Origin of the sequence: Fictibacillus sp. Mic-4 (assembly GCF_049843615.1) — a bacterium.
Taxonomy (GTDB): Bacteria; Bacillota; Bacilli; order Bacillales; family Fictibacillaceae; genus Fictibacillus_A; species Fictibacillus_A gelatini.
Map to the genome: position 1 here is coordinate 1 of NZ_JBBHZM010000009.1, position 57073 is coordinate 57073.

Annotated in this window: 64 protein-coding genes (1 of these 64 cut by a window edge); 45 read left to right on the forward strand and 19 right to left on the reverse strand. The window is 41.9% G+C overall.

The window, feature by feature from the left end:
• Window positions 1-73 precede the first annotated feature (73 nt).
• The gene (locus WD019_RS08245; RefSeq protein WP_425711193.1) at window positions 74-481 is read right to left on the reverse strand and encodes a GNAT family N-acetyltransferase; all 408 of its coding nucleotides are present in this window, start codon (window positions 479-481) and stop codon (window positions 74-76) included.
• Window positions 482-599: 118 nt separating this feature from the next.
• Between WD019_RS08245 and WD019_RS08250 the strand changes: the two genes are divergently transcribed.
• Entirely contained in the window at window positions 600-1412 is an 813-nt protein-coding gene (locus WD019_RS08250; RefSeq protein ID WP_425711194.1) for a uroporphyrinogen-III synthase, read from the forward strand.
• Between the two features lie 31 nt (window positions 1413-1443).
• On the opposite strand, the gene hutG is transcribed toward WD019_RS08250, so the two are convergent.
• A complete protein-coding gene (gene hutG / locus WD019_RS08255; protein ID WP_425711195.1) occupies window positions 1444-2403 on the reverse strand; it encodes a formimidoylglutamase in 960 nt (319 codons plus the stop codon).
• 167 nt (window positions 2404-2570) lie between these two features.
• Here hutG and WD019_RS08260 point away from each other — a divergent pair, with 167 nt between their 5' ends.
• Window positions 2571-3467 carry a LysR family transcriptional regulator gene (locus WD019_RS08260; RefSeq protein ID WP_425711196.1) on the forward strand — a complete coding sequence of 299 codons (897 nt, stop codon included), beginning with the start codon at window positions 2571-2573 and terminating at the stop codon, window positions 3465-3467.
• Between the two features lie 214 nt (window positions 3468-3681).
• Here the strand turns inward: WD019_RS08260 and WD019_RS08265 are convergent, their stop codons facing one another.
• Window positions 3682-4218 (reverse strand): chromate transporter, encoded by a 537-nt coding sequence (locus tag WD019_RS08265; RefSeq protein WP_026679041.1) that lies wholly within the window; start codon window positions 4216-4218, stop codon window positions 3682-3684.
• Between the two features lie 12 nt (window positions 4219-4230).
• Window positions 4231-4830: a chromate transporter gene (locus WD019_RS08270; RefSeq protein WP_051291586.1), complete on the reverse strand. Its 600-nt coding sequence runs from the start codon at window positions 4828-4830 to the stop codon at window positions 4231-4233.
• A 255-nt stretch (window positions 4831-5085) separates the two neighbouring features.
• Between WD019_RS08270 and WD019_RS08275 the strand changes: the two genes are divergently transcribed.
• Window positions 5086-6297 (forward strand): ROK family protein, encoded by a 1212-nt coding sequence (locus WD019_RS08275; RefSeq protein WP_425711197.1) that lies wholly within the window; start codon window positions 5086-5088, stop codon window positions 6295-6297.
• Window positions 6298-6458: 161 nt separating this feature from the next.
• Here WD019_RS08275 and WD019_RS08280 read toward each other — a convergent pair whose 3' ends face one another.
• A complete protein-coding gene (locus tag WD019_RS08280; protein WP_425711198.1) occupies window positions 6459-8015 on the reverse strand; it encodes an ABC-F family ATP-binding cassette domain-containing protein in 1557 nt (518 codons plus the stop codon).
• 428 nt (window positions 8016-8443) lie between these two features.
• Here WD019_RS08280 and WD019_RS08285 point away from each other — a divergent pair, with 428 nt between their 5' ends.
• The 21 genes from WD019_RS08285 (at window position 8444) to qoxD (ending at window position 29333) form a co-directional block, all read left to right on the forward strand.
• Window positions 8444-9325, forward strand: a complete 882-nt coding sequence (locus WD019_RS08285; RefSeq protein WP_026679044.1) for a sulfite exporter TauE/SafE family protein — start codon at window positions 8444-8446, stop codon at window positions 9323-9325.
• A 233-nt stretch (window positions 9326-9558) separates the two neighbouring features.
• Window positions 9559-11031 carry a 4-hydroxyphenylacetate 3-hydroxylase family protein gene (locus tag WD019_RS08290; protein ID WP_026679045.1) on the forward strand — a complete coding sequence of 491 codons (1473 nt, stop codon included), beginning with the start codon at window positions 9559-9561 and terminating at the stop codon, window positions 11029-11031.
• A gap of 29 nt (window positions 11032-11060) precedes the next feature.
• On the forward strand, window positions 11061-11807 hold the full coding sequence (locus WD019_RS08295; protein ID WP_425711199.1) for an IclR family transcriptional regulator: 747 nt from the start codon (window positions 11061-11063) through the stop codon (window positions 11805-11807).
• A 32-nt stretch (window positions 11808-11839) separates the two neighbouring features.
• Complete coding sequence (gene nbaC, locus WD019_RS08300; RefSeq protein WP_026679047.1) at window positions 11840-12385, forward strand: 3-hydroxyanthranilate 3,4-dioxygenase; 546 nt, start codon at window positions 11840-11842, stop codon at window positions 12383-12385.
• Window positions 12370-13413: an amidohydrolase family protein gene (locus tag WD019_RS08305; RefSeq protein ID WP_035351734.1), complete on the forward strand. Its 1044-nt coding sequence runs from the start codon at window positions 12370-12372 to the stop codon at window positions 13411-13413. The genes nbaC and WD019_RS08305 overlap by 16 nt, the downstream gene beginning before the upstream one ends.
• Window positions 13385-13843, forward strand: a complete 459-nt coding sequence (locus tag WD019_RS08310) for a RidA family protein (protein ID WP_026679049.1) — start codon at window positions 13385-13387, stop codon at window positions 13841-13843. Before WD019_RS08305 ends, WD019_RS08310 begins: the two co-directional genes overlap by 29 nt.
• 13 nt (window positions 13844-13856) lie before the next feature.
• The gene (locus WD019_RS08315) at window positions 13857-15326 is read left to right on the forward strand and encodes an aldehyde dehydrogenase (protein ID WP_425711238.1); all 1470 of its coding nucleotides are present in this window, start codon (window positions 13857-13859) and stop codon (window positions 15324-15326) included.
• A gap of 69 nt (window positions 15327-15395) precedes the next feature.
• Window positions 15396-16175 carry a 2-keto-4-pentenoate hydratase gene (locus tag WD019_RS08320; protein WP_425711200.1) on the forward strand — a complete coding sequence of 260 codons (780 nt, stop codon included), beginning with the start codon at window positions 15396-15398 and terminating at the stop codon, window positions 16173-16175.
• An 18-nt stretch (window positions 16176-16193) separates the two neighbouring features.
• Window positions 16194-17108: an acetaldehyde dehydrogenase (acetylating) gene (locus WD019_RS08325; RefSeq protein ID WP_425711201.1), complete on the forward strand. Its 915-nt coding sequence runs from the start codon at window positions 16194-16196 to the stop codon at window positions 17106-17108.
• The gene (gene dmpG / locus WD019_RS08330) at window positions 17095-18120 is read left to right on the forward strand and encodes a 4-hydroxy-2-oxovalerate aldolase (RefSeq protein WP_026679053.1); all 1026 of its coding nucleotides are present in this window, start codon (window positions 17095-17097) and stop codon (window positions 18118-18120) included. Before WD019_RS08325 ends, dmpG begins: the two co-directional genes overlap by 14 nt.
• Window positions 18121-18125: 5 nt before the next feature.
• Window positions 18126-18911 carry a 2-keto-4-pentenoate hydratase gene (locus tag WD019_RS08335; RefSeq protein ID WP_425711202.1) on the forward strand — a complete coding sequence of 262 codons (786 nt, stop codon included), beginning with the start codon at window positions 18126-18128 and terminating at the stop codon, window positions 18909-18911.
• A 95-nt stretch (window positions 18912-19006) separates the two neighbouring features.
• Entirely contained in the window at window positions 19007-19450 is a 444-nt protein-coding gene (locus WD019_RS08340; RefSeq protein ID WP_026679055.1) for a hypothetical protein, read from the forward strand.
• Window positions 19438-19734, forward strand: coding sequence for a YxcD family protein (locus WD019_RS08345; RefSeq protein WP_425711203.1), 297 nt, complete (start codon window positions 19438-19440; stop codon window positions 19732-19734). Before WD019_RS08340 ends, WD019_RS08345 begins: the two co-directional genes overlap by 13 nt.
• 250 nt (window positions 19735-19984) lie before the next feature.
• Window positions 19985-21076, forward strand: coding sequence for a serine hydrolase domain-containing protein (locus WD019_RS08350; protein ID WP_425711204.1), 1092 nt, complete (start codon window positions 19985-19987; stop codon window positions 21074-21076).
• 91 nt (window positions 21077-21167) lie between these two features.
• A complete protein-coding gene (gene metA, locus WD019_RS08355; protein ID WP_026679057.1) occupies window positions 21168-22076 on the forward strand; it encodes a homoserine O-acetyltransferase MetA in 909 nt (302 codons plus the stop codon).
• A gap of 73 nt (window positions 22077-22149) precedes the next feature.
• A complete protein-coding gene (gene nagZ, locus WD019_RS08360; protein ID WP_425711205.1) occupies window positions 22150-23379 on the forward strand; it encodes a beta-N-acetylhexosaminidase in 1230 nt (409 codons plus the stop codon).
• 180 nt (window positions 23380-23559) lie between these two features.
• Entirely contained in the window at window positions 23560-25017 is a 1458-nt protein-coding gene (locus tag WD019_RS08365) for a peptidoglycan-binding protein (protein ID WP_425711206.1), read from the forward strand.
• Window positions 25018-25445: 428 nt separating this feature from the next.
• Window positions 25446-26327, forward strand: coding sequence for a cytochrome aa3 quinol oxidase subunit II (gene qoxA, locus WD019_RS08370; protein WP_081412746.1), 882 nt, complete (start codon window positions 25446-25448; stop codon window positions 26325-26327).
• A 16-nt stretch (window positions 26328-26343) separates the two neighbouring features.
• Complete coding sequence (qoxB, locus tag WD019_RS08375; RefSeq protein ID WP_425711207.1) at window positions 26344-28284, forward strand: cytochrome aa3 quinol oxidase subunit I; 1941 nt, start codon at window positions 26344-26346, stop codon at window positions 28282-28284.
• A 15-nt stretch (window positions 28285-28299) separates the two neighbouring features.
• Window positions 28300-28914, forward strand: a complete 615-nt coding sequence (gene qoxC / locus WD019_RS08380; protein WP_026679061.1) for a cytochrome aa3 quinol oxidase subunit III — start codon at window positions 28300-28302, stop codon at window positions 28912-28914.
• Window positions 28914-29333 carry a cytochrome aa3 quinol oxidase subunit IV gene (gene qoxD, locus WD019_RS08385; protein WP_081412738.1) on the forward strand — a complete coding sequence of 140 codons (420 nt, stop codon included), beginning with the start codon at window positions 28914-28916 and terminating at the stop codon, window positions 29331-29333. The genes qoxC and qoxD overlap by 1 nt, the downstream gene beginning before the upstream one ends.
• A gap of 59 nt (window positions 29334-29392) precedes the next feature.
• On the opposite strand, the gene WD019_RS08390 is transcribed toward qoxD, so the two are convergent.
• Window positions 29393-29674, reverse strand: coding sequence for a spore morphogenesis/germination protein YwcE (locus WD019_RS08390; protein ID WP_026679062.1), 282 nt, complete (start codon window positions 29672-29674; stop codon window positions 29393-29395).
• Between the two features lie 172 nt (window positions 29675-29846).
• Complete coding sequence (locus tag WD019_RS08395) at window positions 29847-30260, reverse strand: hypothetical protein (RefSeq protein WP_026679063.1); 414 nt, start codon at window positions 30258-30260, stop codon at window positions 29847-29849.
• 246 nt (window positions 30261-30506) lie between these two features.
• On the opposite strand from WD019_RS08395, the gene WD019_RS08400 reads away from it, so the two are divergent.
• The 8 genes from WD019_RS08400 to nhaC all read left to right on the forward strand — a co-directional run bounded on the left by WD019_RS08400 (window position 30507) and on the right by nhaC (window position 40167).
• Window positions 30507-31421 carry a phosphate ABC transporter substrate-binding protein gene (locus WD019_RS08400; protein ID WP_026679064.1) on the forward strand — a complete coding sequence of 305 codons (915 nt, stop codon included), beginning with the start codon at window positions 30507-30509 and terminating at the stop codon, window positions 31419-31421.
• Window positions 31422-31497: 76 nt separating this feature from the next.
• Entirely contained in the window at window positions 31498-32433 is a 936-nt protein-coding gene (gene pstC / locus WD019_RS08405) for a phosphate ABC transporter permease subunit PstC (RefSeq protein ID WP_026679065.1), read from the forward strand.
• The gene (gene pstA / locus WD019_RS08410; RefSeq protein WP_026679066.1) at window positions 32430-33317 is read left to right on the forward strand and encodes a phosphate ABC transporter permease PstA; all 888 of its coding nucleotides are present in this window, start codon (window positions 32430-32432) and stop codon (window positions 33315-33317) included. Before pstC ends, pstA begins: the two co-directional genes overlap by 4 nt.
• A 34-nt stretch (window positions 33318-33351) precedes the next feature.
• Window positions 33352-34146: a phosphate ABC transporter ATP-binding protein PstB gene (pstB, locus tag WD019_RS08415; protein ID WP_035351789.1), complete on the forward strand. Its 795-nt coding sequence runs from the start codon at window positions 33352-33354 to the stop codon at window positions 34144-34146.
• Between the two features lie 65 nt (window positions 34147-34211).
• Window positions 34212-34919 (forward strand): response regulator transcription factor, encoded by a 708-nt coding sequence (locus WD019_RS08420; RefSeq protein ID WP_026679068.1) that lies wholly within the window; start codon window positions 34212-34214, stop codon window positions 34917-34919.
• A gap of 168 nt (window positions 34920-35087) precedes the next feature.
• On the forward strand, window positions 35088-36830 hold the full coding sequence (locus tag WD019_RS08425; RefSeq protein ID WP_425711208.1) for a putative bifunctional diguanylate cyclase/phosphodiesterase: 1743 nt from the start codon (window positions 35088-35090) through the stop codon (window positions 36828-36830).
• 340 nt (window positions 36831-37170) lie between these two features.
• Window positions 37171-38586 carry an amino acid permease gene (locus WD019_RS08430; protein WP_026679069.1) on the forward strand — a complete coding sequence of 472 codons (1416 nt, stop codon included), beginning with the start codon at window positions 37171-37173 and terminating at the stop codon, window positions 38584-38586.
• A 174-nt stretch (window positions 38587-38760) separates the two neighbouring features.
• Complete coding sequence (gene nhaC, locus WD019_RS08435; RefSeq protein WP_026679070.1) at window positions 38761-40167, forward strand: Na+/H+ antiporter NhaC; 1407 nt, start codon at window positions 38761-38763, stop codon at window positions 40165-40167.
• A gap of 15 nt (window positions 40168-40182) precedes the next feature.
• Here nhaC and nfsA read toward each other — a convergent pair whose 3' ends face one another.
• The 3 genes from nfsA to WD019_RS08450 form a co-directional block, all read right to left on the reverse strand.
• Window positions 40183-40941, reverse strand: coding sequence for an oxygen-insensitive NADPH nitroreductase (gene nfsA, locus WD019_RS08440; RefSeq protein WP_026679071.1), 759 nt, complete (start codon window positions 40939-40941; stop codon window positions 40183-40185).
• Window positions 40942-41017: 76 nt separating this feature from the next.
• A complete protein-coding gene (locus WD019_RS08445) occupies window positions 41018-41689 on the reverse strand; it encodes a CidB/LrgB family autolysis modulator (protein WP_026679072.1) in 672 nt (223 codons plus the stop codon).
• Window positions 41686-42054: a CidA/LrgA family protein gene (locus WD019_RS08450; protein ID WP_026679073.1), complete on the reverse strand. Its 369-nt coding sequence runs from the start codon at window positions 42052-42054 to the stop codon at window positions 41686-41688. Before WD019_RS08450 ends, WD019_RS08445 begins: the two co-directional genes overlap by 4 nt.
• 107 nt (window positions 42055-42161) lie before the next feature.
• On the opposite strand from WD019_RS08450, the gene cidR reads away from it, so the two are divergent.
• Complete coding sequence (gene cidR, locus WD019_RS08455; RefSeq protein ID WP_026679074.1) at window positions 42162-43058, forward strand: cidABC operon transcriptional activator CidR; 897 nt, start codon at window positions 42162-42164, stop codon at window positions 43056-43058.
• A 259-nt stretch (window positions 43059-43317) separates the two neighbouring features.
• On the opposite strand, the gene WD019_RS08460 is transcribed toward cidR, so the two are convergent.
• The 3 genes from WD019_RS08460 to WD019_RS08470 form a co-directional block, all read right to left on the reverse strand.
• On the reverse strand, window positions 43318-43410 hold the full coding sequence (locus tag WD019_RS08460) for a putative holin-like toxin (protein ID WP_407636414.1): 93 nt from the start codon (window positions 43408-43410) through the stop codon (window positions 43318-43320).
• Between the two features lie 157 nt (window positions 43411-43567).
• Window positions 43568-44194 carry a peroxiredoxin gene (locus WD019_RS08465; protein WP_245595285.1) on the reverse strand — a complete coding sequence of 209 codons (627 nt, stop codon included), beginning with the start codon at window positions 44192-44194 and terminating at the stop codon, window positions 43568-43570.
• Between the two features lie 141 nt (window positions 44195-44335).
• Window positions 44336-44590 carry a hypothetical protein gene (locus WD019_RS08470; RefSeq protein WP_051291590.1) on the reverse strand — a complete coding sequence of 85 codons (255 nt, stop codon included), beginning with the start codon at window positions 44588-44590 and terminating at the stop codon, window positions 44336-44338.
• A gap of 293 nt (window positions 44591-44883) precedes the next feature.
• On the opposite strand from WD019_RS08470, the gene WD019_RS08475 reads away from it, so the two are divergent.
• Both WD019_RS08475 and WD019_RS08480 read left to right on the forward strand, forming a co-directional pair.
• Entirely contained in the window at window positions 44884-45336 is a 453-nt protein-coding gene (locus WD019_RS08475; RefSeq protein ID WP_425711209.1) for a hypothetical protein, read from the forward strand.
• Between the two features lie 5 nt (window positions 45337-45341).
• Complete coding sequence (locus tag WD019_RS08480; RefSeq protein ID WP_281172206.1) at window positions 45342-45467, forward strand: hypothetical protein; 126 nt, start codon at window positions 45342-45344, stop codon at window positions 45465-45467.
• 132 nt (window positions 45468-45599) lie between these two features.
• On the opposite strand, the gene WD019_RS08485 is transcribed toward WD019_RS08480, so the two are convergent.
• From WD019_RS08485 to WD019_RS08500, 4 genes are all read right to left on the reverse strand, one after another.
• Window positions 45600-46961, reverse strand: a complete 1362-nt coding sequence (locus WD019_RS08485) for an RsmF rRNA methyltransferase first C-terminal domain-containing protein (RefSeq protein WP_026679076.1) — start codon at window positions 46959-46961, stop codon at window positions 45600-45602.
• Between the two features lie 216 nt (window positions 46962-47177).
• The gene (locus WD019_RS08490; protein WP_026679077.1) at window positions 47178-48488 is read right to left on the reverse strand and encodes an RNA-guided endonuclease InsQ/TnpB family protein; all 1311 of its coding nucleotides are present in this window, start codon (window positions 48486-48488) and stop codon (window positions 47178-47180) included.
• 253 nt (window positions 48489-48741) lie between these two features.
• Complete coding sequence (locus WD019_RS08495) at window positions 48742-49203, reverse strand: Hsp20/alpha crystallin family protein (RefSeq protein ID WP_026679078.1); 462 nt, start codon at window positions 49201-49203, stop codon at window positions 48742-48744.
• Between the two features lie 56 nt (window positions 49204-49259).
• Window positions 49260-49481 (reverse strand): spore germination protein, encoded by a 222-nt coding sequence (locus tag WD019_RS08500; RefSeq protein ID WP_425711210.1) that lies wholly within the window; start codon window positions 49479-49481, stop codon window positions 49260-49262.
• A 174-nt stretch (window positions 49482-49655) separates the two neighbouring features.
• Between WD019_RS08500 and WD019_RS08505 the strand changes: the two genes are divergently transcribed.
• The 6 genes from WD019_RS08505 (at window position 49656) to WD019_RS08530 (ending at window position 51928) form a co-directional block, all read left to right on the forward strand.
• Window positions 49656-49880, forward strand: coding sequence for a spore germination protein (locus tag WD019_RS08505; RefSeq protein WP_425711211.1), 225 nt, complete (start codon window positions 49656-49658; stop codon window positions 49878-49880).
• A 68-nt stretch (window positions 49881-49948) separates the two neighbouring features.
• Window positions 49949-50581, forward strand: a complete 633-nt coding sequence (gene gerPC, locus WD019_RS08510; RefSeq protein ID WP_425711212.1) for a spore germination protein GerPC — start codon at window positions 49949-49951, stop codon at window positions 50579-50581.
• Window positions 50556-50744 (forward strand): hypothetical protein, encoded by a 189-nt coding sequence (locus WD019_RS08515; RefSeq protein ID WP_026679081.1) that lies wholly within the window; start codon window positions 50556-50558, stop codon window positions 50742-50744. Before gerPC ends, WD019_RS08515 begins: the two co-directional genes overlap by 26 nt.
• Window positions 50737-51150 carry a spore germination protein GerPE gene (locus WD019_RS08520; RefSeq protein ID WP_026679082.1) on the forward strand — a complete coding sequence of 138 codons (414 nt, stop codon included), beginning with the start codon at window positions 50737-50739 and terminating at the stop codon, window positions 51148-51150. Before WD019_RS08515 ends, WD019_RS08520 begins: the two co-directional genes overlap by 8 nt.
• 11 nt (window positions 51151-51161) lie before the next feature.
• Complete coding sequence (locus WD019_RS08525) at window positions 51162-51461, forward strand: spore germination protein GerPB (RefSeq protein ID WP_051291592.1); 300 nt, start codon at window positions 51162-51164, stop codon at window positions 51459-51461.
• A 35-nt stretch (window positions 51462-51496) separates the two neighbouring features.
• Window positions 51497-51928: an Hsp20/alpha crystallin family protein gene (locus WD019_RS08530; RefSeq protein ID WP_026679083.1), complete on the forward strand. Its 432-nt coding sequence runs from the start codon at window positions 51497-51499 to the stop codon at window positions 51926-51928.
• A 45-nt stretch (window positions 51929-51973) separates the two neighbouring features.
• Here WD019_RS08530 and WD019_RS08535 read toward each other — a convergent pair whose 3' ends face one another.
• Window positions 51974-52159 (reverse strand): hypothetical protein, encoded by a 186-nt coding sequence (locus WD019_RS08535; RefSeq protein WP_026679084.1) that lies wholly within the window; start codon window positions 52157-52159, stop codon window positions 51974-51976.
• A gap of 133 nt (window positions 52160-52292) precedes the next feature.
• Here WD019_RS08535 and WD019_RS08540 point away from each other — a divergent pair, with 133 nt between their 5' ends.
• Window positions 52293-53069, forward strand: a complete 777-nt coding sequence (locus WD019_RS08540) for a TIGR00266 family protein (RefSeq protein WP_026679085.1) — start codon at window positions 52293-52295, stop codon at window positions 53067-53069.
• 32 nt (window positions 53070-53101) lie between these two features.
• Here WD019_RS08540 and WD019_RS08545 read toward each other — a convergent pair whose 3' ends face one another.
• Complete coding sequence (locus WD019_RS08545) at window positions 53102-53404, reverse strand: hypothetical protein (protein ID WP_425711213.1); 303 nt, start codon at window positions 53402-53404, stop codon at window positions 53102-53104.
• A 142-nt stretch (window positions 53405-53546) separates the two neighbouring features.
• Between WD019_RS08545 and WD019_RS08550 the strand changes: the two genes are divergently transcribed.
• The 3 genes from WD019_RS08550 to WD019_RS08560 form a co-directional block, all read left to right on the forward strand.
• Window positions 53547-55442, forward strand: a complete 1896-nt coding sequence (locus WD019_RS08550) for an ABC-F family ATP-binding cassette domain-containing protein (RefSeq protein WP_425711214.1) — start codon at window positions 53547-53549, stop codon at window positions 55440-55442.
• A 135-nt stretch (window positions 55443-55577) separates the two neighbouring features.
• Window positions 55578-56474: a hypothetical protein gene (locus tag WD019_RS08555; protein ID WP_425711215.1), complete on the forward strand. Its 897-nt coding sequence runs from the start codon at window positions 55578-55580 to the stop codon at window positions 56472-56474.
• 37 nt (window positions 56475-56511) lie between these two features.
• On the forward strand, window positions 56512-57073 hold the 5' portion of the coding sequence (locus WD019_RS08560) for a hypothetical protein (RefSeq protein ID WP_425711216.1). It continues 362 nt past the right edge of the window; the window shows 562 of its 924 coding nt (coding positions 1-562); the start codon lies at window positions 56512-56514; its stop codon lies beyond the right edge, outside the window.

Sequence of the window (57073 nt, forward strand, 5' to 3'; positions counted from 1 at the left end):
TGCCGGGGGCGAAATTCTGTCCGATAGAACCGGTCTAGCGAGACGAAACGTCAATTGATTTCATTTTCGTGACTCAAGGTTTCCGGCGCATCGTTTCCTGGCGCTCAAAGCCATATTGCTCATAAAGCCCATGGGCATCGCGAGTCCCTAATGCCATTTTCGTGCCGGAAACATCAGGATGTTCCACTAAATATTGCATAAGCCATTTTCCTAAGCCTTTTCCTCGATGATGAGGGTCAATGATCACATCGCATATCCATGAAAAGGTTGCTTTATCTGTTACAATCCGCATAAACCCGACCTGGCCTGACTCGCTATAAATCCCGAAACATAGGGAGCCATTGATGCTCTTTTTAACCGTTTCCTTTGTACGATCGGCCGCCCAATAGCTTGTTTGCAGCCAGGAATGGATCTTGTCCAGTTCTAATAATTCCTTGCGATCACTTATCCTATAAGGCAGCGTTTCATGTCTCCACTCCATTGACATCATCCCTTACTGAAGAAATTGTTCATAATGTTTAGTATAATGGAAGCAAATTCAATAGAAAACTAATAGGATTTTATTTGATAACAAAATCAAAATAAAAGGGGATGGGAACGTGAGGGCGTTAGAAGGAAAACGTGTAGTCCTAACAGGATCTCGAAAAATAGAAGAAATTTCTGCTTTAATTGAAAAGCAAGGAGGAATTTCGGTACAGCGGCCGATTCAGGAGACAAAAAAATGTTCGGTTCAGGAATTGGAACCAAATATTCGAAGAGTCATAGAAGATGGAACGGATTGGGCCGTATTTACAACCGGAATTGGATCAGCTGTACTATTTGATGCAGCGGAACAATTAAATCTACAACAAGCGTTTATAGAAGCGCTGATAAAAGCAAGAATTGCCGTTCGTGGCTATAAAACGGCCCAAATCATGAAAAAATACGGAATTGAGCCAGCTGTCATCGATGATGATGGAACAAATGACGGATTACTGCGCGCGCTAGAGCCGTTTTCTTTTGATCAGCAAAACATTTATTTGCAGCTTCATGGAGAGCCTGTTCCCAAATTGGTTCAATGGTTTGAAGAACGAAATGCGGACGTATTTCAGGTGCTGCCTTATCAAACGGTTGTTCCCGATCTAAATGTCGTTTATCAATTGATTGAAGAAATTATCAACGGAACGGTCGATGTTGTTGCTTTTACCGCCTCACCGCAGGTCAGGGTACTTTTTAAAACGGCAGAAAAGCTTGCGGTATTGCCGCAAATGATTGAAGCCTTTCAGGAAAAGGTAGTGGCGGCAGCTGTCGGAAAAGTAACCGGAAGCGAGCTGACTGAAAGAGGAGTGCAGCGTGTCATTGTCCCTGAACATGAGCGCATGGGTGCGATGATTGTAGCGATTGCCGCTCACTATAAAAAAATCAATGTGTAATAAGAAAAGCCTCTTCAGAAGAGGCTTTGCCTTATTCGACAGAAACATTGTTAAAGATAAGTTCATGCAGCATTTGAGCGGCAAGCTTTACCGTCCGGCCATCCACGTCCAAAAGAGGATTGATTTCAGCAATGTCAAAGCTGATCACTTTATTTTGTGAAACAATATGCTTAATCAGCTGTTTCACAACCTTCGGATCCATCCCGAACGGGGAAGGGGCGCTGACACCGGGTGCGAAGCTTGCACCTATGCAATCGCTGCACAGCGTAAGCATAATGTGGTCATTTTTCTCAATAAAACGATGGATCCGATCCATCACTTCACCCATATTGCCGCTATGGATGTTTTCTTCTAAAATGTATTCGCATCCGTAGGCTTTTGCAGTATCAAATAAGTACTTTGTATTTCCGCTTTTTTGAATGCCGGCAACCAAATAGCTGCAATTTTTATGATGATCTAATATTTGCCTGAACATTGTCCCGGACGATGTCATTTCGTCATATGGGCGCATGTCGAAATGGGCGTCTATGTTGATGATGCCAATGCTTTCTTGTCCGGCCACATGTCCCTTCACGCCAAGAAAATGCCCGTAAGCGACTTCATGGCCACCTCCGATAATGATCGGGAAAATATTCAGACCAAGTAGTTTGCTAACGGCTTCGCCCAGTTCTTTTTGCGCGTTTTCCAGCTCACCATCCTCACAAGTAACATTGCCGAAATCGTACAAGTTAATGTCAGGCGAAAGGTATGGCAATGAAGCCATTCCTTTTCTGATTTCGTCTGGAGCACTTGAAGCTCCAACCCGTCCTTTATTTCTTCTAACTCCTTCATCACTCTTAAATCCAATAATCCCAAAGCTTGTCCCGCTTAGCTTTTCATTAAATTTCTCTAAATTTTCTACCTGAACGACTTGATGTAGCCGAAACATCTCTTTTACCGTGTCGCTATCTGTCCGCCCTGTCCAAACTGAAGCATCTGCCATTTTGTACATGAAAAATTAACCTCCAGTGATATTAGACTTATTAAAACGATTAGATCCATTCAGATCATTTTGTCTTATTTGAAATTATAAAGGCATCATTTTATAATTTCTAATACATGGTTTTTATATATTTATAATTTATAGCTATAAATTAACTTTTTAGAGGAGACAAATTAGTGGATATTCGCCATCTAAAATATTTTGAATCCGTTGTGAGGCATAAAAATTTTTCAAAAGCGGCAGAAGAATTGCATGTTTCCCAACCATCATTAAGCAATACGATAAAATCATTAGAAAAAGAATTAGGATGCAAATTGCTTGAACGTACGACGAGAGAAGTTGGCCTTACTGAATCAGGAGCTGTGTTTTATCAACATGTCCTCGGGATTTTAAGCCAATTCGAACATGTTCAGAAAGAGATGAAGGAAGTCAAGTACACCGGTGCAGGGACATTAAAGATCGGAATCATTGAATCTTCGAAATACTGGATTCCAAAGATTATTATTAAAATCAGAACTAAATATCCTAACGTACACATTAAAATTAAAGAAATGATCGGAATGAGGGATATCGAAGAAGCTTTAAATCGACATGATGTCCATTTGAGCATCGCTCCCCAAAAAATAGAACATAGCCATTTGAAGTTTATTCCAATATATAATGAAGAATATGTTTTAGTTACACCCCAAAACCATCCCTTTTGCCATCTAAAATCGATAAACTTATCCGGGCTTGAAAATGAGAACCTCATTCTTAGCCAACCCGGGTATCCATCTTATCAAAAAATTACAGAAGCTTGCCGAACGGCGGGTTTTGATCCGAAAAGCACGTATGAAGTAGAGAGGCTTGAGATGGCATGCAGTTTAGCAGAAGCAGGGCTCGGCGTTTCCATTCTCCCTGAAAATTATTTAAAATACTCTTCTCTTTCAGGAATTAACATACTTAAACTAACTAACCCTACACCGAACAGGATGGTCTACATGGCTTATCATTCTAATCGCTATTTGCCGCCCGTAGTGCAAGATGCAATGTCTTTCATCATTCATTTTTTTAAAAGAGATAATGAAGCATGATCACCAATTGATGCTTCATCTCGAATGAGGAAAAATCTTGATTGGTTTCCCGACGCATAACCCGGCGTAACGCCAATCCCTAAACACATGAAGCAAGCCAGCACAAAAAGGACGACTTTTTTCATGCATTCCCTCATTTCTTAGTAAATCTACTCTTTGAAAATGAAAAACTTATAGTATATTACCAGGGTATTGGTAAATTATGCCTGGGAAATTAAAAATATACGATGATTCCCGCGATGCCTGACAGAAGAATGACAAAAGCAGGATGAAGTCTCGTAAAAAGAAGTAATCCTAATGAAACGAACAGGAAGAGGAGACTTGTTACATGAAAATGATGAATTCCAATGAGGTTATTTTGGATGGCGAATTGAACTGCCGCAAAAATTATCATTCCAGTTATAACCGGTCGTAATCCGTAAAAAGCTGATTGAATCATTGGTTGATGTTGCACCTTTGTAAAAACAAGGGAAACGAGAAGGACAATGATTAAAGAAGGGACTGAGATCGCCAAAATGGCAATGATCGCACCTGAAATTCCTCCAGCTTTGTAGCCGACAAAAACAGCAGCATTAGCTGCAATCGGCCCGGGGGACATCCCGCTAATAGCGATAACATCAGTGAATTGCTGTACAGATAGCCAACCGTGCTTTTCAACTTCATATTGAATGACCGGGATCATCGCATATCCGCCGCCAAATGAAACGAAGCCTATTTTTATAAAAGAAACAAAAAGGTTCCACAATACCATCTATCTCATCTCCTATTTGCCACCTGTTTTTGCATGTTCATAGTTCTCGACAAATTGTTTTGATTTTCCTTTCGCCTGGAGAATGATACCTGCCAAAGCGCCGCACAATAAAACAAATATCGGTTGAACGGGAACAAAAAGAAAGACAAGTAAGCTGGCCGCTGTTAAGAACAGAGTTGTTTTATCAATGACGGCTGTTTTTCCGATCTTGAAAGCTGCTAATAAAATTAAGGCGACAATTGTAGGGCGAATTCCAAGAAAAGCGGCGTGGACCAGCGGCTCGTGTTGAAAGCCAAGAAATAATGCGGCAAGAAGAATAATCATGAAAAATGTTGGGGCAATAATGCCGAGCGTTGCTGAAATAGCACCAGAAATACCAGCTAACCGGTAGCCGATAAATGTTGCTGTATTAACGGCGATCGATCCGGGAACGGTTTGGGCAACAGCCAAAATATCCGCAATTTCTCCCTTTTTCACCCAACGATTCTTTTCTGCAATCGCTTTTTCCAACAACGGGATCATTGCATATCCGCCGCCGAATGTTATAGGGCTTATTTTTAAGAAAGTTAAAAAGACCTTCCAAATTAATGTGAATTTGCTTCCTTCCCCCATTCCTATCACCTCATCTCAAGGAATATGCAAAAAGTATTTATCATTTTGATAAAAACATATTCTTATTTACCAATAAATAATTGCTTATTTACCTTAATTTTAAAATAGAAGTGCCAATCTGTAAACGAACTTTTATTCAAAATGAAAATAAGTTTCGGATGGAAATGTGAAAATGAAAGAAGGTGATAGTAGGAGTTGACGTTATCATGTCAATAAAAGTTATAATATTGAAGAACGTAATTCCATCTGGAGGAAATGATGCTCAAACAATTTATTGGTTTAATGTCTCCAAAAATGAAAAGTTTAAAACGTTTGTATGAATTAATATATAAATTTGGCCCGATTAGCAAAAGCAAGCTCGTTGAATTATCGGGATACAAGCAGGCAACATGCGCACGGTTAATAGATGAACTTGTCGAGGCTGACCTCATTTATGAAAGCGGCCAGGGTGAATCAACAGGCGGGCGAAAACCGGCGATGTATGTCATTAAACCAGACAACTATTATTTAATCGGTGTCGACATTACCCGTGTATCTACTAAAATCGCCCTTCTTGACCTTGAGTTGAATCATTTGCAATCGATTAAATTGGACATGACTTCAAGCACGACGGCCGATTATACGTTACATTTTATATGTGAACAGATTCAACAAATGTTGGAAAGCAGGAATATTCCTCTTGGCCGTTTGCTTGGAATTGGTGTAGGCGCGGTTGGCCCGCTAGATCGCGAGAAAGGTGTGTTCCTTAACCCGAAGCATTTTTTGTCGGAAGGATGGGAAAATGTAAATCTTGTTAACCGGTTAAAAGAGGCTTTTGACACTGTTGTTTTGTTAGAAAATGGGGCGAATCTTGCTGCGCTCGGCGAATATCGGAGAAATCACTGGAAGACAGCAGATAATCTCGTGTATACGATGTCGGGAGTCGGCATTCGATGTGGAGTGATTTCGAAAGGACAGGTTGTTCGAGGGAATGTGGATATGGAAGGTGCATTTGGCCACGTGATTGTAGATGTACACGGCCTTAAATGCTCGTGTGGAGCATACGGTTGCCTTGAAGCGTACAGCAGTCTTTCGGCAATTCGGATCGAAGTCATTAAACAACTCAAGCGGGGAAAGCCATCTTTGCTTAAAAGAATGGTCAATCAGTTAGAAGATATCCGGTTTGACCATATTTTGTATTCGATTGTGCAGGATGATCCGCTATGCTCAGAGATTGTTCGCGATGCCGCATTCTATTACGGGATTGCTCTTTCTAATCTTATTTACCTCGTTCATCCGGAAGTCGTCATTATCGGCGGCGTTTTAGGATCCCATGAGCTTTTTTATGAAGTCGCTTCGGAAACGGCGAAGGACCGGCTAAAGAATTATCCTCACTATCAAATTCAATTTCACAAAGCATCAGAAGGAGACAATGCGGTAACCGTTGGGGCCGGGAGCATGGTATTTGATTATTATTTGGAACAATAGCAGTTAAGTTGAAGGCTGTCGAGAAATTCTCGACAGCCATTTTACGATTTAGTGATTGGTATTCGGTAACTTATCGGCCACTTTCGTTGGGAAATCAGCCACTTTTAGTCGAATATCAGCCAAATTCAATAGTTTATCAGCCAGTCGCACCTTCTTTAGGCTTAAAACACCTTTGTCGTCCAGGATTCGCAATTCCAGACATCTGTTACAACGTCCCGGTAAAATTCTGGTTCGTGGGAAATAAGAAGAATACTTCCTTTATAAGCTTTTAAGGCACGCTTTAATTCATCCTTCGCATCAATGTCCAAATGGTTGGTCGGCTCATCAAGAACGAGTAGGTTCGTTTCGCTGTTGATCAGCTTGCAAAGCCGCACTTTTGCCTTTTCACCACCGCTTAAGACAGATACTTTGCTTTCAATATGCTTTGTCGTTAGCCCGCATTTGGCAAGAGCTGCACGGACTTCATGATGGGAAAAAGAGGGGAATTCATTCCAAATTTCATCAATGCACGTATGGTGATTCGTTTCTTTCATTTCTTGTTCAAAATAGCCGATGTGTAAATACTCACCGCGTTCAACGGTCCCGGAAATCGGCTTGATTTCCCCGAGAATGCTTCTTAAAAGTGTTGTTTTACCGATCCCGTTTGCCCCGACAAGAGCGATTTTTTGCCCGCGTTCCATCCGTAAATCTAGCGGTCTTGATAAAGGTTCATCATAGCCGATAACGAGGTGGTTCGTTTCAAAAATCATTTTGCCGCTTGTCCGCGCTTCCTTGAAATGAAATTCCGGTTTCGGCTTTTCTTTTGCAAGTTCGATCACTTCCATTTTATCCAGCTTTTTTTGACGGGACATCGCCATGTTCCTTGTTGAGACCCTAGCTTTATTCCGGGCTACAAAATCTTTCAATTCCGCTATTTCTTGTTGTTGTTTTTTATAAGCTGCTTCCAATTGCTGTTTTTTCACTTCATACACTTGCTGGAAGTTTGTATAATCGCCGACATAACGGTTCAATTCTTGATTTTCCATATGATAAACTAAATTAATGACACTGTTTAAAAAAGGAATGTCGTGGGAAATTAAAATGAACGCATTTTCATATTCTTGAAGATAACGTTTCAACCATTCAATATGTTGTTCATCCAAATAGTTCGTCGGCTCATCGAGCAGCAGGATGTCTGGTTTTTCGAGAAGCAGCTTGGCGAGCAATACCTTTGTCCGCTGTCCGCCGCTTAATTCATGAACATCGCGCTCAAGCCCGATCTCATCTAACCCTAATCCGCGGGCGATTTCTTCCACTTTCGCGTCAATAATGTAAAAATCATTATTTGTAAGGGTATCTTGAATGGGGCCAACATCTTCAAGCAACTTCTCTAACTCCTCAGGTGACGCTTCGCCCATTTTGGCATAGAGCTCATTCATTTCCGCTTCAAGATCGAATAAATATTGGAACGCGCTTTTTAGCACATCGCGAATAGTCATCCCTTTTTGGAGCACGGTATGTTGATCGAGATACCCAACCCGTACTTTTTTCGCCCATTCCACTTTCCCTTCGTCAGGTTGAAGCTTTCCTGTAATAATGTTCATAAATGTCGATTTTCCTTCTCCATTTGCCCCGATAAGGCCAATATGCTCTCCTTTTAAAAGGCGGAAGGAAACATCATTAAAAATGGCCCGGTCGCCAAAACCGTGGCTTAAGTTTTTGACTGATAATATGCTCATGTTATTTGCACCTTTTCTAAATTTGGATTCTTTTTTGATTATATCCCCGTTCGAGCAATGAAGACAATAGATGCAACAATCTTAAATTTTGGAAGAATGTTCGAAGAAAAAGAAAAATTTTTAAATACCCAGTTTACAAATCGGAATTGGTGTGTTTAAATATTCTTAAATTAAAAATGCTGATCGGAAAAACCGAAGGCCCCTATCCAACATTGGTAGGGACTTTTTTTATACCAGTAGCATACTATGATTGCAATTCGAGGGATAAGTGGGCAACTACGGTGTTGCTTTCGCCTAAGGCTTAGCCCCACCGAGTTTTTAATACCAATGACATAGTATGATTTCAATTCAAGGCGTAGGGCGAACTTACCCCGTGCCGCTCACGAGAATCCGGGATTCCGTGTTTCGATGTGAAAGGAGAGAAAAATATGCGTAAATTAATCATTTTTGCTTTCATTGGGTTTTTGGCACAGCTCATCGATGGCTCATTAGGGATGGCCTACGGGTTAACTTCTTCGTCATTATTATTAGCATTCAGCGTATCACCGGCAATTGCATCTGCTTCTGTTCACATGGCAGAAGTTGTTACAACAGCCGCTTCCGGTGTTTCCCATATTCGCTTTGGAAATGTGGATCGGACAATAGTCCTTCGGCTTATTGTTCCGGGTGCTATCGGCGCATTTGTAGGCGCTTGCTTTCTAAGCAACTTGCCCGGCAGCCTGATTAAGCCATACGTTTCGATTTTCTTATTAATTCTTGGAATTTATATTTTATGGCGTTTTATGAGCAAGACGGCAGCCAAAAATGAAGCCAATTCAAAACCAATGTCGAAAAAGCAGTACGTCTTACTCGGGCTGATCGCAGGATTCTTTGACTCAACAGGAGGAGGAGGCTGGGGCCCGATTTCTACCCCGGTACTGCTTGCGAAAAAAACAACCCCTCGAAAAGCCGTCGGCTCAGTCGATACGAGTGAGTTTGTCGTTTCACTTGCGGCCACAGTAGGCTTTATCGTTTCATTAGGCTGGGAGCAGGTAAACTGGTTTTGGGTCCTTACATTAATGCTAGGCGGTGTCATCGCCGCACCAATTGCCGCATGGCTTGTCCGGATCATGCCATCGTATTTGTTAGGCGTTTTAGTCGGAGGCCTGATTATTTTTACGAATGTGAGGACTTTAGTAACCACATGGAATGTACCCAACCCGTGGTTAATATATGGAATAATTATTACGTTATGGGCAGCAGCAGTGATTTATACAGTGAGCACAAAAAGTACTGTTGTCCGCAGAGAGACATTTCAACAAGACCAATAGAAAATAACTCATGAATATGAGAAGGAATGACGCCAAAAACGTCAAAGTCCTATTATAGGAAACACGAACTTCTCCAGACAAACCTTGATTGTTATTACAGCAATCAAGGTTTTTTGCAGAAAAAAATAAAAAAACTTCTGGATTTCATATTGTGAAAGAACTCCGTTGAGAATAGAAAGCGCTTTCAATTATAGTAAGAAACAAAATATTCAATAAAAATAGGAGTTGGTGTCATGGGGATTCGTACAGGCGAGCAGTATATCAACGGGCTGAAATCGAGAAGACCTGAAATCTGGCTTTCGGGTAGGAAAGTAACAGATATAGTTAATGAGGAGGTGTTCAGGCAACCGATCCTTGAAATCGCAAAGTTGTATGATATGCAGCATGATCCAGAGTATCAGGATAAAATTACAACCATTTGTGAAGAAACCGGAGAAAGGGTGTCCAATGCATTTATCGTTCCAAAAAATTACGAGGATTTAATGAGGCGAAGGGCATTGTTTGAAGCCTGGGCGGAATCAACGTTTGGGTTGATGGGGAGAACGCCGGACTTTTTGAATGTCACCGTTACCTCGATGGCTTCAAGCCCAGATTTCTTCGAACAATACAACCCGGAATGGGCAGAAAATATTCAAAACTATTATAAATATATTCGCGACAATGACCTTTTTTTAACCCATGCTCTCATTAACCCGCAAAATGATCGGAGCAAGCCTTCTCATCAACAAAAAGACATGTTCACGCATTTAGGCGTTGTCGAAGAAACATCTGAAGGCCTGATCGTGCGGGGAACAAAAATGCTTGCGACATTGGCGCCGATTACGGATGAAGTGATCATTTACTCCTTCCCTGGTTTTAAGCCGGGTGATGAACGGTATGCCTTGTCATTCGCGATCCCGATCGATTCTCCGGGACTTCGCATTTTATGCCGTGAACCGATGCAAAATGGAAAGCGGCCATTGTTCGACCATCCTCTTGCATCGCGTTTTGAGGAAATGGACGCTGTATTAGTATTTAATGACGTGCTTGTTCCGTGGAATCGGGTATTCATGTATAACAATATCGAAGCGGCGAATCAGCTTTATTCAAAAACAGGCTTAAGCCAGAACACACACCAAAATGGAGTGCGTGGACTTGTGAAACTTCGATTTGCCGCCCAGGTCGCTGCAAGATTGGCCGATGCCATCGGTGTAGACGGATACCTGAATGTGCAGACACAATTAGGCGAATTGATCCAGTCTGTAGAGACGATTCGAGCTTTGCTTCGCACGGCGGAAATCGAATTTTCGGTCAACGAAAGAGGGGAAGCTATTCCGGCCAGTGTCCCGCTTGAGACGATTCGCGGAATTTTGCCGAGAGCTTACCCGCGTGCGATTGAAATAATCCAAACGATTGGCGCCGGCGGTCTCTTAATGTCACCGACCGGAAGCGATTTTGATCAGGTTGATTTGCGAGAAGACCTCGATAAATATTATGGTGGCCGTTCTGGAGTTTCGGCACTCGAACGGGTCCGGCTTTTTAAGCTAGCATGGGATTTATGCGGCGAAGCCTTTGGACAGCGGCTAGTCCAATATGAGCGCTATTATTCGGGAGATCCGGTTAGAAAGCTGGGCATGTTTTATATGAGTTACAAACAGAAACATTCATTTTCAATGGTCGATGAAGCGCTTGATGGAGTGCTTCAGGAGAAAACAGTAAGCCTGTAAATCTTTTTTCTACGGAAGGAGAATTGAAATTGATTGGCTCTGTCCATAAGATTGCCAAAATTCTTAATTGCTTTTCGAACGATGAACCGGTGTTAGGCAACCTGGAAATCGCTGAGAAACTGGGCATGAGCCCAAGCACCGTCCATCATTTGCTGAACACATTGTGTCAGGAAGGGATGCTCATTAAGGATAGCCAGAAAAAATACAGGTTAGGCTGGAAGTTGCTTGAATGGGGCAATCAGGTGATGTATCAACAGGACATTTTAAATGGGGCGCTTCCATTAGTAGAAGGGTTGGTCAGACGATTTTGCGGAACGGTCCACATCGGCATGTACGATGAAGGAGAAGTCATTTTTGTTTTGAAAGCGGCATCAAAAGAAATAGAGGACATTGATACGCACGTCGGTGCAAGAAAACCGGCCTATTGCACAAGCACCGGGAAAGTGTTGCTTTCCTATAATCCTTCATTAGTCCAGGCGACAATTAGAAAAGGCTTAATTCGGAGGGCGCCGAACACGATCACGTGCCCCAACCGGCTGAAAATGGATCTAAATGAGTCCCGTCACCGCGGCTATTCGATAAGTGACAATGAGAACGAGCTCGGGCTTTATGGGATAGCTGCGCCGATCCGTTCATACACCGGACAGACCATTGCCGCCCTTAATCTGGTCGGCGAGCCTTCTTACATGCAGGGAAGGTACAGGCAGGAAATTTTGAAACATGTCGTACAAACAACTGATCTTATTTCAAAGGAACTGGGATATATTCATGTTTAATAAAATTTTAATACAATCAGGAGGTTTATCATATGCCAGCAACGGAAACGTTACGTTCATTCAATTTGTTAAAGTGGATTGAAGAAAATAAAGAATTATTGAAGCCGCCGGTCAACAATAAAGTTATCTGGCAAGATTCCGAATTCATCGCGATGATCATCGGCGGGCCGAATAAAAGGCGTGATTTTCATGTCGATCCTTCTGACGAATTTTTTTACCAGATAAAGGGTGACTGTTATGTCGAAATTATGACGGAAGAAGGGGAACGGAAAGTCGTCACGGTCAAAGAAGGCGACGTATTTATGCTGCCGGCCATGGTGCCGCATTCCCCTCACCGCGTAGCCGATACGTACGGCCTGGTCATTGAGCGGAAACGGAAGGAAGGGGAGCTTGAAGACTTCGTCTGGTTTTGTGATAAATGCAATCACGAAATGCATCGTGTGACAGTTCAATTAAATGACATTGAAACACAGGTGAAGCAAGCGATTCATAGCTTTAATTCGAATGAACATATACGGACATGCCAAAAATGCGGGTATCAAATGCCGGAAACTGTAGGTGAATGGAAGTGCGAATAGATTTCCATACCCATATCATTCCGGAGAATTTCCCCGATTTTGAACAACAATACGGCGGCGGGCGTTGGCCAGTGCTGGAGAGGACGTGCACGTGCGGCGCACGCATTATGGTAGGCGGAAAAAACTTTCGCGATGTAACCGACCAGGTATGGTCTCCGAAGAAACGGATAGAGGATATGGATCGTGAAGGTGTAGACATCCAAGTGCTGTCTCCTATTCCGGTTACGTTTTCTTACTGGGCACCGGCAAATCGAGCGGCCGAAATGGCTAAAATCCAAAACGATTTTATAGCGGAGACAGTATCCGAACATCCAGAGCGCTTTGTCGGGCTTGGCACGGTTCCAATGCAGGACGGGCCGACCGCCATCAAAGAAATGGAACGTTGCATAAATGAACTGAACCTTCACGGGATTGAAATCGGGACAAACGTTAACGGGAAGAATCTGGATGATCCGTCGTTCATTGACTTTTTTGAGATGGCGGAAAAATGGGAGGTGCCCATTTTTGTTCATCCGTGGGAGACGCTCGGCCGCGACCGTATGCCGCGCCATAATTTCATGTATACGATCGGCATGCCGAGTGAAACGGCGCTGGCGGCAGCGACCCTTATTTGGAGCGGCATGATGGAGAAATATCCGCTCTTGAAAATTTGTTTTGCCCACGGGGGAGGCTCCTTCCCTTACTTGCTTCCACGTCTTGACCAGGGCTGGAATGTTTGGCCGCATTTAAGGATGACGACACATCCGCCAAGCTTTTATGCAAAGCAATTTTTCTTTGATTCTTTAACCTATGATCCTATGAATATTCGCTATATGATTGAACGATTCGGGCACGAGAAATTATTCATGGGATCCGACTATCCATTCTTACTTCGCGAGATCGAGCCGGGAAAAGTCATTGATGAGACATTAGAACTTACCGAAGAGCAGAAGAAAGCGATGCTAGGAGAAAATGCTGCGAAATTTTTATCAATCGAAAAGAAGAAAAGAGGTGTTGTGCTTGCAAATCGTACAAACGCCGGAGAGTAAATTGCAAGAATTGGGGCTGGCATTGCCTCCGGTTCGCCCTTCTGTTGGCAACTATGTGAGCCGTGTAAGAGTCGGGAATCTATTATTTACTGCAGGACAGGGGGTAGACCAATATCATGGGAAGATCGGCCGGGATCTGACGGTCGAAGAAGGCTATTTAGCGGCACGGCAATCGATGCTCAATCTATTAAGCGTTGTAAAGGACGAATTAGGCGAATTAAGTAAAGTGAAACGGGTCGTCAAAATTCTCGGTTTTGTAAACAGCGCGGAAGACTTCATTGACCAGCCGAAAGTGATGAACGGAGCTTCTGATTTATTGGTTCAAGTTTTTGGCGAAAAAGGTAGGCACGCCCGTTCAGCAGTAGGCATGGCACAGCTGCCGAATAATACGGCGATTGAAATCGAGATGATACTTGAAATCGCAAAATAAAGGGGGCGAAATGATGGGCACAGACGCTTTAGCCGAAAAAGTGACCATAAAAGATGCCAGGCTTTTTATTGATGGAGAATATGTTGATTCTATTTCCGGACAAACCTTTGAAACGATGAATCCCGCCACGAATGAGAAGTTAGCGGAAGTAGCCAAAGGCGATGCGGCGGATGTACAGCGGGCGATTGAGGTGGCCCAGAGGACGTTTGAAAGCGGAGTATGGAGCGGGATGCCCGTGGAAGAACGATCCGCTATTTTATGCAAGATGTCGGATTTGATCATGGAAAAAGTAGATGAATTGGCCTACATTGAAACGCTTGATGTCGGCAAGCCGATTAAAGAAAGCCGCGGTTTTGACATTCCGCGCGCCGCTTCCAATTTCCGCTTTTTTGCCGAAATGGCCAAGTACGTCGTCCATGAGCACTATGATAAGCACAACATCATGTCTTATGCAAAATATGCACCTGCAGGGGTGACAAGCCTCATTATACCGTGGAACCTTCCATTTATGCAGCTGACGTGGAAAGCGTCTGCGGCGCTCGCTGCGGGGAATACGGTAGTCGTCAAGCCGGCTTCATATACGCCACTGAGCGCCGTCATGCTTGGAGAAATCGCCAATGAAGCGGGGCTTCCCCCGGGTGTCTTAAATATTATTACTGGTCCTGGTAGCACGGCGGGAACGGCGATGACCACTCATCCGAATGTTCGGCGCATTTCCTTTGTCGGGGAATCGAAAACCGGAAAAACAATTATGAAAAATGCCGCCGAAAACTTGATCCCGGTCTCGCTCGAGTTAGGAGGGAAATCGGCGAATATCGTGTTTGACGACGCGGATTTAGACGAAGCGGTCAAAGGTTCAATCGACGCCATTTACCGTAATCAGGGGGAAATTTGCCTGGCGGGCTCCAGGCTTCTCATTCAAGAAAGCATTTACGACCGGTTTCTTGAAAAGTTTGTGGAAGCGGTAAGGAAGATTAACGTCGGTGATCCGACCGATGAAGCGACAGATATGGGAGCGCTCGTTTCCGAAAGCCATTTAGAAACTGTCCATCAATATGTGGAGATAGGATTAGGCGAAGGTGCAAAACTTGCCTGTGGCGGCAAAAAGGTAGCCGGCCTTGAGAAAGGCAACTTTTACGAACCAACTGTTCTTTATGATGTGGATAATAAAATGCGTGTGGCTCAGGAAGAAATCTTTGGCCCTGTGCTTGTTGCGATCCCGTTTAAGACGGAAGAAGATGCGATCCGCATCGCTAACGATTCAATTTATGGTCTGGCGGGCGTTGTCTGGACGAACGATATCAGGCGGGCACACCGGGTGACAGCCGCTGTAAATTCCGGGCTGCTCTGGATTAATTGCTGGTATATACGGGATTTGCGGACGCCATTTGGCGGCAGCAAAGCGAGCGGGATCGGCCGTGAAGGCGGACGACACAGCTTTGAATTTTATACAGAGGCGAAGACCGTGACGATGAAATTATAAAAATGGAAGAACCACGAATGGCTTTGACTTTGCCTTCGTGGTTTTTCAAAAGGAAAGGAGAACGATTGAATGCCATCCATTATCGAAGAATTAGCCGAAGAATTGCTTAAGGCGGAACTGTCAAAACAACCAATAGATCCGCTGACTACCCGTTATCGGGAGTTAACAGCCAACGATGCTTATCGCATACAATTGGAAGCGGTAAAAAGAAGACTGAAAGACGGCAGAAAAGTTATCGGGAAGAAAGTAGGCTTGACAAGCAAAGCGATGCAAAAGATGCTCAATGTTGACGAGCCGGATTATGGCCATTTGTTTGATGATATGAAAGTGAAGAGCGGGGAAACCGTTCAAATGAATTCAATGATAATGCCGAAAGTGGAGGCGGAAATCGGGTTTATTCTTGGAGCGGATTTATTTAAGCCAAACGTTACGTTTATTGATGTGATGATGGCTACCGAATTCCTGGTCCCAGCACTTGAAATAATCGACAGCCGCATTTCGGACTGGAACATTAAACTGGAAGATACGGTTGCCGACAACGGCTCGTCCGCAAAAGTCGTAATTGGTGAACAACGTAGGGAGATGGCAGCACTTGATTTGAGGAGCACGAGCATGGTGCTTTTAAAAAATGGGGATGTGGCAGCAACTGGCGCCGGTGCGGCTGCACTTGGACATCCGGCTCATGCCGTCGCCTGGCTTGCGAATAAGCTTTATGAATATGATATTCCGCTAAAAGCAGGTGAACTGATTTTACCTGGAGCGTTATCCGGGGCTATTGAAGTAGCGGCAGGCGACACCATTACCGCACAGTTTGGCTCTCTCGGTTCGGTGTCCGTTAGCTTTGAGTAAAAAGCGAGGTGAACTGCAATGCGTAAAGTAAAAGCAGCCATTATCGGTTCAGGCAATATTGGAACGGATTTAATGTATAAGTTAGAGCGAAGTAATTGGGTTGAGTTGACAGCGATGATTGGAATTGATCCGGAATCAGAAGGGTTAAAGCGGGCAAAGGAATCAGGCTATCAAATTTTTACCAATGGCATTCAAGGGTTAATTGATCACCCGGACATTGCGGACATCGCATTTGATGCGACATCGGCAAAAGCGCATGTAAGACACGCAAAAATATTAGATGAGTTAGGAACGTTGGCGATTGATTTAACGCCGGCGGCAATCGGCCCTTTTCTTTGTCCAGCAGTAAACTCCGGTAAAAAGGTAAAGGCGAAAAATGTCAATATGATTTCGTGCGGGGGACAGGCGACCATTCCGATCGTTTATGCCATTAATCGGGCAGCTGATGTCGCATATGCCGAGATTGTCGCAACGATCTCAAGCCGAAGCGCGGGTCCTGGTACTCGGGCAAACATCGATGAATTTACAATTACAACACGCCGCGGGATTGAACAGGTAGGCGGGGCGGATAGAGGAAAAGCGATCATTATCCTCAATCCCGCTGAACCTCCAATCCTGATGCGCGATACGATTTATTGTGAAGTAAAGAACATGGATGAAAAAGGCATCCGGCAATCAATTGAAGAAATGGTTAATAAAGTTCGGGAATATGTGCCTGGATATCGTTTAAAACAAGAGCCGTTATTTGACGGGAACCGTGTAACTGTTTTTTTGGAAGTGGAAGGCGCCGGCGATTATTTTCCTCCTTACGCCGGAAATCTGGATATTATGACGGCCGCAGCTGTCCGAGTAGGAGAGGATTTCGCCCGTCAAATTTTACAATTAGATAGAACGGAAGATGAAGAAAGGGTTGAGACGCTTGAAACGAAATAGTGAGAAACCAATCAAGCTGACGGAAGTATGCCTCCGCGATGGAAGCCATACGATTGCCCACCAATTTACGGAAGAACAAGTGTACACTATCGCAAAAGCCCTCGATGAAGCAGGAATGCATTATATTGAAGTAAGCCACGGCGATGGATTGGGAGGTTCGACCATCCAGTATGGCCAATCGCTCGTCGATGAAATGAAATTGATCGAGGCGGCAGTTCAGGCATGTAAACAGGCAACGGTTGCTGTACTCTTGCTCCCGGGGATTGGGACGGTGCACGAATTAAAAAAGGCACGCGAGCTTGGGGCGGGATTGGTCCGAGTAGCGACACATGTTACAGAAGCGGACGTCTCCGCCCAACATATTTATTTGGCCCGTGAACTGGGAATGGAAGCGGTTGGCTTTTTAATGATGGCTCATTCAGCACCTGTCGAGAAGCTTGTCGAACAAGCAAAACTGATGGAGAGTTATGGAGCTGAGGCAGTGTATGTAACGGATTCGGCCGGCACTCTGCTTCCGCATGAAGTCCGTGAACGAATGAGGGCGCTTAGAGCTTCGCTTGAGATTGAAATTGGGTTCCATGGCCATAACAATTTATCAGTGGCCGTTGCAAACACCATAACGGCAATTGAAGAAGGCGCAACAAGAATCGATGGAAGTGTGCGCTGTTTAGGAGCAGGTGCCGGAAATACACAAACGGAAGTGCTCCTTGCCGTGCTGCGCCGAATGGGGCTTGATACAGGGGTTAATTTATATCAAATGATCGATTTGGCGGAGGACATCATCGCCCCAATGCTGCCAAGGCCGCAGGAAATAGGAAAAGGAAGTTTGATTATGGGCTACGCAGGCGTCTATTCCAGCTTTTTGCTGCATGCTGAACGGGCGGGGAAACGATTCGGCATCGACCCTCGTGATATTTTAATCGAGTTAGGCAAAAGGAAAGTCGTCGGTGGACAGGAAGATATGATTTTGGATGTCGCCGCCGAACTTTCGAGAGCGAAAATGGAGGTTTAGGGACGATGATAACAAAAAGAACGGATAGAGAAATGATCGACTACCTTTTAGCGGCTGAGCAAGAAGTTCGGGAAGTTCATAAACTGACCGACCAAAATCCTGAATTGACAATTAAGGAAGCATATGAACTGCAAAAGAAGCTGATCGACCGGAAAATCGCCGATGGAGCCAGAAGAATAGGGGTTAAGCTTGGTTTAACGAGCAAGGCGAAGCAACAGATGATGGGAATTAATGAAGCGATCTATGGGTATTTGTTGGACAATATGCTTAGTGTAGAATGGGAGCCGGTTGACTATAGACGTTTTATCCATCCGAAAGCCGAGCCGGAAATTGCTTTTTTAATGGGGGAAGATTTGCAAGGGCAGGATGTTACTGCTGATGATGTATTACGTGCTACGAAATATGTTGCGCCCGCCATTGAGATTATCGACAGCCGGTATAAAGACTTCAAGTTTACACTTGTCGATGTTGTTGCGGATAATTGTTCTTCTGCGCAATTTATAGTAGGAAGCAAATGGGTGTCTCCAGACTCCATTGATTTGGCGGAGATCGGGATGGTCATGTCTAAAAATGGAGAAGTGGCTACAGTTGGAGCGGGCGCTGCTGTGCTCGGGAATCCCGCTCAAGCCGTTGCCTGGGCGGTTAATAAGCTGGGGGAGCGTGGCGAAGGCTTGAAAAAAGGAGACATCGTCTTAAGCGGCGCTTTATCTGAAGCGGTCGCTTTTGAAGCGGGAGATTCATGTCTAGCTCAATTTGACGGTCTGGGCAGCGTTTCGTTCTTTTGCAAATAAATCAATCCCTGCCTGAAAAAAAGTTGAAACTTTTTAATTTCCCCTACGTAATAGTAGTCAAGAAGCGGTTTCTACTATAAGGGAGGAATTTGTAAGTGTTCAAAAAAATAATTGCAGCTTTAACAGTTTTAACCTTATTGTTAACGCCTGTAGGAGATGCTGTTTTCCATAAAAGTTCTGACCAGGCAATGGCGAAAGGCTATCGATCCGGCGTGAAGTCATTTAAGACGAATAAAGGAAGCAATGGTTCTATATTCAATAAGAACAATCATCAAACGAACAAGCAAAAAGGAACGAACATGTTTAACAGTTCCAAGACTTCCAAAAAAAGCGGCGGATTTTTAAAAGGCTTAATGCTTGGCGGACTTGCTGGACTATTGTTTGGCGGGCTATTCGGGCACCTCGGCATCCTGGGCTCCATCTTAGGGTTGATGGTTAATGTTCTGGCGATTATTGTGCTCATTTCAGTCATTACCAGCATCTTCAGGTTTTTCAAAAATAAAAGGAAGAAAGAAGAGTACAACCCATGGAGAAGATAACACTATTCGAACAGGATGTTGTCAACGCGCTTTGTTTATTTACAGCAAATAAACGGGAGATGACGCCTGAAGAGATTGAGGTAGAGCTGCTTTATGACGACGATTACGGTTTCTCTGCCGAAGTTTATGCAAACGGAAGAAAGCAAGTGTTGATTGAGGCAAACATTATTGAAGCGCTTCGCTTTTGGCTTGATAGCGAAACGAACATCGACCCGGTTTCAGCCGGAATAGAGCTCGTGCTGGATGATGATGAGGGGATTATCGCGATTGTTAAATACCATTAAAAGCTTAACCAGCTTTAAATTGCTGGTTAAGCTTTTTTTGATCATCTCCCAAAAATTTGAATGTTCATTATCATAACAATATAATTTTGAATACAAAGGAAAAATTTGTCAATTTACAACCTGGCTCGGTATCGATCGCGAATTTAAAAGATATTTGGCATGTGGGGAAATGCAGTGATGTTAAACTGGTACTCTTAATAGGGCTATACTATAATATTGTTAGTTTAAATAATGATAAGAGAGCTTTACTATGCTTAACAAAAAAACAATTATTATTGCTACATTTCTTTGTCTATTGATTGTCGGGGGAGCTTTTTGTGCCTATTGTGACCAAACGCCGCAAAGTGTGAAAAGAACGAAAAAATCTTCACTTGAATGGATGGAAAAAGAAAGGGTAGATGACTATTTAAAGCGTATCCATTTTAATGGCACAGCGGTTATTGTAAAAGACGGCAAAACGATTTTAAATAAAGGCTTTGGCTTTTCAGATGTAAAGACAGGGAGCATGAACAATCCGGAAACCGTCTATTATATCGGTTCAATTACGAAGTCGTTTGTTTCAACAGCGTTTATGCAGCTTCAAGAAGAAGGGAAAGTGAACATCAATGATCGGCTGTCAGAGTATTTCCCATCTTTTCCTTATGCCGATGACATTAAACTGTATCATTTGCTGACACATACGTCGGGACTGCCTTATCGTTCAGAAACGAGCAGAAGAATGTCAAAAGAAGCGCTTTTAAAGAAAATTGAGATGGACGCCCGCTTTTTGCTTTTTCCCCCCGGTACAGAATGGAATTATTCCGATTCCAATTACACGCTTCTTGGGCTTATTATTGAGAAAGTTTCAGGCGAAACTTTACATCAATATATAAAGGATCATATTTTTCAAAAAGCCGGGATGCACCACTCCGGATTCGGCGAGGATTTTCGTAAAGAGAAGCATCCTTCTACCGGTTACTTTAACACGACTTTCGGGTTCTATAAGCCAGCTATCCCTCATTTTTCACAATTATTGGGATGCGGAGACATTTATATGACGGCTTACGATCTATATAAGTTTGATAACGCGTTACGTACAGGGAAATTGGTTTCAAAAAATAGCTATCAACAGATAAATGCTCCATTTAAAGCATATTATGGTTTTGGCTGGTATGTAAATCGCGATAAGTATTACTCACATGGCGTTATGCCGGGTTTTGAAGGAATGAATGGATACAGCCGGGACGGACGTATTTATGTTGTCTTGCTTTCAAATGTCCAACATACAATTCCATCATTCCGTAAAGTAAATAATCAAATTTTTACTCGATTGGAGAATGGCTCTTCAACAATGGAGAAGTAAAATTTTGGGAGCGGACACGAATCCATTGCTGAATAGTGCATCGCCCTTTATAATAGATTTATTGAAAATTCGAACATAGGGGGATAGACCGTTGCCAATTAACATTCCTAAGAGATTACCAGCACGAGAAATTCTTGAAAAGGAAAATATTTTTGTAATGGACGATGAACGGGCAAGCAGCCAGGATATTCGTCCTTTAAATATTTTGATTTTGAATTTAATGCCGGAAAAAGAAAAGACGGAAGCTCAGCTATTGCGTCTTCTTGGAAATACCCCGCTTCAAGTGAACATTAATTTTATCCATACGGCGACACATGAATCAAAAAATGTGAGCAAATCACACCTTGAGCAGTTTTATACGACATTTGAAAATGTAAAACACCGTCGTTTTGACGGCATGATTATTACCGGAGCGCCTGTTGAATTGTTACCTTTTGAAGAAGTGAATTATTGGAATGAATTGACAGAAATTATGGAATGGTCAAAAACGAATGTGACTTCTTCACTGCACATTTGTTGGGGAGCACAGGCCGCCCTTTATTATCACTATGGGATTGATAAGTTTGAGTTGAAGCAAAAATGTTCCGGTGTGTATAAACACCGCATTACTCATCCTACTGTTAAACTAGTAAGAGGATTTGATGATGAATTTACAGCTCCGCATTCCCGCTATACGGATATTTTGATGGAGCAACTAATGTCACATGATGATTTAATCTTGCTTTCACATTCGGATGAGGCCGGCCCGTTTTTAATTATTTCTAAAGACGAAAAGCATATTATGATGACAGGCCATTTGGAATATGATGGACAAACGCTTGCCCAGGAATACGAGCGCGATCTCGCTAAAGGTCTGGATGTCCAAGTCCCGGAACATTATTTTCCGAATGATAATCCAAATGAGAAACCGTTGCATCAATGGCGTTCACATGCCCATCTTCTTTTCTCCAACTGGCTGAACTACTATGTGTATCAGGAAACGCCATACAAGTGGGAATAAGGGCGGTTGTGAACGGTTTTACAGAGGGCATGAATCGTACATGCCCTCTCATTCTATCAAGGGGGGTTAGAGGATGAAAATGGTAAAGGCGATTGTTATTCTATTCCTCTTTCTTTCGATTACGGCTTGCGGCAACCATAAGAGCGAGACGGTTGTTAAAACGGATGATGAAGCAACTGAATCGAAACAAAAGAATCAGAATGAAAATAGTACGGAAAAAATAATTGCGAAGATGTCGCTCGATGAGAAAATTGGGCAAATGATCTTTGCCGGCATTGACGGAACGACAATGAATGCCAACACGAAAACGTTAATTGATCGGTATAAAGTCGGTGGGGTTATACTCTATAAGCCTAACATTCAATCTACTAACCAGACGCTGGCTTTATTAAATGGGCTTAAAAAAGAAAATTCAGATAACAAAATGCCTCTTTTTTTAGGGGTGGATCAGGAAGGCGGACGTGTCCAGCGTTTGCCGGACGACTGGAAAAAAATACCGAGTAGCGGAGAGATTGGAAAAGTAAATCGTCCGGAGTTTTCATATGAAATCGGGACTCTATTAGGTAAGGAACTAAAGGCGATCGGATTTAATCTTGATTTTGCCCCCGTTCTTGATATTAACAGCAATCCGAACAATCCGGTAATCGGTGATCGTTCGTTCGGTTCTGATTCAAAAAAGGTGAGTCATCTCGGGATTGAAACGATGAAAGGGATCAAAGGGCAAAATGTTATCCCGGTCGTTAAACATTTTCCCGGGCACGGCGATACATCGGTAGATTCACACATCGGTTTGCCAAAGGTTACTAAAAACCTCGACCAATTACGGAAATTCGAGCTTGTCCCGTTTAAGCAATCGATTACAAAAGGTGCGGATGTAGTTATGGTAGCGCACATTCTTTTGCCGAAAATTGATTCGAGCAACCCGGCAACTTTTTCGAAACGAATGATTACCGATGTGTTGAGAAAAGAAATGAAGTTCAAAGGAGTCGTAATGACCGATGACATGACGATGGGTGCGATCACGAAACATTATTCAATCGGAGATGCGGCGGTCAAATCTGTAAATAGCGGAAGCAATGTCATATTAATTGGCCATGACTACAATCAAGTCATTACAGTAATCAAAGCGATTAAGTCAGCTGTCCAAAAAGGAACAGTACCAGAAAGCAAAATTAATTCTAGCGTTTATAAAATTATCTCATTAAAACAAAAATACAAACTTACCAATTCGCCTGTTCAATCGGTTGATGTGAAGGGGATCAACCGCTCCATTCAAGAAACATTACATCGTTATATGGATTAAAACTGCATCCGACAAAGGATTGCAGTTTTTTCTTTTTTCGCTAAAAAGATTCAAATTTAAACCGATTTAAAGAAAGAGAGAATTTTTTGACAGTAGGAGTACAAAGGATGGTCAAAAATGTAGATTTATTCTATAATTTGTTTTAATAGTGTGAAAATTAGAAAAGAAAGAGGGGGAAAGATGGGGAGACATACGGTACTTAAAACGGTTGTATTTACTTCGGCGGTAGCAGGTTCTTTTATGGCAGCACCTATTGTAGGTAAGGCTGCATTTGGAGATCATACGCTTCACAAAGGCATGAAGCATGCAGATGTAAGGGAACTTCAATCGCGATTGAAAAAGTATGGGTATTTTACTTATCCTGAAGCTACCGGGTATTATGGGAAAATTACGGAAGACGCAGTAAAAAAGTTTCAGCGAGATATGGGGATACAGATTGATGGGGTTGTTGGCAAGAATACATATCGAATGCTTACCGAGTATTCGAAAAAAAGCATTACGGCCAAACGGGTAACTTCTACAAAATCTTCCGCAACGTTAAAAAAAGGAATGCGCGGGAAAGAAGTTGAAAAGCTGCAGATCAAGTTAAAAGAACTCGGATTTTTTAAAGTGGGTGTGACCGGATATTACGGTGCAGTTACCGAACAATCGGTGAAAGACTTCCAGCGTTCAAAAAGGCTAAAGGTAACGGGGATCGCTGATCAATCAACACTTGATCGGCTCTATAAAAAAGAGAATAAGCAAGACGGTGCCTCTTCGGCGGGTAAAAACAAGCCATTAAAGATTGGGATGAGAGGGAAGGATGTTGAAAAACTGCAAACCAGATTAAAAGAACTTGGCTTTTTTAAAGCAGGAGTAACCGGGTATTTCGGAATAGTTACAGAGCAATCGGTAAAAGATTTTCAAAAAACGAGAAAGTTAAAAGTGACAGGGATCGCGGATGAAACAACACTTCATATGTTGTATAAAAACATTATGCCAAAACCCGAAAAACCAAAGCCAAAACCGAAGCCGACCACGACTCAGACAAATGTTGTTTTAAAAGAAGGAATGCGCGGCAAAGAAGTAGAACAATTGCAATTTAACTTAAAGACTCTCGGCTTTTTCAAAGTAGGAGTAACCGGGTATTTTGGTACGGTTACGAAACGTGCTGTCAGTGATTTTCAGTCAAGTACAGGACTTCCTGTAACCGGACAGGCCGATTCGCTTACTTTAAAAAAGATCGATGAACAATTGGAAAAAGGAACTTCAACTCCTAAGACCAATAACCCTTCATTCAATCCGATTAATGTCGTCGCTGATGCTATCGAATTATTAGGCAAGCCGTATGTATGGGGAGGAACAACCCCTAAAGGATTTGACTGCAGTGGATTTGTCCAATATGTTTATAGCAAAAATAGCATTCAGTTACCGCGAACCGTCTCCCAAATGTGGCAGGAAGGAAAGAAACTTTCTGAGCCCCAGGTTGGCGATCTTGTCTTTTTTGAAACGTACAAGCCCGGTGCTTCACATGTAGGTATTTACATAGGAAAGGGACAATTTGTCCACTGCGGCGATGAGAAAACAGGGGTAACGACAGCATTGATGAGCAACTCCTATTGGAAACAACGTTATTTAGGGTCTAAACGGTATTATTAAAAAGAGTAGGCGTATACGTCTGCTCTTTTTTTGTATTTAAATTGAAAACTCTTTCAATCCCATGTTAGGTATTACCTGGTAATATTGTGGCTAATTTATGAAAGAAATGTGAAAAAGTCGTGAGCAATTCATGAAGAAACCATGTCACTTTTCAAAACGTGTATTTTTAAAGCGTGTACTTTGCTAGGATATATAAGCAAAAGCTATTTATAGAAATGATACTTACTATTAAGTGTAGTTCAAAAGTTCGGAAAAAGCCCATGATCGCTTCACCAGCTTGCGTTCATATCACTCGATGTATTAAACTGAAAAAGCTGTGTCTTTTAGATCTTTCGGCTTTTTTTGCCTCCTTTTTGAACACACTATTAATGTGTGGTTTCGTTTTCGTCGATTTTGTTTATATGTTTATTAGAAGGAAGGTGAATGTGGTGTTTAAGCCATTCAAATCGTTAGTCACTATTGGGCTAATGTTTGCCGTTTTTTTGTTAGGCGGTTGTCAATTAACCGTGCTTGATCCAAAGGGTCCTGTAGCAGAACAACAAAAAGATTTGATTAATTGGTCTATTGGTTTCATGCTATTTATCGTCGTTGTTGTTTTTGTTTTGTTTACATGGATCGTTGTTAAATATCGGGATCGAGTGGGGCATAAAGGATATGATCCTGAGCAAGAGGGAAGCAAGTGGCTCGAAGTTCTTTGGACGGCCATTCCGATCGTGATTGTCATTGCCCTTGCCGTTCCAACTGTAAAAACGATTCATTCGTTGGATAAACCTCCAAAAGCAACATCACATAAAGATCCGCTTGTGATTCATGCCACGTCAGTTGATTGGAAATGGGTGTTCACTTACCCGAAACAAAATATAGAGACGGTCAATTATATTAACATTCCGGAAGATCGTCCAATTTTGTTTAAAATTACATCAGCAGATTCCATGTCGTCGTTTTGGATTCCTCAATTAGGCGGACAGGAATATGGTATGGCTGGAATGGAGACGAAACTATACTTGCAGGCCGATCATACAGGTACTTACTTAGGAAGAAATTCAAACTTTACCGGAAAAGGAATGGCGAACCAAACCTTTACAGTAAAGGCGCAAACGGAGAATGATTTCAATAATTGGGTAAAAGATACTCAAAGCAAAGCACCTAAACTAACGAAAGATCAATATGATCACTTAATGTTGCCAGGCAATGTGAAGAAAATGACGTTTTCTTCTACTCATTTAAAATGGGTCGATCACGCGAAAGACCAGGAGTATGCACTGAAAGTGCGCAAAAAATTAGGAAAAGAAGAATCTCAATCTCATTAAGAGAGGAGGAAGCATAATGAGTTTAGACAAGTTTTTTGTAACCGGCGATCCGCTTATTTATGGTGCGGACGTATCGATCGTATTAACAATGGTTGCGATCGTTTTTGTATTAACGTATTTTAAAAAGTGGAAATGGCTGTGGAAAGAATGGCTTACCACAGTTGATCATAAAAAAATTGGGATTATGTATATTATCGCTGCTATAGCCATGCTTTTCAGGGGAGGAGTAGATGCCCTGTTAATGCGTACGCAGCTTGCTGTACCAAATGCGAAATTTTTAGAGTCACAGCACTATAATGAAATTTTCACAACACACGGTACAATTATGATTCTATTTATGGCAATGCCGTTTATCATTGGCTTAATGAACATAGCGGTACCGCTTCAGATTGGCGCACGGGATGTTGCCTATCCATATTTAAATGCCATCAGCTTCTGGTCATTTTTTATGGGAGCGATGCTGTTTAACATTTCTTTTGTCATTGGCGGTTCACCTGATGCTGGCTGGACGAGTTACATGCCGCTTGCCAGTAATGAAATGAGCCCGGGACCAGGGGAAAACTATTACCTTCTCGGCTTGCAGCTATCAGGGATTGGTACCTTGTTAACAGGGGTTAACTTCCTTGTAACGATCTTCAAAATGCGTGCACCGGGAATGAAGCTATTCCAAATGCCGATGTTTACATGGTCTTCGTTAATTACATGTGTCATCATTATTTTTGCTTTCCCGATTTTAACGGTAGCATTAGCATTATTGACATTTGACCGTCTTTTCGGCAGCCATTTCTTTACTTTAGATGGCGGCGGTTTAGATATGATGTGGGCCAACCTGTTCTGGTTATGGGGTCACCCGGAAGTATATATCGTTATTTTACCTGCTTTCGGCATGTTTTCAGATATTATTAGCACATTTGCTAAGAAAACGATATTCGGCTATAAAGCAATGGTTTATTCAATGATCGTTATTTCTGTGCTTAGCTTTATCGTCTGGGTTCACCACTTCTTTACGATGGGTAACACAGCGGCAGTGAACGATTTCTTCTCGATTTCAACGATGCTTATTTCTATTCCGACAGGGGTTAAGATATTTAACTGGCTGTTTACGATGTATCGAGGAAAAATTCAATTTACGACGCCGATGTTATGGGCGCTTGCCTTTATACCAAACTTTGTCATCGGTGGTGTGACAGGTGTTATGCTTGCGATGGCCGCAGCGGACTATCAATACCATAATACGTATTTCTTAATCGCACACTTCCATTATACGTTGATTGCCGGTACTGTTTTTGGCTGTTTTGCCGGGTTCCATTACTGGTATCCGAAAATGTTTGGCCATAAGTTAAATGAACGGCTTGGTAAATGGTGTTTCTGGTTATTCATCATTGGATTTAACATTTGTTTCTTGCCACAGTTCTTCTTAGGACTCGATGGAATGCCTCGCCGTATTTTCACATACGGAGCAGATACTGGATGGTTCAGCCTTAATATGCTTTCAACTGTTGGGGCATTTTTAATGGGAGCTGGCTTTATTGTTCTCGTATACAACGTTTACTACAGTTTCCGTCACTCCAAACGTGAAGAAACAGGGGATGCTTGGGATGGACGTACGCTTGAATGGGCAACATCATCAGCGATTCCGCCACACTATAACTTTGCAAAAATCCCTGTAGTAACAGGCTATGATGCATTCTGGAAAATGAAGCAAGAAGGCGTTTCTATGAAGCTTAAGCCTGAAGAAGTTAAACCGATTCACATGCCAAGCAACTCGGGAAGACCGTTTGTCATGTCTGTATTCCTCTTTATTGCCGGTTTTGGTCTTGTCTGGGAATGGTGGCCGATGGCAATCGTCGGAGGAGCAGGAATCTTGCTTTGTTTAGCTCTTCGTTCGTTTGATTATGACGACGGCTATCATGTCAGTGTTGAAGAAATTAAAGAAACAGAAAATATTACGGTATAAAGGAGGCGTGACATAATGGAACATAGTGAAAAGTACGATTCTAACACGCCTTTAGAATATCAATCCGAACAAGGTCGCTTAAATATTCTTGGCTTCTGGGTTTTCCTCGGAGCGGAAGTCGCGCTGTTTTCGACATTATTTGGAACGTACCTTGTGCTCATGCACAGAAATGCCGGCGGTCCAATGTTAACGGATCTCTTTGAACTTAAAGGTGTGTTAATTGAAACGTTTTTACTACTAGCAAGTAGTTTTACATGTGGTCTTGCCATTCATGAAATGAGACGGAATAATCAAAAAGGATTAGTCGTCTGGATGATTATTACGTTATTGCTTGGACTCGGTTTCCTTGGATTTGAAATCGACGAATTTATTTCTTACGTTGGAGAAGGGGCATCGCTTCAAACTAGTGCCGCTTTATCCGGGTTCTTCGTCCTTGTTGGTACGCACGGATTGCACGTAACGATGGGGGTTGGCTGGATCATTTGTATCTTGATTCAAGTTGCTAGCCGTGGATTAACGCCCGTAACGACACGTAAATTATTTATTTCAAGTCTTTACTGGCACTTCCTCGACTTTGTATGGATTTTCATCTTTACAGCAGTTTATTTGACAGGGTGGGTGATGATGTAATGGCAGCAAAACAAAATACATCACACAACCATTTCCCGTGGTCCCATATTGTCGGTTTCGTGCTTTCAATTGTGTTAACGATTGTTGCTTTATGGTTTGCCTTGCACACGAATTTTTCAGTTAAAGCAAAGCTAATCATCATCTTTATCTTCGCCTTTTTACAAGCGGTCCTTCAGCTTCTTATGTTCATGCATATTAAAGAAGGATCGAAAGGCATTCAAACAGGAACGATGATTTACGCGGCATTTATCGCGATTACAGTTGCAGCCGGTTCAGTCTGGGTGATGGCGATGCCAGGAATGTATCACGATATGCCAATGGATAAAAAGAAACACAACAGCCATGAAAGACATGAAAAGCATAACATGGAGCATGATGGACACAACATGAGTGATATGGACATGGGCTCTAATAAATAGTTTTGATTGAATAACAAAAGCCTCTTGCGAATAGCAAGAGGCTTTGTCTGTATCAAGTATTATTTATAAATAAGATTTTTATTTTGCATTTTTTTGCGTTTAATCGCTGGTGCGATATAAATAAGGTAAGCAGCGATGTGAGCAAAAATAATATTGGCGGCAAACACAATGCCAAAAAGAATATGAGCTGTTGTGCCGATAGTGGTTGTGAAATAAAGTATGAAGTAAGCCCAAATACATGCAATAAACGGCAGCTGGGCAAGAGCTAATTTTTTACTATGTTCCCATAAAAACAGCGGTGTAGCTGTCGCAACTAATAAATAAACTACAAAAACATCCATTCAAATCACTCCTATCTGGTAGATACCGCTTACAAGTGTGACAAAAGTAAGGATATTTTGTGAACCTTTTGTTACAATTAGTATACAACAGAATTCTGAAAATTAAAAGTGGTAAAGTCGATATTATTAAATTTAATTAAAAAACCTATTGAAAGAATCCCGACTGTATGTTTTACAGTCGGGATCTTGTTTTTTTAACAACGACTACGTGCGCAAATTTTTGAACAAGACAATCATTTAATACAGATTCGGGAATGATTCCAAGTGTCAGGGCGGCATCGATCTTTTCTTTGTCCGGTTGCTTTACAATGCGAATGCAGTCAGTTAAATTGAGCTCTTCTAATTTTTGGACCGTTTTTGTTTCATGATAGTTTTCCGTTTTCCGTATTTGCCTCTGCAATTTAAAATCGCCGATACATAATTCGCCTTTACTATTTTCCCCTACCGTTTGATCAAAATAAGCATTAAAACGTTTTTTAAGTTCCTTCAGTTCGCCTTCAATTTCTTTAGCTTGTACACTTAATTCGTGAAAACGGCTTACCATTTCATTCGTTATTTCTGCCTTTCCTACATTCGTTCCAGCCACAAAATACAACCCCCATCCCTTTTATTGTTCGGTATAGCATATGAGCTGATATGGAAAATAGACCAGGTTGTCTTTATTTACAAAACCTTTACATTAGCTTCAATCTAGCTAAACAAAAAAGCTTTATGGTTAGTATGTAAAGCAAAACAAGTCCTGGGGGGAATGCTCTTCAAACAAGAAAAAAACGCAATTCGGGGATGCAATTTCTTTAAAAAGACAGTCCATTTATGAGGAGGAAGAAAATCAATGAACATTAAAAAAATCATGCTTTTCGCATTAACCCTAACAATGTTACTCCTTGCCTCTGCATGTGGAAACAAAGATGCACAGGGCAATTCGCAAAATAAAAATAATGGAGCGAAGGAAGAACAAGGTTCCGGCTCAATTGTTGTTTCCGGTTCAAGCGCAATGCAGCCACTCGCAGCGGCAGCAGCTGAACAATTTATGCAAAAAAATACGAAAGCTGACATTCAAGTTCAAGCCGGCGGAAGCGGAACAGGACTCAGCCAGGTTTCTGAAGGATCTGTACAAATCGGAAACTCTGACGTATTTGCGGAAGAAAAAGAAGGAATCAATGCTAAAGATTTAGTCGATCACAAAATTGCCGTTGTCGGCATTACGGCTGCGGTAAACCCTGATGTTGGTATTAAAGATATTTCGAAAAAAGATTTAATTAAAGTATTTTCAGGAAAAATCAAGAACTGGAAAGAACTCGGTGGAAAAGATCAAAAAATCACGCTTGTTAACCGTCCGGATTCTTCCGGAACTCGTTCAGTATTCGTTAAATATGGTTTAAATGGTGCAAAAACAGCGGAAGGCGTTACTGAAGATTCATCGAACACGGTAAAGAAAATTATTTCTGAAACGCCTGGAGCGATCGGATACCTTGCCCTATCTTATTTAAATGATGATAAAGTGGTAGGTTTAAGCATCGATGGAGTAGAGCCTAAAGAAGAGAATGTCATCAATGGGAAATTTCCGATTTGGGCGTATGAACACTCTTATACAAAAGGTGAGCCAAAAGGGCTTGCTAAACAGTTCCTTGACTATTTAATGAGCGATGAAGTGCAAAACGGCGTTGTTGCAAAACAAGGATATATTCCTGTGTCAAAAATGAAAGTCGAGCGCAATGCTGAAGGAAAAATAAGCAATGTGAAATAAGTCAAAACACTTACAACCCGGGGTAACTATCCGATTGGATAATTACCCTCTTGTAACGTTTAGAAAGGGGAGCAACATGGCGAAAGAGTTTTCAACTGCAAGCGAGCGGTTGTTGAAAAAATCGAATCGTGCAGCATTAAAAATGGAGATGAGAGGGAAATCAATTGTTCTCATTAGTGCCATTCTCATTATTGCCGCAACGATTTCCATTACGATTTTTTTAGGTACAAAAGGGTTGCAGTCCTTTTTAGTAAATGGAATAAATGCTGTTGAATTTTTAACTGGAACAGTATGGGATATGGGGAAAGATGGAGGGAACGGCCCTTCCTATGGTGCCCTTCCGTTTATTTTTGGGTCATTTGCCGTTACGTTTTTATCGGCACTGATCGCCGCACCCCTTGGAATTGGCGGGGCAATCTTCATGACAGAGATTGCGCCATCATGGGGTCGCAAAATTCTTCAACCAGTCATTGAATTGTTAGTAGGGATTCCATCAGTAGTCTATGGCTTTATTGGGCTTACTGTCTTAGTGCCATTTGTTCGCAACCATGTCGGCGGCCAGGGATTTAGCCTCCTTTCAGGCATGATCGTCTTATCAGTAATGATTTTGCCGACGGTTACAAGTATTGCGACCGATACACTCAGGTCACTTCCTGGAGGATTAAGGGAATCTTCGTACGCGCTCGGGGCAACGAGATGGCAAACAATATACCGTGTGTTGGTGCCAGCAGCTTTACCCGGGCTTTTGACAGCGATCGTTTTAGGAATGGCCCGCGCGTTTGGAGAAGCACTTGCTGTTCAGATGGTAATTGGAAATACGAAAGAATTGCCGTCATCACTTTTAGATTCTGCCGGGACGTTAACGACAATTATTACATTGAATATGGGCCATACGACATATGGCAGTGTGGAAAATAATGCACTCTGGTCTTTAGCACTTATTTTATTAATCATGTCATTTATCTTTATTTTAATCATTCGTTATCTTTCATCCAGGAGGCAATACCGATGAATAGCAGAGTGGCCAATAAAATTGCAACGGGCGTTTTTACAGCCATTGCAGCGATCATTATTTTTGTTTTAGTTGGTTTGTTAAGTTACATTCTATATCGCGGATTTGGAAAATTGACATTGGACTTTCTGACTTCTCCTTCGAGTGATTTCCAGGCGGGTGGCGGTATTGGCAATCAGTTATTTAATTCTTTTTATATTCTTTTAATCACAATGATGATTGCTGTCCCTCTTGGACTCGGTGGTGGAATTTACATGGCTGAATATGCAAAGCCAGGAAAGATAACCGATTTTATTCGTTCCTGTATTGAAGTATTAGCATCATTGCCGTCCATCGTTATTGGGATGTTCGGGATGTTGATTTTTGTAAATTTAACGGGATGGGGATATACGATTTTCTCCGGAGCACTTGCGCTTACCATTTTTAATTTGCCGGTTTTAGTAAGGGTTTGTGAAGATGCCATCCGTTCCGTCCCAAGAGACCAAAAAGAGGCGAGTCTTGCGCTTGGGATTACGCACTGGCATACCATTAAAACGGTCTTGATTCCAAGTGCCTTTCCAACCATTTTAACAGGAGTTATTTTAGCATCTGGCCGCGTATTTGGTGAAGCTGCTGCATTGCTTTTTACAGCGGGTTTAACGACTCCGAGACTTGACTTTTCGAACTGGAATCCGTTTGATGAGACGTCTCCATTAAATATCTTTCGTCCGGCTGAAACACTTGCCGTGCATATTTGGAAAGTGAACACGCAAGGGCTGATTCCTGATGTTCAGGAAGTGGCAGATGGTTCTTCTGCCGTTCTCATCTTATCAGTTCTTCTATTTAATTTGCTGGCAAGATGGATTGGAAGTCTCGTTCATAAAAAACTGACGGCTGCAAAATAAAAGAAATGGGTGAAACGTTATGCTTCTGACAAAAATGAAACCTGAATTTGAAATAAGCGAGGCTCATGAACGTAAAGAAACTGCGCTTGACGTCAAACAATTAAATATTTATTACGGCAATCATCGCGCTGTCAAAGATATTTCCTTTACGATTGAAAAAAATGCAGTAACGGCGCTCATCGGCCCTTCTGGTTGCGGAAAATCAACTTTTTTGCGGAGCATCAACCGGATGAATGATTTAATTCCCGGAGCAAGAAGCGAAGGTATCATTCTTTACGAAGATGTCAATTTAATTGAAGACAATATTAACGTTGTCGCTCTAAGGAAAGAAATCGGAATGGTGTTTCAACGCCCGAATCCATTCGCAAAGTCAATTTACAATAATATCACGCACGCCTTAAAGTTTTACGGCATACGTTCGAAAAAGAAGCTTGACCAAATCGTGGAAGAAAGTCTAAGAAAAGCGGCGCTCTGGGAAGAGGTGAAAGATCGCTTGCACGATTCGGCGCTTAGCCTCTCCGGGGGACAGCAGCAAAGGCTTTGCATCGCAAGAACGCTTGCTGTAAATCCTAAAATTTTGCTTTTAGACGAACCGGCTTCAGCTCTAGATCCAATCTCTACTGCAAAAATTGAAGAGTTGATTATGGAGCTCAAAAAAGAGTACACCATTATCATTGTTACACACAGCATGCAACAAGCCTCAAGGATATCCGATAAAACGGCGTTCTTTTTAAGCGGAGAGCTCGTGGAATTTGACCAGACGGATAAAATTTTTACAAATCCGTCCAACCAAAAAACGGAGGAATACATCTCTGGCCGGTTTGGATAATTTTGCTTTATGTTTAGGTAAAACGAAATGCCAGTGCTAAAAGAGAAGAAATTAGGGGACTTCCGATGGGGCAAAAGGTATTGATTGTCGATGATGAAACTTCTATTCTTGCATTATTACAATTTACTCTTGAGCAAGCGGGGTTTACGGTCATTACCGCAACGGATGGCAAAGAAGCGTTACGCTTAACGAAAGAGGAAAACCCCGATTTAATGATTCTTGATTTAATGCTACCTATAAAAGATGGGCTGGAAGTATGTAAAGAAATTCGGGAACAACGAATCAATACGCCAATTTTAGTATTAACGGCAAAAGTAGATGAATGCCATAAACTGCTTGGCCTTGAATTAGGGGCCGATGATTATTTGACAAAGCCTTTCAGCCCTCGTGAAGTTGTTGCCAGGGTAAAGGCTATCTTAAGACGAGTTCATAGAATAAATATGATGGAAACTGAACGACGAAACCAATCTGCCGAAATGAAAATCGGCGATATTAAGATACATTTTTTAAACTATGAAGTCTTTGTTAAAGGAAAACAGCTTGAGCTAACGAAGAAAGAATTTGATTTGCTTAGTTTTCTTATAAAAAATAAAGGGCGCCTGTTGAGCCGAAAGCTTCTGCTTCAAGCTATATGGAACTCGGACTTTAAAGGAAACGCGAGAATTGTAGATGTCCATATAAGCCGCCTTCGTGAAAAAATTGAACAAAACCCGAAAAGGCCGGAATATATTAAGACAATAAAAGGACAGGGATACAAGTTCAAAGACCTTTAAGTGAGTGTTACTTAAGGTCAAACAGCCTAAACATTTTGAACACCCGCTTTAATCAAATGATTGCGAATTATAAAGGATATAGTAAAATTGAATCAGGTGAATAGTCTTCCCTTCTACGAGTAGAAGGGATTTTTCATATGTCGATACTGGCTTGAGGGGAAAAGTTAAATGGAGCGAAATGCAGCAAGCGGCAACAGGCAAAACACGCAGGAACTAGAAGTAAAATTAAGAGATGTTGAAAATAAATTTCGCACAATAATGGAATCGATCAATGATGCGATCGTCATTGCCAATAGCGAGATGGACATTATTTCATGGAACAGCGGGGCTGAACGGCTATTTGGGCATAAGAAAACCGAGATCATCGGAAAGAAGCTGACAGTCATTATGCCGGATCGGTTTCAAGAGGCACACAAAAAAGGAATGACTCGATTTTTACAAACGAAAGAGCCGAAAGCGATTGGAAGAACGGTGGAGTTAGTTGGGAAGAGAAAAGAGGGAACCGAATTTCCGTTAGAGCTTTCAATTGGCACATGGGAAACGGATGATGAAATTTACTTTAGCGGCATCATCAGGGATATAACGGAACGGAAAAGGGCTGAGGAACAAATCAATCAAATGGCTTATTATGATCCGCTTACGGGTTTGCCGAACCGAAGGCTGTTTGAGGATCGCCTGTTAATCGCGCTCGAGCAGGCGCAGCGTGAAGAGCAGGAAGTTGCGGTTATGTTTATCGATTTGGACCGTTTTAAATTCGTCAATGATACGTTAGGGCATGCATTTGGAGATGCATTGTTAAAAGAAGTCGCTAAAGCGTTGTTGCGCTGTTTGCGAAAAGGGGATACTGTGTCGAGGCAAGGAGGAGATGAATTTTGCCTATTGCTTCCGGCAGCTGCCCAGGAAGACATTGCTACAATTTCTGAGCGTATTCTTTATGTGTTCTCAAGCCCATTCCGGATAGAAGACCATGAAATCTTTATTACACCAAGCATTGGAATCAGCCTTTATCCCCATGATGGCGCTGATCCATATAGTTTGATGAAAAACGCGGATACGGCACTGTACCGGGCGAAAGAGTGTGGAAGAAATACATTTCAGCTTTATACAGCAGCAATGAATGACTCGATCACGAAGCGGGTGGCATTGGAGAAAGAACTTCGCAAGGCTCTGGAAAAAAAAGAGTTCGAGCTTCATTTTCAGCCACAGGTAAATATCGAAACCGGAGCATTAATAGGATTTGAAGCATTATTGCGCTGGAGGCATGGACAGCGCGGAAATATTCCACCTGATCAATTTATTCCATTAGCTGAAGAAACCGGGCTTATAATCCCGATTTCGGAATGGGTGCTCCGGGAAGCGTGTAAACAAAATAAAGATTGGCATAACCGTGGTTTTCCACGTGTTCCTGTCTCCGTCAATCTTTCAGCTATTCATATGAAAGCGCATAATCTTGTCGCTACCATTGCGCAAATTTTAAAAGAGACCAATTTGGATCCGTGCTATTTGGAACTTGAAATTACGGAAAGTGGCGCAATGGAAAATGCGCGGGAGATTGTGGACAAGCTGCGCCAATTAAAAGATATGGGAATAAAAATCTCGATTGATGATTTTGGAACGGGCTATTCATCTCTGGGCTATTTAAAACGGTTTCCGATTGATACATTGAAAATTGACCGGTCCTTTATATGGGACTTAGAAGAAAGCGATACCGCCGCCATTGTGAAAACGATTATCGCACTTGCACAGAGCTTAAAGCTTAAGGTAATTGCAGAAGGAGTGGAAACTGAAGAACAGCTTTCCTTTTTGCAAGACCACCTGTGTGACAGAGGACAAGGGTATTTCTTCAGCAAGCCATTGCCGGCAGATGAAATTGAAAAGAACCTCTTCAATTATACGAGAAGTTGGACTTAGCTTAACGGGCAGTTTTTGAATAATTTCAAAACTGCTCTTTTTTTTATAAATTATTTTTTTGAATGTTTATAAATTGTATAAGTTATAGAAACAAAAGACATTTCCCGACAAAATACGGGAAATAATATAGTCAGGTTAAAACGGTCTCCTTTTCTTGGAAAAGAGGTTGAATAGTTATACAGCACAAGGAATTTATCTATCAATTTTCCGAACACTTGGAAGAAATAGCATTTTTCAAATTCGACAAAAGGTGATAAAATACAACTACGCCATTATTCAATAGCGTTTTCATTGTAAGCGTATACAACCCAACCTCTAAAAAACATCAAGGAGAGATGGTATGAATACATCAGGAAATCAACAACAAGAATTAAAACGGAGCATGAAATCAAGGCACTTGTTTATGATCTCCTTAGGAGGGGTCATCGGAACGGGGCTTTTTATTAACACAGGAAACACCATTCATGAAGCAGGGCCGCTCGGAGCGATCCTATCGTACATGGTCGGCGGCTTCATTATGTTATTAACGATGCTTTGCCTTGGTGAATTAACAGTTGCGATGCCTGTATCAGGTTCGTTTCAGGCGTATGCAACAAAGTTTATCGGAGCGCCGACAGGATTTGCCATTGGCTGGCTTTATTGGCTTGGATGGGCGGCTACGGTTGCGCTTGAATCATTGTCGGCCGCCGGGCTAATGAAACGGTGGTTTCCGGATTCGCCAATTTGGGTCTGGTGTTTAGTCTTTATCGGGCTTTTGTTCCTATTGAATGCCTTATCGGCAAAAGCTTTTGGTGAAGCGGAGTTCTGGTTTGCCAGCATTAAGGTGCTTGCAATCATTCTGTTCATCGTTCTTGGCGGGGCCGCTATGTTCGGGCTGATCCACATGAAAGGCGGACAAGAAGCTCCAATGTTTTCTAACTTTATGTCAACAGGCATTTTGCCAAATGGAATACATGGTCTATTAATCACAATGCTCGGGGTTAACTTCTCATTCCAGGGCACCGAACTCATCGGGATTGCAGCTGGTGAAAGTGAGAATCCGGAAAAGACGATTCCAAGGTCCATCCGTCAAACGGTTTGGCGCACATTATTTTTCTTCGTTCTTGCTATTTTCGTAGTGGCAGGGATGATTCCGTGGGAAACAGCGAACGGAATTGAAAGCCCTTTTGTCGCTGTATTTGATAGTATCGGTATTCCATATGCGGCTGATATTATGAACTTTGTAGTGTTGACGGCTCTTTTATCTGTAGCTAACTCCGGTCTATATGCTGCAACAAGGATGGTTTATTCTTTATCGAAAGAAAAAATGACAAGCCCTGCGCTTGGAAAAGTTAACAAAAGAGGGGTGCCAATGAATGCGCTTCTTCTTACACTGGCAATTGCTTGTTTATCACTTCTTTCAAGTTTTGTAGCGGCTGATACCGTTTATTTATGGCTTATCTCACTCGCTGGATTAGGCGCGCAAATCGGTTGGATTGCTTTAAGCGCATCCCAACTGGCATTTCGCAGACATTATGTGAAAAACGGCGGAAAAGTGGAAGACCTTAAATTTAAAACGCCGTTATATCCGTACTTGCCAATGCTTTCACTCATCTTGAACTTGCTTGTGATGGTCAGCATGGCATTTGATGCAGATCAACGCATTGCCTTATACTGCGGGGTTCCGTTCTATTTAGCATGTTATTTCTACTATCGCTTTAAAACGAAAAGAAATGGTGTAGAAGAGCCATCTGCAGTTAACCAAAAAATCATTTAGCAAAATGACGTCTGGTTCCACATTCGGAGCCGGACGTTTTTTTATAGGAGTATTGACAGTTATTTTAATGATATATAGAATTATTAATGTCATTAACTTTAATGCTTAAAAGCGTTTAAGCAGTTAGGCGTTTAAGTATAAAATAGTCCAGACATCTTAGAAGGGAGCCCACTTATGAATAAGCGGATGAATTTGCCGACGGTTCTAGTAATGTTTGCTTTATTATTTATTGTTATGTTCTCGAGTTTAGTATTTTTAAAAGTCGACCCTCATATCCCTTTATTATTTTGCCTGATTGTTTTAGGTACAGCTGCCTCTTTTTTCGGAGCAAGCTGGAAAACGATTGAAAAGGGTCTTTTAAACGGAATTAATACCGGATTACAGCCTATGCTTATTTTGTTTATTATAGGGTTAATGATCTCAAGCTGGATGATGAGCGGTACGGTTCCGACTTTATTATATTACGGCATTGATGTGATTCGCCCAGAATGGTTTGCCTTAAGCGCTCTATTTATTACGATCCTTGTTTCTACATTTACTGGAAGCTCCTTAACGACAGTCGGAACGGTTGGCGTTGCGTTAATGGGAATTGCGGGGGTCATGCATGTGAATCCGGGTTTGGCGGCTGGAGCCATTGTTTCCGGTGCTTTTTTCGGAGATAAAATGTCGCCGCTTTCCGACTCGACGAACCTGGCGCCCGGTATTGTCGGCGTGAATATGTTTGATCATATCCGGCATATGATGTGGACAACGGTCCCGGCGCTCTTCGTCACAAGCATCATTTTTCTCTTTATGGGCCACGGTGTTACTAACGGAGTGGAAGAACTATCGAATTTGAAGGAATTGAAGCAAACATTGGGGGCTCATTTTCCAATTAGTCCGTTTACATTAATTTCGCCTTTTATTGTCATGGTGCTGGCTTACAGGCGGTTTCCGATTGTCCCTACACTATTGGCGGGTGTTCTTTCTGCAGTGATTACAGCGTTTGTTCTTATCCCGGACATGACAGCAGCGAAAGTGATGACCGTTTTGCAAAATGGAATGAACCTTGAGACAGGGAATAAGGCCGTGGATCAAATTGTGAATAAAGGTGGATTGCAATCGATGATGTGGTCGATTTCCTTAATCGTGATTGCTCTTGCGCTTGGCGGTTTAATTAAAGAACTTGGCATGTTTGATCTCATTCTTAGCCGTTTTAGCCATGCTTTAACGAAACCGGGGTCTTTGATTGCGGCTACGGCCTTATCCTCTATTGGAGTCAACCTTCTTGCGGGTGAGCAATATTTGTCAGCTTTATTGCCGGGACAAGCGTTTAAAGACGTTTACAAAAAAGCAAATGTGCCGTTAATTAACCTATCAAGAACATTGGAAGATGGGGGAACGCTTATTAACCCGTTAGTTCCGTGGAGCGTATGCGGCGCGTTTATTGCCTCAACATTGGGAATATCGGTTTTAACCTATCTACCATATGCTTTTTTCCTTTACTTGTCACCATTATTTACGATGATTCTGGGGTTTACAGGAATTAGCATTTACCCCAAAAAAAGATCTTATGAGGAAGAAAAACAAGGCGTTGCGTGATGCAACACCTTGTTTTTATTTAAGCGGAATATGTTTGCTTTGTAAAAACTCTTTCATGTACAGCCGCGCAGGATTGGTTAATTTCACCGCAATTTGTTCTGTCCAGCGATCTTTCCGTTTTCCACCTGTTCGTTCATTGTAGTAAGCTGAAATGACATCATTATATTCGGTGAGCTGTTCTTTTAACTGATCCTTATCTTGTAAATATTCCTCTTCGTGATAAATGTTTTCAAATGGCAGCCGCTCTTTCGTTCCAACTTTTTTATCGGGAAAACCGACGGCAAGCCCGAATAAAGGAATAACGCGATCCGGTGTTTTTAATAGTTCGGATACTTCAGGTAAATGGTTGCGAATGCCGCCAATAAAGCAAATGCCAAGTCCCATGGATTCAGCGGCGATCGCTGCATTTTGGGCGGCAAGGGCGGCATCGATTAAACTAACCATAAACATTTCCGTTGACTCCAGAGACTCGCTTACATCTTTAGAAGCCAGGCCTTCCATCTCGGCAGCAAGCAAATGGCGATGGAGATCCGCACAAAAGATAAAGAAATGCCCGTTTTTCGCGACATAAGATTGATTTCCGGCAAGAATGGCGAGCTTTTCTTTTTTTTCAGGGTCCTTTACCCCGATAATCGTATAAGCTTGAACAAAACTGGAAGTCGAAGCAGCCTGAGCACTTTTTACAATCGTCCGGATTTGTTCTTCGGAAAGTTGTTTTTCCTGGAAAGAACGAACAGAGCTATGTGCAAGTAATGTTTCAATGACAGAATTCATTATTTCATCTCCTAAACGTTTTGGGTTTAGTGTAGCTTATCTACGAGTTTACATTCAATGATTTCATCCTGGCCATCTAAAAATGAATGAATAGAGAAAAAAGCAAAGTGAAAATCCCGGCAAGGACGACTGAAAGGCTGGCAATGGCTCCTTCTTCCTGGCCATATTCCAGCGCCATAGCTGTTCCGGTCCCATGCGCTCCCATACCGAGCAACAGGCCTTTTGAAATTTTATTATGGATCTTGCCATATTTGATTAATAGCGGGCCAACGACAGCTCCGACAAGTGCTGTAAATAAGACAAAGACAGCGGTCATCGTCGGAATGCCGCCAATCGTTTGTGAGACGGTCATTGCAATTGGCGTTGTAATGGAACGGGGAATGAGGCTATTAATCATTTCTGGCGTCAAATGCATCCATTCTGCTAAAAACATCGATGTTGTCATCGCAAGTAGCGATCCGCAAAGCAAACTGACGATGATTTCAATGGCGTATTGTTTAAGCAGCCTTGCATTTTTATAAAGAGGAACGCTAAACGCGACTGTCGCCGGCTGAAGCATGTCTGTTAAATATTTTGCGCCGGCATTGTAATGTTCGTACGAAATATGGAAAACGATAAGAAGTGTACATAAAATGGCCGGCGTTAATAATACGGGCGAAAAAATGAGCAGCCGTTTGTAAGAATAGCATTTTTGCGCCACCCAAAATACGACGATCGTAACTAATAAACTCAATATTCCGATGATCATAGTGCCTTTCCCTTTCTTTTTCTAATTAATTCTGCAATCCATCCGGTAGAGGCCATGACGCATATTGTACTGAAGCTAATGACAACAAATAAACGCATGCCGCTAGACTGAATCACATCTTTATATTGAATAATTCCAACCGCTGAAGGGATAAAAAATAAAAGCAATATGGCCAGCAACCAATTTGCTCCATCCTCAATCCACTTGAGCTTAATCATTTTACATTTTAAGCAAAGCAAGACAAGGAAAATGCCAATAATGCTTCCAGAGATCGGGAGATGTAAATAGGAGGAAATTCCGTTTCCTATGATTGAAAATGCAAATAATAATCCAATTTGGAGTATGATGTTCAATAGTTTTTTCATAAAATAGTCACCTTCCGTTAATGAGTGTACAGGATGAAATGATATAGGTAAAATACATATTTGGAATGGTTTGTATTGATTAAATCTATATCGAAGGAGGCAGTGATTTGGACATTCGCCATTTAAATTACTTTCTTGAAGTGGCAAGGCAAAAAAGCTTTTCGAAGGCTTCGGAAAAACTGCATATTTCACAGCCAACCATTAGCAAAATGATTAAAGACATGGAAGAAGAATGGGGGGTTTTGCTTTTCGAGCGTCTGTCAAAAGGCATTCAATTGACGGATGCTGGAGAAATCGTTTATAAACAAGCACAAAAAGTAGTAGAAGCATTCGAAAATCTCATGCATCCACTTGAAGATCTTGTGAATTTTAAAAAAGGGACGATTAAGATCGGGCTGCCTCCAATGATTGGCTCGAATTTTTTTCCGGCGATTCTTGGAAAATTCCAAGCTCAATATCCAGGAATATCTATACATTTAGTGGAGGAAGGATCGATTAAAGTAGAGGAAAAAGTGATGAGTGGCGAGCTTGATGTTGGCGTTGCGTTGTCCCCTGTCCAAAAAGATGTTTTTCATACGTTTACATTTGTGAAAGAAGAGCTTCGTTTAGTCGTTCATAATGGGCATCGATTCGCTGGCAAAACGAAAGTTGCTTTAGGTGAATTAAAAGATGAATCCATTATTTTGTTTCGGGAAGATTTTGCACTTCATGATCGAATCATTCAAGAATGTATTCGTTCCGGGTTTAAACCGCATATTATGTACAGAAGCTCGCAATGGGACTTTATTAGTGAAATGGTTGCTGAAGGTCTTGGTGTTGCTTTTCTGCCCGAACCGATTTGCCGTAACATTCGTTCGAAAAATGTTCAAGTGATCAAGCTTGTAAAACCGACGATCCCATGGCATTTGACGATGATTTGGAAAAAGGATAAGTATCTTTCTTTTGCAGCCAGAGAATGGCTAAAGTTCACGAAAGAATTGCTGTCCGGACGACTGGCCGATTAAACTGGAGCTAGCTTGCCGGCTCCGCCCAATTCCACGTCTCTAGATCAAAACAAAGCCACTTTAACAACTTAATTATGGACAAGCCTGAATTTTGTTGTATAATGAACATATATATAAGGGAATAGAATAATAATATAAAAGACCCACGGTGTAGCGAACCAATGGGCCTTTGTACAATAGGCATGTTGCCCTTTAAAAGGGGCAGCTCATAACAAGACAAGGATAATAAACCACCTGGCTTGCGAGGCTCAAGGGTGGTTTATTTCTTTTGGTTAAATGTCAATATGGCTATGAGCAGCATTCCGAAACTTAACATTAACGAAATGGATTCATAGTCTGACAAGCGCTTCACCCCCTTTCTACCGGGGAGTGAGCCGCCACCCTTGAGGAGCTTCTATTGTACCTTATCATTATACCAAAAAAACAGTGATCTTAAAGCAAAGTCTTCATTATTTTTGGAATTTAGTGTTTTTTTGTAATGAAAAACGCCCCCTGATATAAGGAGACGTTTAATACCTGCCGATGTTTTCTGTATCCATTTGAAGGCCGGGCATTCCCGGAACCCAGTTTGCCGGCACTCCGGTCTGGCTGTTTTCCCCAAAGATTAAGGCTTGCTGAAGACGCAATATTTCATAAGCATTCCTTCCGACTTCAGAAGGGTAAATTTGCTTGCTTGCGATTGTTCCTTCCGGGTTAATAAAGACAGTGGCTCGAAAGGATGCGCCGGTCTTTTCATCCAAAACGCGGTAGGCTCTGCTGATCGCCTGTGTTCGATCGCTAACGAGTGGGTATTGAACGGTTCGCGCCTTTGGCGAAACGTCCTTAAACACTTTATGGGCAAAAACACTGTCGGTACTGATTCCTAAAATCTCCGTTTGAAGCTTTCTGAATTCGTCATATAAAGCAGCGACCGCTGCTAATTCTGTCGGTCAAACGAACGTAAAATCGCTGCCGTAAAAAAATAAAATGACCCAGCTTCCGCGATAATCTTCTAAATTCACTTTTTTTATTTCTCCGTTGACAAAAGCGGGTGCTGTAAAAATAGGGGCGGGGTCATCAAGTGTAGCATGAAAAGGCTGGGTATGATCAGGGTAAAGTTGATTCACATACACTTTCGGCTTATTGTGATGGCTCATTCGTAAACCTCCTTTCTATAAAGAGGCTCTTTTTATAATGAAATGTATGATGTGTACCTATTGATTATCATATGAAGTTAGATGGTTCTTTGTAACAAAATAAAGTCCAGCGTTAACTTAGAACACTGGACTTGACAACTATTAATGGCCACAACCGCAGCCTTGATGATATCCCGGATAGCTTCCCACACCGTAACCGGGAGCAGCCGGATAAGCGGGATAGCTTCCTGCGCCGGCATAACCAGGGTATGCACCAGCCCCGATTCCGTATCCTCCAGCCCCGTAACCGGGATAAGCCCCGTAACCGTACCCTCCCATGCCCATGGCAGATCCGGCCGGACCATAAGGATACATTGAAGCACCATAACCAAATGGCATAAATTGACGTTTAGACATGTACTCTCATCCTTTACTTAGCCTCTGCTTTGTGAAAAATAGCCCTTTACATAAAATGTATACGATTCATGTGAATGGGCGGCAAAAGGCTTTCTTAGAAGTGTTTCTTGCATATATTTACAATATGTCAATTAAAAAAAGGTTGTACAAGACATCTATCCGTAGGCCGTTAAAAAACGGACGTATGCCCCTGCAGTTTATCATTTCTTAAATCCCTCCTGTTTCAATTGCAGCCAGATGGTGAAAGTTCACCATTGGGCAGTAACGGAATAGTATGGTTAAAGGGGGGCGTGATGATATTGAACACCAGTGAAATTCAAAATGAAGAAAAAGCCATTCGATTTGTTCAACGCAATATCGATATCATTACCGCTGTCTTATTACTGACCGGACAAATTACCATTATTGGGGTTTTTGTAACGCCAGGGGGATTTCGGCTTACAGTTGGCGGACCACTCACGGGTGCGAGCCGGCTTGAAAGTAAATCTGGAAGTAAAACGGTGAATGCCATCGTTGATGTAATCGATATCATTCTGGCGATATTATTGATAGCCGACCAAATTAATGTCAGGGGCACCTCTCTTACGTCTAAACGTTTCACTCTCAACATTGGCGGGCCGATTACGGGGGTGCCGAGTACTGTACCAGACACCCCGGATTTAAAAGAGATTCTTACGGATTTTAAAGTGATATCAAAACATTTTTATATTGATCAAGAATTGGTGAATCAGTTGATGAAGGAGTGAGTGCATTGGCTTTAACAAATATTCCTACGATTAAGCCGCCAACGGGTGCGATTTTTATAGCAGCGTTATTGCTAGTCATCTTTGTCTTTTTCTTTTTGCAGCCCAAACCTGGCGATGGCGGTGGGGTGTAAGTTTAGGGAAAATCCCCCTTTGAACTGGTGGTAAGGGGGATTTTTTAGAAGCATCACTTCGCTCCTCGCCGGTTTAATCTAAAATGAATAGTTGTCATATCGGAAAGAGTTTTTTGCTTTTGCCAAAAGCACTCATTTACGCAATCCTTTCGGGTAAAAGTTTTTCAATATTCCTTTCGTTTCCTTTCCCCAACCAAGAGGAAAATTTTCTATCGTTACCGCCATCCAGCCCCGGTCCTTTCCTGTTTCCAATGTTTCTCCACGCAAATATTTTTTCCAAGCGTCGTCATCTGGATGAAATGAGCAAGAGTATTTAAATTCGTCTGGACGTAAAGCGTGGGATAGTGCATGGTTTGGTTCAAATCGGTTTTTCTTTAGTTCTCCAAGATGAAGACCTGGACGGACCACTTTCATTCCTTCAAGTGACGGACAGTTTTCTGGCAGGGCATAAAGTTGGTTTTTAAAAGCCAGAATCGTTCGAGATATAGATGTCGTTAAATAATTTTTTTCAAATATGCGGAAATCGTTTAACTGGGATTTTCCAACATTGGAGCTGGCATAACGTCCGTTCCACTCTGGTGTTGATCCTTCTTTTTTAAGCCTGGCGACAAAATGTCCTTCTCCTTTGACAAAATGAGGCCAGAGGCGTGCTGTCATGCTAATGTCTGTAAGGTTTCCCTTTGTCCACTCGGGTACACCACATTTGATGCCGTCCTGTTTTTCAATTGGAACGAGCACCATATCAGGATGTTCATTTAAAAACGTTTCGATCGTTTGCTCATTTTCTTCTGGTGAAAATGTACAAGTGGAATAAACAAGTGTGCCGCCTTCCTTCAACATATGATAGGCAGAGTGTAATATGTGGATTTGCTGATGAGCACTTGCTTCAACATGCTCACGGCTCCAAAATTGAATGGCTTCCGGATCCTTTCGAAACATGCCTTCACCCGAACAAGGAGCATCGACAAGGATTTTATCAAAAAAACCGTGAAACTTCTCTGCTAGTCGTTCAGGGGTTTCGTTTGTAACGATACAGTTTGTAATTCCCATCCGTTCAACATTTTCACTTAATGCTCGTACTCGTTTTGGGTGGATTTCATTGGCAATAAGAAGCCCTTTATTTTTCATCATTCCCGCAAGCTGTGTCGTTTTCCCCCCGGGAGCGGCACAAAGGTCGAGAACCCGTTCATGCGGTTTGGGGGAAAGCGTCTCGGCGACAAACATCGCGCTCGGTTCTTGAATGTAATAAAGGCCGGCATGATGAAACGGATGTTTTCCTGGCTGAATATCGTCATTATAATAAAAACCTGTTGGACAAAATGGAACTTCTTCTAAATGATAAGGGAAAAGTTCCTTAAACGCATTTACCGTAAGTTTTAGCGGGTTGACGCGCAATCCGCTTGTTTTTTTATTTTCATATGTAGAGAGAAAAGCCTCTGCTTCATCTTTTAATCGTTGGTTCATTCGCTGTACAAAATCGTCAGGTAAATTCAAGTAAAGTCCCTCCATTCATTCTTCATTATTATAATTTGACCTACTCCCACGGTCAAAGCCACAAGCTACTGTCATAGGCAATAGTAGGATTCTAACCGTGGTTGCTTTCTCACAAACATCCAACTTACTTTCTCCCAGAGAAGAAGCAGCGGTCAGACTTGGGTGAGCAACACAAGATGTCGGAACACGACTTCCTGTGGGCAAGGTCAGTGCCTACTACGCCATCCTTCTGGCGATACTTTTACACCGTAGTTGATTATGGTTATTCTTACTTAGATAGCGTTTGTACCAGACCGGTTGTTTAAATATGACTTCCAGCTGGGTGTTTACTTCCATCGGGTATCTCTTCCGGGCGATATTTTGGGCACCGTTGACGTCCCGATGGATTTCTGTTTTGCGGACAGAACATTTGAATGGACGACCATTGGTTTTATGTCTTCCATGACAGAACGGACAAGTTTGGGACGTATAGCTTTCTTCCGTTTCTTCCACTTTGATGCCTTTAAGCTTTGCCTTATACGTTAGCTTTTGTTTAATCTTTCCCTGGTTCCAAAGAGAAAGCTGTTGCCTTCTGACTTTTGTTGTTTTCGACTTTTTCTTTTTGTCTTTTTTTGTATTTTTCTCAATCCCTCCCACCCGTCCGATGACAAGATTCGTAACATTTTCCTTTTCTAAAAATAGAATGACTTCTTTCGTTGTTTTATGTTCGAGGTCTGCTAATTGGTTGCTAGATTTCTGGCGGATTCGTTTCTTTGCGGTATTGTATTTTTTCCATTGGCGGGAGCCCTTTTTACATCGGGACATTTTCTTTTGAAGGTTAGCCATCACTTTGGCGCGAAATTGAGAGATGCTTCGAATGGCACGTCCAGAGACGACGAGCGCTTTGTTTTCGGTCGCTACGGTGACGGCATGGATTTCCCCTAAGTCCGCTCCGGCAGGACATAAAGGTAAGGAAGAAAGGTCTTTTTCTTGTACTTTAATGGAATAATGAAACCAATAGGCACCGTTTTTCCAAACGATTTCAGCGTATTTACAATTTTTTAATGGTTCTTTTGCGAGGTTCGGAATGATCACTTGTTCATTTCTTTTCGGAAACTTCTCATTCCAGTTTTTCTTCTTCTTTTTTGTAACGAAGTCGACAAGAGACAGGCGATACTCTGCTTTTTTGATGCCGATCGTTTCGTCTGAAATGTCCATAGAGGCTTGTTTGAGCGGAATACAATAATAATACTTTTCTTTCCAGGGGTACTTTATTTTTTTATCTGACTTTCGTAGTTTTCGGGTCGTCTGGCGGTTGGCATCGTATTTATCGACTATTGCTTGAACAGTTTGGGAATGGAGATTATAGGAGCCTTTTCGTGCAGCTTGAATATCTGATTTACTGAGCCATTTTTTAAAGGTGAAGAAATAACTCGTTGCTTCCCGGACAATATCATTCCAAACCGAAGCCGCTTCACGTTGCATGTTTCGCAATTGTTTATAAATCAATGGATCATAAGGAATGCGAAAAGAATGGGTGACAAACATTTCGACTCACCTCCCTTTGGTTTTTCACAAGCCAGAACATATATTCGTATATGGTTTTATTCTACCATTGAAGTCGAAAAATTAGAACACTTTTTAATAAAAAAATAAACGGAATTTAGAGGTTGAACGTTTACAACCTATGACCACATCGAAGCCTCACGTTCATCCCATGCCTAAAGGCGATGGGCTTTCTCGTTCGGAAAATCTGTAAAAGAAAGACAATGAAAAACACCTGTAGTTTTTTCTACAGGTGCTAGTCATCTTCATTAATGAATTCTGGTTCAACATCAATATAATTGGTTGCTCTCTTCTTCTTTACATAAATTTTTAAAATTCCATTCCCAAAGGTTGCCCTTACATCATCCTGTGAAACCGGAAAAGGCAAAGGAATGACTCGTTCTGTACGTCTTACCGCCTGGCTGAATTGTGAGAAATTTGTTTTATCATTTACCAATTCCGTTCCATCACTAGCGTGTGCCATGATACGAATCGCCCGCTCAAGTACTTCCAGATGAATATGATCACGGTGGTAATCGGGTAATTGCGCTTGAATGACGTACGTGTCTTTTGATTCATAAACATCTACGGGAAAAGAAAGTTTTTCAATCATATGATTATATTGCTGGAAACTTTTATCGATGAATTCTTCTAATGACTTGATCCAGCTTGAAAGAGATTTATCATTAAAAAACGGTGATAAAGGTCCTTCAGACATTCATTCATAACCTCCTTTTCTTATTTGGCGGGGCCTCAAGGAGCTTTTTTAAATCGCTAGAATCCGCCTGTAGTATTGGCGTCAGCTGCATCGGTATCAATCGTGTTCGTATTGCTGACAAAAGATATTGTTTGAAGGAAGTCACCGGTACACGCTGCACCGGAACCTGTATAGGTTTTTGCGGTACTCTTCGGGTTAATTAACAGGGTGTCTCCAAAGTTAACGGTTCCATCTCCAACGGATGTAATTTTAATTGGTGCAACAATAAGTGAAGGCAAAAGTAACTCTCCTCTCGTAATTTACTTCCAATACATGACCCAGGATATTCTTTACTATAGATGTATGAGAATGATGCGGAAAACGTGTAACGATAATAAAAAAATAAAGTAGTATGAACACCCAAAAACAAATGAACATACGTTAGAACTAAGAATGAAAAAAGGATGTTTTATATGCCTGCTATTGTTGGATCGATAAAATTAACGGTTATTTCTACGAGCGGGGTAATGAACATTGGCGATGTGCAATACATTACGCCAACAAGTTATTCAAAGATATTTGCGGGGTCGGGCTCTTTCGTGACCGGTTATAATATCGACGTGAAAAATGGACATAACGTAACGTATACAATTGATAATAATGAAATTGATGACTCCATTATCGGTGAAGGCCTGTAAGATTGCTCTCTTTAAGTTTTATGCAAATTTATTTGGAATGGGGCATAAAACTTACTAAGGAGATGATAATGATGGCTGATGGATATAATTTTTACCAATATATACAGCAGCTTCAGGCGATGGCTACAGCTCAGCAAGCAAAGATTGATGAATTGAAAAAGGAAGTTCATCAGCTCAGGGAAGAAGTCAACAACCTGAAACAAAAGTCGATGACTACGAAAATCGAGTATAAGTTCGATCAATTAAAAATAGAACGGCTGGAAGGAACATTAAACATAGGCTTAACGTCAGGAGCCGATGAAAAAGGACTGGTGGATGATTTTACGGTCAATGGGAAGACATTATCGGGAGAGGATTCTGTCGATCAGGTGACCGACGATGCATTTAACCAGATTAGCAGCCAGGTCGATCAATATTTAAATAGCGCAGGCCTCGAGGACTTAATGCAATTTGAACAACAGTATGGCCATCCGCTTGATGGGCCATACCGGCAATTTATTTTAACGGATATTAAAAAACAAATCCCTAATCGAATTTTAGAATATATGAAACATTTAAATCGGAACGATGAGGACTTCGTTTCCTCGATAGTTGAAAAAGTGAAAGTGGATATTAAAACTGGATTAGAGAACTTTATTAGAAATTTAAGGAATAACAGTACGGGGGGAGAAGACGATGAACTTTCAGGTGACAAATCGTGAAATCTCGGTTGGCTCCATCCAGATGGTTGCGGTCACCGCAGCATCTGTTCTACTTATTGGCGACACCGATGACATTAATCTTGTCTCCTTTTTTGATACGCCTCCTGAATCATTAATTGTGGGACTGCCGCCGGTAAGCGCGCCGCGAGGAGAACATGATTAAACGTACTTCAGCAGTTGACCATATGAACATTGTCAATGTCACAAGTACAGCAGTATTTGAAGTTGGCGATAGCGAGACCATTAATAGCACAGCGTGGATCATGGCTTTTCAGTCCCCCGAGATGAATAATCAGGTGCAGAAAATCCCGGATTTCGCTCATTATAAAATATTTTCAAAGCCGAATCCCGTGCTACCGGAAGTGAAAAAGGTTCGGAAAATAACGTTTAACGAAGACCCTTTCATTCGAGTGAATTCGGTTACTATCGTTCTCGTTTCGACCTCGGCAACGCTTCATGTCGGTTCAACCAAAAGCATCCATTTACAATCAAGAACCATCAATGTAAGGATGCTGCAAGGCAGCCCTTCAGATTTAGTAAGCGATCCTTCGGGCGAAGGAAATGAATGAGGAGAGATAATATGAACCTCTTTGTCAATCAATCCATTGTCATTCATCAGCTGAGAGTGGACGGAGTGTCGAATTCTTCTGTTTTTCAAATTGGCAGTTCAGGGATGATTCGAGCTGTTGCAAATTTAGCGAATACAGGCGGGTTTACCGCTCCCGCACCACAAGTGGGGCAGCCACTCATTTCATTGCCAATAGGGGTAGGTGCTGGTGCCGGTAGCGGGGCAGCAGGAGCCGGAGCAGGAGCGGTTAGCGGCGCAGCTGGAGTCGGTGCAGGAGCCGGTGGAGCAGGCGCAGGCGCACGTCAAGAATAAAAATTCGGAGTGAAAAGGGGGGTGGATTATGCTCTATGGATCATTGGAAAAAAATGATGGAATGGAAACAGTATGCCGATCAATACCTTGGTCAAAGTTTTTTTGCTCCCATAACGCAAGAAAAACGAACAACGAATAATCCACCCGTAAATGTATACGAATCAGATAAAGAAATATTATGTGTATTTCGGCTTCCCGGAGTAGAAGGGCCAGATGATGTCGAAATTTATGTTGACATTCATTCCATAAAAGTTAAAGGGAGCACACATGTAAAAAAAGGGAAGTATCGGCCGGTCAATGAAGAATTTGCTACAGGCAGCTTCGAAAGAGAAGTCGAGCTTCCGTTCAGAGTTAAAAGTGAACCGGTTCAAGCGTTTTATAAAAAGGGCTTCCTGTACATTCGACTGCAAAGAGTACAGGATAAGCAAAGAATGAAAAAAGTTGATATTAAAAGGTTTGAAGACTAAAGTTTTTTGAAAAAAAGAAGAGAATAGGCCCTCTTGTTAAGAGGACTATTCTTCTTCTTGTTTAATAGGGGGTTCTTCTTGATCAGTAATGCCAGTCGTATAGCCGATTTGATTTAAATCATATTCACTTGCAACTGTTCCACCGGCCATTCCTTCGTTAATCATTCGGTCAATATCGAGGTACAGCTGGTCACGCCCTTCATTTTCAGACCCTTTTTTCTCTTTCTTCATTTGCTTCCCTCCTTTTGGCTTTAGTATGTTCACTAAAGATAAAAGTATTAAAAATGGCGAATCAAAAGAAGGATACAATTTCAAGCATATGGTAAAATAAGTTTATGTTTTACATAATTCGAGGAGGAGAAATATGAATAACCACGAAATTGATTACAAGCTTTACGGTGATGATATGCAATTTGTCGAAGTGGAGCTTGATCCAGATGAAACGGTCATTGCTGAAGCGGGAGCGCTTATGATGATGGATCAAGATATCCGAATGGAAACGATCTTTGGCGATGGTACAAATCAAGGCGGATTCATGGGGAAATTGTTTGGTGCGGGAAAACGGCTATTAACAGGCGAAAGTTTATTCATGACAACGTTTACGAATGTAGGTACAGGAAAAAAACACGTTTCGTTCGCCGCTCCTTATCCGGGGAAAATTGTTCCAATGGACTTAAGTGAATATGATGGAAAAATTATTTGCCAAAAAGATTCTTTTTTAGCCGCTGCGAAAGGAGTATCGGTTGGAATTGAGTTTCAAAGGAAAATCGGTACAGGGTTCTTTGGCGGGGAAGGCTTTATTATGCAAAAGCTTGAAGGAGATGGAATGGCATTTGTTCATGCCGGGGGAACCATTATCGAAAAAGAGCTCCAGGCGGGCGATATGCTCCGGGTAGATACAGGGTGTCTTGTTGCCATGACGAAAGATGTGGATTATAGCATTGAGTTTGTAAAAGGCGTAAAGACGATGCTGTTCGGGGGCGAAGGATTGTTCTTCGCAACATTGCGCGGTCCGGGAAAAGTATGGGTTCAATCATTGCCATTTAGCCGTTTGGCCAGCCGGGTAGTTGCCGCGATTCCTGGTTCAAAAGATGAAGGAAGCATAGCGAAAGGGCTGTTTAATATATTTGACGGAGATTAATAAGCAAAGGGCCTGTTTTTCAGGCCCTTTGCTTATTTTTGCTCCTCGATAGGATCAAGCGTTTCCTTATTAGCCTTTGATTTTTCCTCATCGCCCGCTAGAGGGCCAGTTGGAAGCTCGATCCCTTCTTTTTCAATTATGCTGTGTTGAAGAAGCCCGATGAGTCGTTGGACATTTTGGTTAAGAATTTGGTCGCTTTCATTTTTCCGTTTCATAAACGACATTGCCTTGAAAATAAAAACAATTGTTAGGACGACCATGAACAAAAGTACAAGAATATAAACTATACCGATGAAGCCGAAAAATAGACCTGCAACTGCGTCTTCTGCTCTCATGAATAGTTCCCCCTTTTTTTAAATTAAAAGATATTTTTTATTATACAATACAATTTATGTAAAAACAGGACTTCCATTTTTCCATACCCATTTCTCTGATAAAATAATCGTAGAAATTATAAAAAGTGAGCAGGGATAAAAGATGAGTCTATTATCAGTTGAAAATGTAACAAAAAGTTATGGGGATAAAACGTTATTTGAACAAATCTCATTTACGGTGAGTGAAAAGCAGCGAATAGGCATTATTGGCGTGAATGGGACGGGAAAATCGAGCCTGTTAAAAATTATTGCTGGAATTGAGTCACCGGACAGCGGATCAATCATTCATGCGAACGATTTTCATATTGAATATTTACCGCAAACGCCTGAGTTCCCCGAAAACATGAGCGTGCTAGATGCGGTTTTTTATAGTGACGCGCCGCTTATCCGATTAATGAAAGAATATGAACAAGCGTTAAAAGCATTGGAAGAAGAACCGACAAATGAAAAACGGCAAAGCCATCTGTTTACCCTCCAGCAAAAAATGGATGCGATGGATGCATGGGACGCGAATACGGCGGCGAAAACAATATTGGGCAAACTCGGCATTGTTAACCTGACGCAAAACATTGCCGAACTATCAGGCGGCCAGCAAAAGAGGGTCGCTATTAGCCGTGCCCTCATCCAGCCGGCAGATCTTTTAATATTGGATGAGCCGACGAACCATATTGATAATGAAACTGTAGAATGGCTGGAAGACTTTTTAGCGAAATATAAAGGGGCGCTTTTAATGGTCACCCATGACCGCTATTTTCTAAACCGGGTGACGAACCGGATGCTGGAACTTGACGGCGGCAAGTTGTACAGCTATGAAGGAAATTATGAAATGTTTTTAGAAAAAAAAGCAGAGCGCCAGGAGAGAGAAGCCGCCTCGGAACAAAAAAGGCAAAATCTTCTTCGTCGTGAGCTCGCCTGGCTGAAGCGGGGAGCAAAAGCGCGGACGACGAAACAAAAGGCACGTGTAGAGCGGGTGGAAGCACTTCGTGATATGGAAGAACCGGCGAAAAAAGAGAAGCTCGATATGGCGATTGGATCGAACCGCCTCGGTAAAAAGGTGCTCGAAATCGAAGGGATATCGAAGTCTTATGGAGACCGGCTATTGTTTAAAAATTTCAGTTATATCGTCATGCCAGATGACCGCCTCGGAATTATCGGGAATAACGGAAGCGGAAAATCAACGCTGCTGAATGTATTGGCCGGTAAAATTCTTCCTGATTCCGGGCATGTCGAAGTGGGCGAAACGGTTAAATTAGGCTTTTATACGCAAAACAATGAAGAGATGGATGAGTCAATGCGCGTAATTGAATACATTCGTGAAGCGGCGGAAGTGATCCGAACGAAAGACGGACAAACGATCACTGCATCACAAATGCTTGAACGCTTCCTGTTTACCCCTGAGCTGCAGTGGACGTACATTTCCCGCTTATCGGGAGGAGAGAGAAGGCGGCTTTATTTACTTCGCATTTTAATGGAAGAGCCAAATGTTCTTTTTTTAGATGAACCGACCAATGATCTCGATATTGAAACACTTTCGATCCTGGAAGATTATTTGGAACAGTTTCCAGGGGCGGTTATTACCGTTTCTCATGACCGCTATTTTCTTGACCGGACGACAGATCATTTATTTGCCTTTGAAGGAAGCGGCGAAATCAGGCGTTTTGACGGAACGTATTCGGAGTATTTGGAATTGAAAAGGGAAAGAGAGGAAAAAACGGCCATTTGTCCGAAAGAAACCTCTACGAAGCCGGTTAAAGAAAAGCGAAAAAAGCTTTCCTATAAAGAACAAAAAGAATGGGAAACAATTGAAGATGAAATCGCCGCATTGGAAGATAAGCACGAGGAGCTAGAAAAACAAATTCTTGAAGCGGGTAGCGATTATGGCGTCATTGACGAATTATTTCGTGAGCAGAAGGAAGTAGCGGCTCAACTTGAGCAAAAAATGAATCGCTGGGCAGAGCTTTCCGAACTTGTTGAAGAAATTGAAAACAGCAAAATTTAATTTAAACCGCTTCGTTTTCGAGGCGGTTTTTTCTAAAAAACCAGGAAAGAAGACCTGTTTTTGGTGTATACCGACAAAAATCTCCTTTTTTCGCTGAATACTATTTGAATAGATTGCGAGGGAGGAGGTGAAAAAATGCGACTGACAAGCTTTCTTTTGTTTAGCTTGTTTATTGGTGCGGTATTTTTCCTTCCAACGGAGGCTTTCGCAAATGGGAATGGGCTTCATGGCAAGAACATCCCTGAAAAAATCGCCGATCAAAGAGTCCGCGGTTTAGAGAAAAAGCTGAAACCAGTAACTAAAAAAACACCCGGACCATCTGGGCAACAATTAAAGCAAAAAATTGAAAAAGAGACTCAAAAAATCGAAAAGAAAGCGATCCGGCGAAATGCCAACATTGTGAAAAGAAAAGTTTCGAAGCATGCGTATAACATGCAAAATTCGACTCGCCCAAAGGAATCGAAGATAAAAATAAAGCCAAAACAAGAAGAGGATTTTCCTCTACATAATGTACGAAAAAAGGGCAAATCTCATCTTGTGAAAAAAAGAGATCATTTGACAAAGGCAAAAAGAGCTGTTTCAACTCATAAGAAACAGAAAAAGTGGAAACGGAAAATTCAGCCTGTACAAAAGAAAGTCGATAAAAAGGCGGCAGTTTATCCTTTAACTGAAAGGACCGTGACAGTTAGTAAAAAGGATGTCTCGCTAGCAGATACAAAGAAAGATGAAAGCGGACATAAAGTCAAAAAGAATGGGCCGAAACGGAAATCAGTGCCGGAACGCGATACTAAACAGTCCGACAAGGCAGTGATTCCGTCTTCTTCTCAAGCTCCTTCTTCTGGTGAAGGAGGGAACACCGGCGGACATGGGTCTTTTTCTTTCCATTTGAAGGCTTTTATTTTTAATCATAATGCCCTGGAGGAAAATAAATTAATTCATCCTTTTGTGGCAAGGACGAAACAGCTTCGGAACCAATGGGTGAACGCACCGCCAACTAAACCGCCAAAAGCGCTTCTTACTTTTTCATTATAGTAAATTCTAAAAAATGAAAATTAAGGAGCGATACACTATGAAAAAAGTAAATCAAACACTATTAAAATCATTCGTATTTGCAGGGGTTTTATCGGTTTCCATCTTCATCGGGGGTCATGCTGAGGCTGCCGGTCATAAAATGGAAAAGGCGTCTCAACATCATGTGGCAACACATAAAGCCGAAGTCGCAAACCATTCTTCAAAAGCTGCTGAGAAAGTTAAAAAAGCGGCAAGGAAAAAAGCCGTTAAGCTAGAGAAAAAGGCAAAGAAAGCTCATTCTTCTCTTGCAAACAAAGTGAACTCAGAAGCAGCAGAGCATGCAAGCAAAGTAGCAAAAGCCCATGCAACGGCAAACTCGGCTGTCCATGCAGTTGCGAAAGAGGAAACAAAGCAAGAAGAAAAAGCGCATAAGGCTGTTCAAAAGAGAGAAAAAGCGGCAAGGAAAAAAGCCGTTAAGCTAGAGAAAAAGGCAAAGAAAGCTCATTCTTCTCTTCAAAACAAAGTGAACTCAGAAGCAGCCGAACATGCAAGTGAAGTGGCAAAAGCCCATGCAGCGGCAAACTCTGCAGTGAATGCGGCCGCTAAAGAGGAAAAGAAGC

Coding starts and splice junctions, on each gene's coding strand:
- WD019_RS08525 (WP_051291592.1), top strand. CDS start 51,162: ATGAACCTCTTTGTCAATCAATCCATTGTCATTCATCAGCTGAGAGTG.
- WD019_RS08345 (WP_425711203.1), top strand. CDS start 19,438: ATGGAGAAGATAACACTATTCGAACAGGATGTTGTCAACGCGCTTTGT.
- WD019_RS08470 (WP_051291590.1), bottom strand. CDS start 44,590: ATGTCTAAACGTCAATTTATGCCATTTGGTTATGGTGCTTCAATGTAT.
- WD019_RS08315 (WP_425711238.1), top strand. CDS start 13,857: ATGGGCACAGACGCTTTAGCCGAAAAAGTGACCATAAAAGATGCCAGG.
- WD019_RS08365 (WP_425711206.1), top strand. CDS start 23,560: ATGGGGAGACATACGGTACTTAAAACGGTTGTATTTACTTCGGCGGTA.
- WD019_RS08505 (WP_425711211.1), top strand. CDS start 49,656: ATGCCTGCTATTGTTGGATCGATAAAATTAACGGTTATTTCTACGAGC.
- pstB (WP_035351789.1), top strand. CDS start 33,352: ATGAAACCTGAATTTGAAATAAGCGAGGCTCATGAACGTAAAGAAACT.
- WD019_RS08390 (WP_026679062.1), bottom strand. CDS start 29,674: ATGGATGTTTTTGTAGTTTATTTATTAGTTGCGACAGCTACACCGCTG.
- WD019_RS08400 (WP_026679064.1), top strand. CDS start 30,507: ATGAACATTAAAAAAATCATGCTTTTCGCATTAACCCTAACAATGTTA.
- qoxB (WP_425711207.1), top strand. CDS start 26,344: ATGAGTTTAGACAAGTTTTTTGTAACCGGCGATCCGCTTATTTATGGT.
- gerPC (WP_425711212.1), top strand. CDS start 49,949: ATGATGGCTGATGGATATAATTTTTACCAATATATACAGCAGCTTCAG.
- WD019_RS08305 (WP_035351734.1), top strand. CDS start 12,370: ATGGAAGTGCGAATAGATTTCCATACCCATATCATTCCGGAGAATTTC.
- nbaC (WP_026679047.1), top strand. CDS start 11,840: ATGCCAGCAACGGAAACGTTACGTTCATTCAATTTGTTAAAGTGGATT.
- WD019_RS08430 (WP_026679069.1), top strand. CDS start 37,171: ATGAATACATCAGGAAATCAACAACAAGAATTAAAACGGAGCATGAAA.
- WD019_RS08545 (WP_425711213.1), bottom strand. CDS start 53,404: ATGAGAGCAGAAGACGCAGTTGCAGGTCTATTTTTCGGCTTCATCGGT.
- WD019_RS08280 (WP_425711198.1), bottom strand. CDS start 8,015: ATGAGCATATTATCAGTCAAAAACTTAAGCCACGGTTTTGGCGACCGG.
- WD019_RS08245 (WP_425711193.1), bottom strand. CDS start 481: ATGGAGTGGAGACATGAAACGCTGCCTTATAGGATAAGTGATCGCAAG.
- pstA (WP_026679066.1), top strand. CDS start 32,430: ATGAATAGCAGAGTGGCCAATAAAATTGCAACGGGCGTTTTTACAGCC.
- WD019_RS08335 (WP_425711202.1), top strand. CDS start 18,126: ATGATAACAAAAAGAACGGATAGAGAAATGATCGACTACCTTTTAGCG.
- WD019_RS08535 (WP_026679084.1), bottom strand. CDS start 52,159: ATGAAGAAAGAGAAAAAAGGGTCTGAAAATGAAGGGCGTGACCAGCTG.
- hutG (WP_425711195.1), bottom strand. CDS start 2,403: ATGTACAAAATGGCAGATGCTTCAGTTTGGACAGGGCGGACAGATAGC.
- nhaC (WP_026679070.1), top strand. CDS start 38,761: ATGAATAAGCGGATGAATTTGCCGACGGTTCTAGTAATGTTTGCTTTA.
- WD019_RS08320 (WP_425711200.1), top strand. CDS start 15,396: ATGCCATCCATTATCGAAGAATTAGCCGAAGAATTGCTTAAGGCGGAA.
- WD019_RS08475 (WP_425711209.1), top strand. CDS start 44,884: ATGATATTGAACACCAGTGAAATTCAAAATGAAGAAAAAGCCATTCGA.
- qoxC (WP_026679061.1), top strand. CDS start 28,300: ATGGAACATAGTGAAAAGTACGATTCTAACACGCCTTTAGAATATCAA.
- pstC (WP_026679065.1), top strand. CDS start 31,498: ATGGCGAAAGAGTTTTCAACTGCAAGCGAGCGGTTGTTGAAAAAATCG.
- WD019_RS08515 (WP_026679081.1), top strand. CDS start 50,556: ATGAACTTTCAGGTGACAAATCGTGAAATCTCGGTTGGCTCCATCCAG.
- WD019_RS08285 (WP_026679044.1), top strand. CDS start 8,444: ATGCGTAAATTAATCATTTTTGCTTTCATTGGGTTTTTGGCACAGCTC.
- WD019_RS08275 (WP_425711197.1), top strand. CDS start 5,086: ATGATGCTCAAACAATTTATTGGTTTAATGTCTCCAAAAATGAAAAGT.
- WD019_RS08540 (WP_026679085.1), top strand. CDS start 52,293: ATGAATAACCACGAAATTGATTACAAGCTTTACGGTGATGATATGCAA.
- WD019_RS08450 (WP_026679073.1), bottom strand. CDS start 42,054: ATGAAAAAACTATTGAACATCATACTCCAAATTGGATTATTATTTGCA.
- WD019_RS08445 (WP_026679072.1), bottom strand. CDS start 41,689: ATGATCATCGGAATATTGAGTTTATTAGTTACGATCGTCGTATTTTGG.
- WD019_RS08520 (WP_026679082.1), top strand. CDS start 50,737: ATGATTAAACGTACTTCAGCAGTTGACCATATGAACATTGTCAATGTC.
- WD019_RS08420 (WP_026679068.1), top strand. CDS start 34,212: ATGGGGCAAAAGGTATTGATTGTCGATGATGAAACTTCTATTCTTGCA.
- WD019_RS08495 (WP_026679078.1), bottom strand. CDS start 49,203: ATGTCTGAAGGACCTTTATCACCGTTTTTTAATGATAAATCTCTTTCA.
- qoxD (WP_081412738.1), top strand. CDS start 28,914: ATGGCAGCAAAACAAAATACATCACACAACCATTTCCCGTGGTCCCAT.
- WD019_RS08530 (WP_026679083.1), top strand. CDS start 51,497: ATGGATCATTGGAAAAAAATGATGGAATGGAAACAGTATGCCGATCAA.
- WD019_RS08290 (WP_026679045.1), top strand. CDS start 9,559: ATGGGGATTCGTACAGGCGAGCAGTATATCAACGGGCTGAAATCGAGA.
- nagZ (WP_425711205.1), top strand. CDS start 22,150: ATGAAAATGGTAAAGGCGATTGTTATTCTATTCCTCTTTCTTTCGATT.
- WD019_RS08270 (WP_051291586.1), bottom strand. CDS start 4,830: ATGGGGGAAGGAAGCAAATTCACATTAATTTGGAAGGTCTTTTTAACT.
- WD019_RS08350 (WP_425711204.1), top strand. CDS start 19,985: ATGCTTAACAAAAAAACAATTATTATTGCTACATTTCTTTGTCTATTG.
- nfsA (WP_026679071.1), bottom strand. CDS start 40,941: ATGAATTCTGTCATTGAAACATTACTTGCACATAGCTCTGTTCGTTCT.
- WD019_RS08555 (WP_425711215.1), top strand. CDS start 55,578: ATGCGACTGACAAGCTTTCTTTTGTTTAGCTTGTTTATTGGTGCGGTA.
- WD019_RS08265 (WP_026679041.1), bottom strand. CDS start 4,218: ATGGTATTGTGGAACCTTTTTGTTTCTTTTATAAAAATAGGCTTCGTT.
- WD019_RS08490 (WP_026679077.1), bottom strand. CDS start 48,488: ATGTTTGTCACCCATTCTTTTCGCATTCCTTATGATCCATTGATTTAT.
- WD019_RS08325 (WP_425711201.1), top strand. CDS start 16,194: ATGCGTAAAGTAAAAGCAGCCATTATCGGTTCAGGCAATATTGGAACG.
- WD019_RS08550 (WP_425711214.1), top strand. CDS start 53,547: ATGAGTCTATTATCAGTTGAAAATGTAACAAAAAGTTATGGGGATAAA.
- WD019_RS08425 (WP_425711208.1), top strand. CDS start 35,088: ATGGAGCGAAATGCAGCAAGCGGCAACAGGCAAAACACGCAGGAACTA.